Origin of the sequence: Maribacter sp. HS, assembly GCF_048059195.1 — a bacterium.
Taxonomy (GTDB): Bacteria; Bacteroidota; Bacteroidia; order Flavobacteriales; family Flavobacteriaceae; genus Maribacter; species Maribacter dokdonensis.
In genome coordinates this window covers 57,672-115,342 of record NZ_JAYLVV010000003.1, presented here as the reverse complement: position 1 = coordinate 115,342, position 57,671 = coordinate 57,672, and the positions used below count along the sequence as shown (strand labels likewise).

Annotated in this window: 51 protein-coding genes and 1 tRNA gene (1 of these 52 only partly in view); 19 read left to right on the top strand and 33 right to left on the bottom strand. The window is 36.2% G+C overall.

From position 1 onward, the window contains the following. Positions 1 to 210: 210 nt before the first annotated feature. The 9 genes from VBZ51_RS05615 to VBZ51_RS05575 all read right to left on the bottom strand — a co-directional run bounded on the left by VBZ51_RS05615 (position 211) and on the right by VBZ51_RS05575 (position 7,552). Complete coding sequence (locus VBZ51_RS05615; RefSeq protein ID WP_074670002.1) at positions 211 to 723, bottom strand: hypothetical protein; 513 nt, start codon at positions 721 to 723, stop codon at positions 211 to 213. 166 nt (positions 724 to 889) lie between these two features. After that, complete coding sequence (locus tag VBZ51_RS05610) at positions 890 to 1,765, bottom strand: sugar phosphate isomerase/epimerase family protein (protein ID WP_416576329.1); 876 nt, start codon at positions 1,763 to 1,765, stop codon at positions 890 to 892. 29 nt (positions 1,766 to 1,794) lie between these two features. Further along, the gene (locus tag VBZ51_RS05605; RefSeq protein WP_091608835.1) at positions 1,795 to 2,496 is read right to left on the bottom strand and encodes an NUDIX hydrolase; all 702 of its coding nucleotides are present in this window, start codon (positions 2,494 to 2,496) and stop codon (positions 1,795 to 1,797) included. A gap of 156 nt (positions 2,497 to 2,652) precedes the next feature. Next, positions 2,653 to 3,501 (bottom strand): GNAT family N-acetyltransferase, encoded by an 849-nt coding sequence (locus tag VBZ51_RS05600; RefSeq protein ID WP_416576328.1) that lies wholly within the window; start codon positions 3,499 to 3,501, stop codon positions 2,653 to 2,655. Positions 3,502 to 3,528: 27 nt separating this feature from the next. Continuing rightward, positions 3,529 to 4,728, bottom strand: a complete 1,200-nt coding sequence (locus VBZ51_RS05595) for a glutamate-5-semialdehyde dehydrogenase (protein WP_416576327.1) — start codon at positions 4,726 to 4,728, stop codon at positions 3,529 to 3,531. Continuing rightward, a complete protein-coding gene (gene proB / locus VBZ51_RS05590; protein WP_058105157.1) occupies positions 4,728 to 5,516 on the bottom strand; it encodes a glutamate 5-kinase in 789 nt (262 codons plus the stop codon). Before proB ends, VBZ51_RS05595 begins: the two co-directional genes overlap by 1 nt. After that, a complete protein-coding gene (proC, locus tag VBZ51_RS05585; RefSeq protein ID WP_058105158.1) occupies positions 5,509 to 6,324 on the bottom strand; it encodes a pyrroline-5-carboxylate reductase in 816 nt (271 codons plus the stop codon). The genes proB and proC overlap by 8 nt, the downstream gene beginning before the upstream one ends. A 36-nt stretch (positions 6,325 to 6,360) precedes the next feature. Then, positions 6,361 to 6,552, bottom strand: coding sequence for a hypothetical protein (locus tag VBZ51_RS05580; protein WP_071340352.1), 192 nt, complete (start codon positions 6,550 to 6,552; stop codon positions 6,361 to 6,363). Positions 6,553 to 6,691: 139 nt separating this feature from the next. Beyond that, complete coding sequence (locus VBZ51_RS05575; protein WP_058105160.1) at positions 6,692 to 7,552, bottom strand: sigma-70 family RNA polymerase sigma factor; 861 nt, start codon at positions 7,550 to 7,552, stop codon at positions 6,692 to 6,694. Between the two features lie 354 nt (positions 7,553 to 7,906). Here VBZ51_RS05575 and VBZ51_RS05570 point away from each other — a divergent pair, with 354 nt between their 5' ends. From VBZ51_RS05570 to VBZ51_RS05540, 7 genes are all read left to right on the top strand, one after another. Next, positions 7,907 to 9,559 carry a sensor histidine kinase gene (locus tag VBZ51_RS05570; protein WP_416576326.1) on the top strand — a complete coding sequence of 551 codons (1,653 nt, stop codon included), beginning with the start codon at positions 7,907 to 7,909 and terminating at the stop codon, positions 9,557 to 9,559. Positions 9,560 to 9,688: 129 nt separating this feature from the next. After that, complete coding sequence (locus VBZ51_RS05565) at positions 9,689 to 11,488, top strand: alpha-amylase family glycosyl hydrolase (protein ID WP_416576325.1); 1,800 nt, start codon at positions 9,689 to 9,691, stop codon at positions 11,486 to 11,488. 179 nt (positions 11,489 to 11,667) lie between these two features. Beyond that, on the top strand, positions 11,668 to 12,201 hold the full coding sequence (locus tag VBZ51_RS05560) for a helix-turn-helix domain-containing protein (RefSeq protein WP_058105162.1): 534 nt from the start codon (positions 11,668 to 11,670) through the stop codon (positions 12,199 to 12,201). 36 nt (positions 12,202 to 12,237) lie between these two features. Further along, positions 12,238 to 12,678 carry a response regulator gene (locus tag VBZ51_RS05555; protein ID WP_074674670.1) on the top strand — a complete coding sequence of 147 codons (441 nt, stop codon included), beginning with the start codon at positions 12,238 to 12,240 and terminating at the stop codon, positions 12,676 to 12,678. A 131-nt stretch (positions 12,679 to 12,809) separates the two neighbouring features. Next, on the top strand, positions 12,810 to 14,741 hold the full coding sequence (locus tag VBZ51_RS05550; protein WP_416576324.1) for an ATP-binding protein: 1,932 nt from the start codon (positions 12,810 to 12,812) through the stop codon (positions 14,739 to 14,741). Between the two features lie 106 nt (positions 14,742 to 14,847). Then, positions 14,848 to 15,009, top strand: a complete 162-nt coding sequence (locus tag VBZ51_RS05545) for a hypothetical protein (RefSeq protein WP_210708132.1) — start codon at positions 14,848 to 14,850, stop codon at positions 15,007 to 15,009. Continuing rightward, complete coding sequence (locus tag VBZ51_RS05540; protein ID WP_321828296.1) at positions 15,000 to 15,995, top strand: AraC family transcriptional regulator; 996 nt, start codon at positions 15,000 to 15,002, stop codon at positions 15,993 to 15,995. The genes VBZ51_RS05545 and VBZ51_RS05540 overlap by 10 nt, the downstream gene beginning before the upstream one ends. 233 nt (positions 15,996 to 16,228) lie before the next feature. On the opposite strand, the gene VBZ51_RS05535 is transcribed toward VBZ51_RS05540, so the two are convergent. The 5 genes from VBZ51_RS05535 to VBZ51_RS05515 all read right to left on the bottom strand — a co-directional run bounded on the left by VBZ51_RS05535 (position 16,229) and on the right by VBZ51_RS05515 (position 19,036). Further along, a complete protein-coding gene (locus VBZ51_RS05535) occupies positions 16,229 to 16,672 on the bottom strand; it encodes a response regulator (protein ID WP_348361056.1) in 444 nt (147 codons plus the stop codon). A 191-nt stretch (positions 16,673 to 16,863) separates the two neighbouring features. Beyond that, positions 16,864 to 17,307: a response regulator gene (locus VBZ51_RS05530; RefSeq protein ID WP_416576323.1), complete on the bottom strand. Its 444-nt coding sequence runs from the start codon at positions 17,305 to 17,307 to the stop codon at positions 16,864 to 16,866. Between the two features lie 12 nt (positions 17,308 to 17,319). Next, positions 17,320 to 18,177: an SDR family oxidoreductase gene (locus VBZ51_RS05525; RefSeq protein ID WP_416576322.1), complete on the bottom strand. Its 858-nt coding sequence runs from the start codon at positions 18,175 to 18,177 to the stop codon at positions 17,320 to 17,322. Between the two features lie 21 nt (positions 18,178 to 18,198). After that, entirely contained in the window at positions 18,199 to 18,441 is a 243-nt protein-coding gene (locus tag VBZ51_RS05520) for a four-helix bundle copper-binding protein (protein WP_321828291.1), read from the bottom strand. 340 nt (positions 18,442 to 18,781) lie between these two features. After that, on the bottom strand, positions 18,782 to 19,036 hold the full coding sequence (locus tag VBZ51_RS05515; protein ID WP_416576732.1) for a SemiSWEET family sugar transporter: 255 nt from the start codon (positions 19,034 to 19,036) through the stop codon (positions 18,782 to 18,784). A gap of 220 nt (positions 19,037 to 19,256) precedes the next feature. Between VBZ51_RS05515 and VBZ51_RS05510 the strand changes: the two genes are divergently transcribed. Both VBZ51_RS05510 and VBZ51_RS05505 read left to right on the top strand, forming a co-directional pair. Next, complete coding sequence (locus VBZ51_RS05510) at positions 19,257 to 19,700, top strand: DUF6789 family protein (RefSeq protein ID WP_416576321.1); 444 nt, start codon at positions 19,257 to 19,259, stop codon at positions 19,698 to 19,700. 32 nt (positions 19,701 to 19,732) lie between these two features. Next, positions 19,733 to 20,266 (top strand): hypothetical protein, encoded by a 534-nt coding sequence (locus VBZ51_RS05505; RefSeq protein ID WP_348101117.1) that lies wholly within the window; start codon positions 19,733 to 19,735, stop codon positions 20,264 to 20,266. A 39-nt stretch (positions 20,267 to 20,305) separates the two neighbouring features. Here VBZ51_RS05505 and VBZ51_RS05500 read toward each other — a convergent pair whose 3' ends face one another. The 3 genes from VBZ51_RS05500 to VBZ51_RS05490 all read right to left on the bottom strand — a co-directional run bounded on the left by VBZ51_RS05500 (position 20,306) and on the right by VBZ51_RS05490 (position 21,490). Beyond that, a complete protein-coding gene (locus tag VBZ51_RS05500) occupies positions 20,306 to 20,737 on the bottom strand; it encodes a BLUF domain-containing protein (protein WP_416576320.1) in 432 nt (143 codons plus the stop codon). 128 nt (positions 20,738 to 20,865) lie between these two features. Further along, positions 20,866 to 20,939 (bottom strand) — tRNA-Arg (locus VBZ51_RS05495). A gap of 104 nt (positions 20,940 to 21,043) precedes the next feature. Further along, positions 21,044 to 21,490 carry a MarR family winged helix-turn-helix transcriptional regulator gene (locus VBZ51_RS05490; protein WP_058105173.1) on the bottom strand — a complete coding sequence of 149 codons (447 nt, stop codon included), beginning with the start codon at positions 21,488 to 21,490 and terminating at the stop codon, positions 21,044 to 21,046. A gap of 99 nt (positions 21,491 to 21,589) precedes the next feature. Here VBZ51_RS05490 and VBZ51_RS05485 point away from each other — a divergent pair, with 99 nt between their 5' ends. The 5 genes from VBZ51_RS05485 to VBZ51_RS05465 all read left to right on the top strand — a co-directional run bounded on the left by VBZ51_RS05485 (position 21,590) and on the right by VBZ51_RS05465 (position 27,306). Then, on the top strand, positions 21,590 to 22,717 hold the full coding sequence (locus tag VBZ51_RS05485; RefSeq protein WP_416576319.1) for a pyridoxal phosphate-dependent aminotransferase: 1,128 nt from the start codon (positions 21,590 to 21,592) through the stop codon (positions 22,715 to 22,717). Between the two features lie 61 nt (positions 22,718 to 22,778). Then, the gene (hppD, locus tag VBZ51_RS05480; RefSeq protein ID WP_071340338.1) at positions 22,779 to 23,909 is read left to right on the top strand and encodes a 4-hydroxyphenylpyruvate dioxygenase; all 1,131 of its coding nucleotides are present in this window, start codon (positions 22,779 to 22,781) and stop codon (positions 23,907 to 23,909) included. 75 nt (positions 23,910 to 23,984) lie between these two features. Then, positions 23,985 to 25,139, top strand: a complete 1,155-nt coding sequence (locus VBZ51_RS05475; protein WP_416576318.1) for a homogentisate 1,2-dioxygenase — start codon at positions 23,985 to 23,987, stop codon at positions 25,137 to 25,139. Between the two features lie 17 nt (positions 25,140 to 25,156). Next, on the top strand, positions 25,157 to 26,392 hold the full coding sequence (gene fahA, locus VBZ51_RS05470; RefSeq protein WP_416576317.1) for a fumarylacetoacetase: 1,236 nt from the start codon (positions 25,157 to 25,159) through the stop codon (positions 26,390 to 26,392). A 17-nt stretch (positions 26,393 to 26,409) separates the two neighbouring features. Then, complete coding sequence (locus VBZ51_RS05465) at positions 26,410 to 27,306, top strand: flavin reductase family protein (protein ID WP_416576316.1); 897 nt, start codon at positions 26,410 to 26,412, stop codon at positions 27,304 to 27,306. On the opposite strand, the gene VBZ51_RS05460 is transcribed toward VBZ51_RS05465, so the two are convergent. After that, positions 27,307 to 28,179 carry a cation diffusion facilitator family transporter gene (locus VBZ51_RS05460; protein WP_058105177.1) on the bottom strand — a complete coding sequence of 291 codons (873 nt, stop codon included), beginning with the start codon at positions 28,177 to 28,179 and terminating at the stop codon, positions 27,307 to 27,309. 68 nt (positions 28,180 to 28,247) lie between these two features. After that, positions 28,248 to 28,790 carry a DUF4287 domain-containing protein gene (locus VBZ51_RS05455; RefSeq protein WP_416576315.1) on the bottom strand — a complete coding sequence of 181 codons (543 nt, stop codon included), beginning with the start codon at positions 28,788 to 28,790 and terminating at the stop codon, positions 28,248 to 28,250. 251 nt (positions 28,791 to 29,041) lie between these two features. Between VBZ51_RS05455 and VBZ51_RS05450 the strand changes: the two genes are divergently transcribed. The 3 genes from VBZ51_RS05450 to VBZ51_RS05440 are packed head-to-tail and all read left to right on the top strand — an operon-like array spanning position 29,042 to position 35,831. Next, the gene (locus tag VBZ51_RS05450) at positions 29,042 to 32,365 is read left to right on the top strand and encodes a DUF2126 domain-containing protein (RefSeq protein WP_416576314.1); all 3,324 of its coding nucleotides are present in this window, start codon (positions 29,042 to 29,044) and stop codon (positions 32,363 to 32,365) included. Between the two features lie 11 nt (positions 32,366 to 32,376). Next, complete coding sequence (locus VBZ51_RS05445; protein WP_416576313.1) at positions 32,377 to 34,938, top strand: circularly permuted type 2 ATP-grasp protein; 2,562 nt, start codon at positions 32,377 to 32,379, stop codon at positions 34,936 to 34,938. A gap of 2 nt (positions 34,939 to 34,940) precedes the next feature. Continuing rightward, positions 34,941 to 35,831: a transglutaminase family protein gene (locus VBZ51_RS05440; RefSeq protein WP_416576312.1), complete on the top strand. Its 891-nt coding sequence runs from the start codon at positions 34,941 to 34,943 to the stop codon at positions 35,829 to 35,831. Positions 35,832 to 36,026: 195 nt separating this feature from the next. On the opposite strand, the gene VBZ51_RS05435 is transcribed toward VBZ51_RS05440, so the two are convergent. The 5 genes from VBZ51_RS05435 to VBZ51_RS05415 form a co-directional block, all read right to left on the bottom strand. Next, a complete protein-coding gene (locus VBZ51_RS05435; RefSeq protein ID WP_099191241.1) occupies positions 36,027 to 36,692 on the bottom strand; it encodes a response regulator in 666 nt (221 codons plus the stop codon). Between the two features lie 3 nt (positions 36,693 to 36,695). After that, entirely contained in the window at positions 36,696 to 38,360 is a 1,665-nt protein-coding gene (locus VBZ51_RS05430; protein WP_416576311.1) for a tetratricopeptide repeat-containing sensor histidine kinase, read from the bottom strand. A gap of 278 nt (positions 38,361 to 38,638) precedes the next feature. Continuing rightward, complete coding sequence (locus tag VBZ51_RS05425; protein ID WP_071340327.1) at positions 38,639 to 39,307, bottom strand: bifunctional 4-hydroxy-2-oxoglutarate aldolase/2-dehydro-3-deoxy-phosphogluconate aldolase; 669 nt, start codon at positions 39,305 to 39,307, stop codon at positions 38,639 to 38,641. A 7-nt stretch (positions 39,308 to 39,314) separates the two neighbouring features. Beyond that, positions 39,315 to 40,535: a 6-phosphofructokinase gene (locus tag VBZ51_RS05420; RefSeq protein WP_416576310.1), complete on the bottom strand. Its 1,221-nt coding sequence runs from the start codon at positions 40,533 to 40,535 to the stop codon at positions 39,315 to 39,317. 36 nt (positions 40,536 to 40,571) lie between these two features. Then, positions 40,572 to 41,618 (bottom strand): sugar kinase, encoded by a 1,047-nt coding sequence (locus VBZ51_RS05415; RefSeq protein WP_058105187.1) that lies wholly within the window; start codon positions 41,616 to 41,618, stop codon positions 40,572 to 40,574. 150 nt (positions 41,619 to 41,768) lie between these two features. Here VBZ51_RS05415 and VBZ51_RS05410 point away from each other — a divergent pair, with 150 nt between their 5' ends. After that, complete coding sequence (locus VBZ51_RS05410; protein WP_416576309.1) at positions 41,769 to 42,785, top strand: LacI family DNA-binding transcriptional regulator; 1,017 nt, start codon at positions 41,769 to 41,771, stop codon at positions 42,783 to 42,785. Between the two features lie 48 nt (positions 42,786 to 42,833). Here VBZ51_RS05410 and VBZ51_RS05405 read toward each other — a convergent pair whose 3' ends face one another. The 5 genes from VBZ51_RS05405 to VBZ51_RS05385 form a co-directional block, all read right to left on the bottom strand. Beyond that, positions 42,834 to 43,595: an SDR family NAD(P)-dependent oxidoreductase gene (locus VBZ51_RS05405; RefSeq protein WP_058105189.1), complete on the bottom strand. Its 762-nt coding sequence runs from the start codon at positions 43,593 to 43,595 to the stop codon at positions 42,834 to 42,836. Between the two features lie 28 nt (positions 43,596 to 43,623). Continuing rightward, positions 43,624 to 44,913, bottom strand: a complete 1,290-nt coding sequence (locus VBZ51_RS05400; RefSeq protein WP_416576308.1) for an MFS transporter — start codon at positions 44,911 to 44,913, stop codon at positions 43,624 to 43,626. A 118-nt stretch (positions 44,914 to 45,031) separates the two neighbouring features. Then, positions 45,032 to 45,733 (bottom strand): FadR/GntR family transcriptional regulator, encoded by a 702-nt coding sequence (locus VBZ51_RS05395; protein WP_416576307.1) that lies wholly within the window; start codon positions 45,731 to 45,733, stop codon positions 45,032 to 45,034. A 206-nt stretch (positions 45,734 to 45,939) separates the two neighbouring features. Continuing rightward, positions 45,940 to 47,469 carry a RagB/SusD family nutrient uptake outer membrane protein gene (locus VBZ51_RS05390; RefSeq protein ID WP_058105192.1) on the bottom strand — a complete coding sequence of 510 codons (1,530 nt, stop codon included), beginning with the start codon at positions 47,467 to 47,469 and terminating at the stop codon, positions 45,940 to 45,942. 26 nt (positions 47,470 to 47,495) lie between these two features. After that, on the bottom strand, positions 47,496 to 50,531 hold the full coding sequence (locus VBZ51_RS05385; protein ID WP_416576306.1) for a SusC/RagA family TonB-linked outer membrane protein: 3,036 nt from the start codon (positions 50,529 to 50,531) through the stop codon (positions 47,496 to 47,498). Positions 50,532 to 51,123: 592 nt separating this feature from the next. Here VBZ51_RS05385 and VBZ51_RS05380 point away from each other — a divergent pair. Beyond that, complete coding sequence (locus VBZ51_RS05380) at positions 51,124 to 52,224, top strand: type I phosphomannose isomerase catalytic subunit (protein ID WP_416576305.1); 1,101 nt, start codon at positions 51,124 to 51,126, stop codon at positions 52,222 to 52,224. Between the two features lie 51 nt (positions 52,225 to 52,275). Here VBZ51_RS05380 and VBZ51_RS05375 read toward each other — a convergent pair whose 3' ends face one another. From VBZ51_RS05375 to VBZ51_RS05360, 4 genes are all read right to left on the bottom strand, one after another. Continuing rightward, entirely contained in the window at positions 52,276 to 54,594 is a 2,319-nt protein-coding gene (locus tag VBZ51_RS05375; RefSeq protein ID WP_416576304.1) for a chondroitinase-B domain-containing protein, read from the bottom strand. A 37-nt stretch (positions 54,595 to 54,631) separates the two neighbouring features. Then, on the bottom strand, positions 54,632 to 55,885 hold the full coding sequence (locus VBZ51_RS05370) for an Nramp family divalent metal transporter (RefSeq protein WP_286813750.1): 1,254 nt from the start codon (positions 55,883 to 55,885) through the stop codon (positions 54,632 to 54,634). A 166-nt stretch (positions 55,886 to 56,051) separates the two neighbouring features. Further along, the gene (locus tag VBZ51_RS05365) at positions 56,052 to 56,426 is read right to left on the bottom strand and encodes a cupin domain-containing protein (RefSeq protein WP_058105197.1); all 375 of its coding nucleotides are present in this window, start codon (positions 56,424 to 56,426) and stop codon (positions 56,052 to 56,054) included. Positions 56,427 to 56,441: 15 nt separating this feature from the next. Further along, positions 56,442 to 57,671 carry the 3' portion of an alginate lyase family protein gene (locus VBZ51_RS05360; RefSeq protein ID WP_416576303.1) on the bottom strand. Its footprint extends 939 nt past the window's final position, so 1,230 of the gene's 2,169 nt are visible here — the last part of the coding sequence; the start codon falls outside the window, past its right edge; the stop codon is at positions 56,442 to 56,444.

The window sequence follows — 57,671 nt, the reverse complement described above, 5'->3', positions numbered from 1 at the left end:
TAAACTATTCCCCTCCTAGGAGGGGTAAGGGGTGGGTTCTTTAGGGTCAGCATGTTCCATAAAATCTACAGCACCCGATTACCCATCCCTCAATCCTCTGCTTAGAGGGGAGGTTTTGGTATTGTTACTATACTGATAGCTGCTAAAACAAAAAACCGCTGTAAAGAAAGTTCCTTACAACGGTTCACGTTTGAATTAGTCGAGTTTGTACTAAACGAATAGCAGTATAATAGTCAAAACCATACCTGCCAAAGAAAAATAAAGTCCTTTTTTGAAAACTGAAGTTTTGGGCAAAAACATCCAAAATGATGAAATCACGAAAAACAGTAATGATAGCCCAAAGAAAATATTCAAGAAATAAACAGGGCTATTGGTCGTGGCTTTATGTAGGTGCTCCATCTTATCTAAGATAAATGGAAGTTCCATCTTTTTTATGGTAGCCATACCTGTAGCTTTATTGTATTGCCCTTGCTTAAAATAGACTACATCACCTTCCGTTTTTTCCGGTTTTATGCCACCTTTAACGCGTAGTGCTCCGCTAAGTTCACCAGCTTTTAAGTTTGGCTGTAATTGCTGCTCAATTATTTTTTCACTCTTAAGAAAATCGGTCTGTCTAAAAATCATGATTATTCCGCTTATGGAATACATAGCCATAATACCTGCTAGAAAGAAGCCTAGGTAGCGGTGAATAATTCTCATTCGTAAACTGGTGGTCATTTTCATTTTATAAATTTTAAAGTCGGTTTTGCGCGTGCAAATGTAAGATTATAGTTAATAAGAGTTTTAGACCTAAAAAATTATAAAAGGTTTAATCTGGACAGTGCAAAAAAAAGAAAACCCCAAAGAAAATAAATTCTTTGGGGCAGTCTCCGTTGTTTGGTATTTAAATTTATTTGAAACCTATTTCTTTAATGCCTTCATGGCTTATTTTAATAGCTTCTAAAGGTTTTAGTCCGTCAAAAGTCATGTCCTGTTCTACCATGTAATATTTCATGCCAGAAAGTTCTTTGTTGTCCAAGATGTTTTCAAAACCGATAGATCCTGTGCCAACAGGGGCAAATCTTCCTTGCTCATCCATGTCTTTTACATGCCAAATTTTAAATCTTCCCGGATATTTGTTGAAGTAAGCAATTGGGTTGGCCTCAGCCTTGGTTACCCAATATAGATCCATTTGAAAGTTCAATAATTTTGGGTCTACATTTTCCAATAGGTAGTCTATGGGTACAATACCATTTTCATTCTTTTTAAATTCAAAATCATGATTATGGTATAATAATTTTAACCCTGCCTTATTTGCTTTTTCTCCTAAGGTGGTTAAAATTTCCGCCAGTTCTTCTACGGTACCGGTCATGCCCATTTGCTTTGTTTCTTGATCAAAGGTAAACATGCCCATTGGTGGAATAGGAACAACGAAATACTTAAAACCGGCGGCTTTGGCATCTGCCATCATTTGATCGGCATTGTCAAGGGTAACCGCGCTTTGGTGCGTACTGATCGGTTTCAGTTTTAAAGATTTTAATAGACCTTTAAAGTCAGATGGTGTCATACCATAGTATTTTCCATTGTCATAACCTGCAGCTTCAATATTCTTGTATCCTGCATCTGATACCGCTTGTAATGTAGCTTTGGCGTCTTTGCCCATGTCATCTCTGACCGTGTAAAGCGCAAGACCTCCAAATTTCTTTTGGGCAAAAGTGGTTACCGTGCCCAGCATAAAGAGGGCAATTGCCATGCATTTAAATAAGTTGTTAGTTGAATTTTTCATTGTTGTTGTATAAAGTGTGAGTATTATTTTTATTGTTTAAAGCTATATAGATAAGGTGCTTTGTGTGCCTTGCCTTCAAAAAGCTTCTCATGACGTTCTAAAATATCCAATGACAGCATTTTACGTTGAAAACTTGTACGTCTTAATTTTTGGTCTAGGATTGCCTCAAAAACCTGTTGTAATTGCTTCATGGTAAATTTTTGGGGCAATAGGTTGAGTCCTATCAATTTTTCGCTAATGTTATTACGAAGAACCTCTAATGCTTTATCCACGATTTCATTGTGGTCCATCATTAATTTTGGAACATCATCTATTGCGTACCAGCCAATACTGTCAGATAAATGATCTGGTTTTGGGTCTACCTCTTCATAATTGATCAGTGCGTAATGGCCAACGGTTAAAAAACGATCCATCATCCATTGGTTTTCGGGGGTGTTTTTGTTGCTACCATCTAAAATACGGCTCATGGCATAAGAATCTGCCCTGTCAACTTCACCAAATACCTGAAACTGATCTAGGTAAACATTAGTTAATCCGGTACGTTCTTTTACCCCTTGTTGTACGGCTTCTTTTAAACTTTGATTTTTTCTGATAAAGCCACCCGGTAGTGCAAAAAAACCAGTGTTATGATATTCAAGAATGAGTATTTTTAACGACTTACCATTAAAACCGAATATGACACAGTCATAAGAAAGGTTAGGAATGTAATTCGTATTATTTGCACCTTTCATGAGTGAATTTGATAAAATTTGAATAGTTTTTTCAAATAAAGCACAAAATTGAACACTATCAAAGAATTATTGTCATAAAGTGAGACAATAAATAAATAATGCCGATTTTGAGTAGTCATGGTCTCAAAACCGGCATTCATTATGTGTAGTGTTATATTACTTTTCTTTGTAATACCAAACGTTCATACTCTCCATAGCATCTCTTACCATACAATTATTGGTAAGGGTGCCGGCAAGAACAAACCCATGTTTGCTAAAGGTGATATTTAAACCGTATGAGGTAGCCCTTACCATGGTATAAAGGGTTTTGCTTCCATAAATATTCATTTGACCCTTAATATCCTGTACAAGGTAATAAGAAAGATTTTGACCTCTAAAATCTGGATGGGTTACAAAATCTACAATCTCCATATTCAGTTCGCTTTCATTAATGGCAAGTATGGCAGAAACCAATAATTGACCATTTTGAAAGAGCCCATAGAACTCATGGTTCAAACTCTTTAATTTAGAGAAGTATTCCGCATTCTTAATTTGATGCGGGTGATATTTATACGCTTTCTGATGTAAATCTTCTAAATTTTTGAAATCCGAGTCCGTGAGTGACCTTATTTTCAGGTTACTAGGCATTTGAAGATGTGGATCTGTTTGAGGTTTATTAGCGGCTTCTGCAATGGTCTTTACCGAGCTAATGGTCTTTTTGGTCTTTTCATCATGGGCAAGACGTTCTTGCTTGGTGTATTCTGCAAGAAAATAGCCATCAATTGTACCACGATACAAACCTGGTATTTTAGCCTCCACTACAAACCCTTTTGATTTTAAAACCTTGACACCTTTTTCCGATGCTTTGCCAAGTATTTTTTCGTAGTTTTTCTTTTTGGCCAAATCTTTCATTTTAAGAAGCAAATGGTCTAGATTGACATTTTCTGCTTCAGAAAAAAAGATTCGTTTGTGCATGTTACCATGATAGACCAAGGCGCCGTCTATATTTTCAATTGTTTCGAACATTATTTCACTTTTAGGGGAACTAGAATGCTATTCACGAATTTGTCCGTTACCAAATATATAATATTTATTGGTTACCAATTGTTTAAGACCTAATGGACCACGGTGGTGCAATTTATCTGTACTAATCGCAAGTTCTGCACCAACGCCCATTTGACCGCCATCTGTAAACCTTGTAGATGCGTTTTGATATACTGCGGCACAATCTACTTCTTCCATAAACTGTAGTGCCGTATTTTTATTGGTGGTCATAATAGTGGCAGAGTGTCCGCCAGAATTATCGTTTATTTTTTCTACCGCTTCATCGAGGGATTCAACAGCACCTAAGCAACATTTCATGGCTAGAAATTCTTCTTTCCAAATTGCTTCATCATGTATTTGTTGAGCATCTTTTAGAATATTGTTTACATTGGCATCAACCAATGTTTCCACACCATTTGCATTTAAAAGTTGGTAAATATCCGCTAATTTCTGCTCGTAATTTTCAATATTGGAATTGATCAAAATTTTATCCAAAGCATTACATGCCGATATTTTTTCGGTTTTGGCGTTCATGATGACCTTTACGCTTTTTTCCCAATCTGCTTCTTTATCTACAAATAAAAAGTTATTTCCTCTTCCGCTAACCAACACGGCACATTTTGCATGTTCCTTTACAAAGTTAATGAGGCGTTCACCTCCTCTAGGTACGATGAGGTCAAGTTTTTCGGTAGGGTTTCTTAAGAACTCTTGCGTTTCTTCCCTGTTCATGGTCAATTGTTGAATGTAGTCTTTAGACAGTCCGTTCTCCTCTAATGCCTTGTGCCATAGTTCAACAAGAATCGTATTACTGTAAAGCGCTTCTTTACCACCTTTTAGCAATATTTTGTTGTTGGCCTTAAAAGCAAGAACAGCGGCTTCTATGGTGACGTCTGGCCTAGATTCATAGATGATCATGATTGTACCAAAAGGAGCTGTTTTGTTGGTAATATCTAATCCGTTATCCAAATTTTTGGTCGAAATGATTTTACCCACAGGGTCTTCTTGAGACATCACCTCTTTAATAGATCCGATCATACCATCAATTTTACCGTTGGTTACAATAAGTCTATCATACATGGCTTGATCTTCTTTGGTAAACAAATCAAGGTCTTTCTTGTTGGCATTGAGAATGCTACTTCGGTTGGTATCCAAAAGTAACATCATACTATTTAAAACCTTATTTTTTATTTCTGTTGAAATTATCTTCATTATGCTTCTGCTTTTTCTTCAAGGGTAACTTTTGTACCCACATTTTTTCCTTCTATAATATCAATGATCGTCCGATCTTTTTTACCGTTGGCAATAAACGTAGGTATGTTTTTTGCGGCGGCTTGCTGAGCGTAATCTAATTTTGAACCCATGCCACCACGACCTTCACCGGCTTTTTTAGTGTTATCTTGAATAAATTCTTCTAGATTTTCTTCAGGATTAACATGTGCTATAAGGTCGCTGCTTTCTTCGTTAGGGTTACCGGTATAGAGTCCGTCAATATCCGTTAGAATAATCAGCTTGTCAGCATCTATCAGTTGGGCTATTAAACTTGCCAGTTCGTCATTATCGGAAAACATACTCATGGTGACAGATACGGCATCATCTTCGTTGGCGATCGGTATTACCCCTTCGGACAACAGACCTTCTACGCAATTGATCATGTTCTGTCTGTGTACACCAGGTGTAAAATCGCGTTTTGTAGGCAGTACCTGAGCACATTTCATACCATAATCATGAAAAATGTTATAGTATAATCGCATCATTCTAGGTTGGCCAATAGCCGAATATACCTGCCTGCGTTGCGTGTCGTTCTCTATAGACGATGTACCAAGCACCTCGCGACCTGCAATTACCGATCCTGATGATACCAATACGGTTAAAATATCACGTTCATATAGTTCTGCAATCTGTTGTACCAAATTTCGTAATACCGGTCTCACTATACGATTGTCCTTATTGGTCATGACGTTAGTGCCTACCTTAATTACTATTTTCTGTTTATACATTTACTTTTTCTTTTCCAAGTTCTACTGCACGTTCAAATGCTGCGAACGCTGCTTCTTTAATTAATTCACCAACATTATTGTTTTCCATAGAGTCTAAGGCTGCACGGGTAGTACCACCCTTACTTGCCACCTTGTCCATCCAAGAATTTGGCGATAGTTCATTTTGGTTAAAAAGTTCAATGGCCCCTGTAAAGGTCTGTGCTACCAGTACTTTAGAAACACTTGGGGTAAAGCCCATTTTTAAAGCGGCCTCCATCATACTCTGCATAAAATAGAAAACGTAAGCTGGTCCACTACCTGAAATACCTGTAGAGGCGTCAATAAAGTTTTCATCACTAACCAATATAGATTTACCTGTGGTGTCCAAAAGACTTTCAATGGTCAATAGCTCAATTCTGGTAACATCTTCAGAGGCTACAAAAGAGGTGAGGCCTTTACCGATCTGTGCCGGTAAATTAGGCATGGCACGAACTATTTTTGTGAGTCCCGTTAATTGTTTTATGGTATCTATGGTAACGCCCGCCATGATCGATATCATGATCTGGCCAGGTTTTACTAACGGGTTTAGCTTTAAAAAAACGCTTTCAGCATGGTATGGTTTAACGGCAATAAAAATGATATCTGCCTGTGGGGCACAATTTTTAAGGTCATCAAAAGCATCAAATTGAGGATTTTCTCTTAATTCCTCCAATTTTTCTTCAGAAGTGTCAAGCACCATTATATTCCTTTTCTTAAGTAATTTTGATTTGGACATGCCCTCAGCATACGTTAAGCCCATGTTACCTGCTCCTATTACTAATATCTTCATGAATTCTGTTTAATTTATTGGATAATATTTGTGTGATTATATAAATAGCATTTTTTCAATGGCATTATTTTTACGCCCTTGATAAATTTGTTTGTATGAGTGAATGGTTTTTATAGGTACTCCCATAAAATATTTGGTGATCGATGTCACTTTCGATTTCATAAGTCCGGTGCGTGTTCTGTATAGTTCTTTAATATTACTTTCTCTTTTGATGTAGATTAATTTCATGTATTCTTTTTTAAAACAGTAACATAACATAAGCATCACCAACTACAAATTAGAGGTGTTAAGCTTATGTTATACTATTTTTAAGGGGTGTTAATAATAGTTTGTGTATAAGGTGATTAGCTAATTATGTAGCTTTGGTTTACAGGTAGGCTCTTAATACTTCTGTGTTAGAAGCTCGGCGTAAAGATTTAATACCCTTGTCTTTGATTTGGCGAACTCGTTCCCTGGTAACATCAAATACTTCGCCTATTTCAACCAAACTCATAGCAGGTTGGTTCCCTAGGCCAAAGAACAGGCGTAAAACATCGCCCTGTCTTTCTGGAATTTTTTGCAAAACTTGATTGATGTCTGTTTCCAACGACTCTGCCATAACGTCTTTGTCCGGTCTTTCCAGAGATGTAGACTCTAATACGTTGTATAGGGATGAGGATTCACCTTCTTTAAAAGGAGCATCAAGTGAAATGGATTTTCCGGAGTTTTTCATAGAGCTCTTAACTTTAGAAACGCTCATATCCAATTCTTTTGCAATTTCCGTAGCACTTGGAGGTCTTTCATTTTCTTGCTCCAATGTTGAATACACCTGATAAATTTTAGAACTAACCGCTATTTTGTTTTGAGGTAAACGAATCATGCGTGAATTCTTGGAAAGTGCTTGTAAAATAGACTGGCGGATCCACCAAACCGCATATGAGATAAACTTAAATCCTCTAGTCTCGTCAAAACGTTTTGCAGCCTTTACCAAGCCTAAATTGCCTTCGTTAATAAGGTCTGTAAGGCGTAGGCCTCTATTTTGATATTGCTTGGCGGCAGATACTACGAACCTTAAATTGGCGCTCACTAGCTTGTCCAATGCTTTTTGATCACCCTCACGAATTTTTCGCGCCAGCTCTACTTCCTCGTCGGCAGTAATTAAATCTATCTTACTGATTTCTTGAAAATATTTTTCTAATGATTTGGCATCTCGGTTCGTAATTTGTTTTGTGATCTTTAATTGTCGCATAGAATAACTTTAGTTAAACAGTAACATAGTAAAATTCAGTTAAAATGCAAGAAATTGACTTGTTTTATGATTTTTTTGACTATTTTAAAGGGTTTTTTGCTTGTTTTTGAGTCAAAATTGCTGATTTTCTAACATTTTCAATTTTAAGGTTTTTTATAAAATGGAATGGAAAAGTCACATTGTTGCAATCACTCCTCAAGGTCTTAATAAAGAGCAATTCTATTTTATTGAGTTAAGACTTTCTTCAATAAATTATTTAATTTGTAATAGCTAGTTTAATTTAGCTAATCTTATAATGCTTTTACGTAAAGAGTACAATAACCATAATTTTAGAAACTTTTATTTGCAAGCCTTATGAACAAAAAATTTCATTTTCTTGATGATGGTGGTGAAATGGGTAGGTTGATGCGAGAAAAAGATTGGTCACTAACACCTTTAGGACCTCCTGATGGCTGGCCGCAGAGTTTAAGAACAACCATAAACATTCTACTGAATTCACCGTTCCCTATGTTATTGTTTTGGGGAAAGACTTTGAAAAGTTTTTACAATGATGCTTATAGGCCAATTTTAGGTGACGATGGTAAACATCCAAAAATTTTAGGACTAAATGGAAAAGAGGCCTGGGATGAAGCTTGGGAAGAAGTTGAACCAATGTTAAAAGTTGTTACGGAAAAGGGTGAGTCTATATGGAGAGAAAATTTATTGGTACCTATTTTTAGAAACGGTAGAATAGAAGATGTTTATTGGACATTTAGTTATAGCCCGGTAAAAGATGAGGAGGGCGATGTGTCTGGGGTTTTGGTCATTGTAACAGATACAACAGAAGCAGTACTTGCAGAAAGAAGATTAAAAGAGAGTGAAAGAAGGTTCAGGGAACTGGCAAACCTTTCGCCAGTGTGGATTTGGGTAACCGATAAGGAAATAAATATACAATATGCCAACCGTGCGTTATTGGATTATGTTGGTATAGAAAAGGAAGAAGATTTTACGGGGCAGGTTTGGGTAGATGTGGTTCACCCAGATGATTTGGATCTGATTTATGCCGGGTTTGGGCATGCTGTAGAGAACAAAACCGATTTTGCCTTGGAGTATAGGGTCAAAAGACATTCAAGCGGTAAATATGAATGGTTCAAAGTGCTGGGAGTTCCAAAATATGAAAAGGAGGAAATGGTGGGCTTTGTAGGTACGGCCATGAGTATTGATAAGCAAAAATCATTTGCTGATGAGTTGAAAATGGAAGTGGAGAACCGTACCAAGGAATTGGCGGATAGCAATATTAAGTTAGAAGCCATGAACAAAGAGCTGCAGTCCTTTGCCTATATTTCTAGTCATGATTTGCAAGAGCCATTGCGTAAAATTCAAATGTTTACGGAAATTTTACTCGATAAAGAATTTGATAAACTGTCTGATTCCGGTAAGACAAAGTTTAAAAAAATACAGTCCGCAGCCTTTAGAATGCAATCTCTTATTAATGATTTATTATCCTATTCACGGGCAGATACCGAGCAACGGGTATTTGAAAAAATTGAACTGGAGAATCTCGTAGAAGACGTAAAAAGTGATCTAGGGGAAGAGCTTCAGAAAAAGAACGGAAAAATTACTTTGCTGAATTCTTATGAATTGGAGGTAGTGCCATTTCAATTTAGACAGTTGGTCTATAATTTATTGTCCAATTCATTAAAGTATGCAAAGAATGATACTGAACCTGATATAACCATTGATACGGAAACTATAACCAATGCACAGATTATTGATGATAATTTATTGGAAGGTAAGGAGTATGTGAAAATAACTATTATAGACAATGGTATAGGATTTGAAGAACACTTCTCTAAGAAAATATTCGAAGTCTTTCAGCGCTTACATACCAAGCAAGAATATGTAGGTACCGGTATTGGTTTGGCAATCGTTAAAAAGATTGTACAGAACCATTATGGATACATCAGCGCATCTAGCGAATTAAACAAAGGTTCCGTTTTTACTGTAGTTATTCCTAAGCAGCAATAAATATATATTTTAGAATATTATTCAACTACATAATATTTCATTTAGCAGTTATTCAAAATTTATTTTTTTGAGTTAAAGCATCAGGCTTTAAGGGTATTACAAGCCAAAATTGAAGTCTATTTTTGACTTATGAACGCGACTTCTATTACAAAATCGGCAGGTATGGGTGCTATCATAGATGATGGTACCGTAACCTTTAGAGTATGGGCGCCTAATGCAGACAAAGTTTTTGTGGCAGGTAGCTTTAACAATTGGTCTAAAAGAGAACTTTCCCTTGAATTAGAGGAGAATGGTTATTGGTCAATGGTCACAGATATAGCATCACCTGGTGATGAATACAAATATTTTATTGAGTACAACGGCAACTTATTGTCAAGAAATGATCCCTACGCCTATGAGGTAACGAACTGTAATGGAAATTCTGTGATAAGGTCTTTGGATTTTGAGTGGGATGATACCGATTTCAAAATGCCTAGTTGGAATAAATTGGTGATTTACGAACTGCATGTTGGTACATTTAACAGGTCTTCACCAGATGCCGTAGGTACATTTGATGATGTTATTGAAAAGTTGGATTATTTAAAAGGTTTGGGGATTAATTGTATAGAACTATTGCCTGTGGCTGAATTTGCAGGTGGAATTTCTTGGGGATACAATCCGGCTCATCCATTTGCTATTGAACAAGATTATGGTGGACCAGATGGTTTTGCTAAACTTGTGAATGAGGCGCATAAAAAAGGAATTGCGGTAATTATGGATGTGGTGTACAATCACTTTGGTCCTTCAGATGTGGATCTTTGGCAGTTTGATGGTTGGAGCGAAAATGATAAGGGTGGAATTTATTTTTACAATGACCACAGAAGCGATACACCATGGGGAGACACCAGACCAGATTATGGTAGAAAAGAAGTGCGCCAATATTTGCGAGATAATGCATTGATGTGGATAGAGAAATACCATTGTGATGGGCTGAGAATGGACGCTACTTCATACATACGCTATGAAGGTGGCGGATTGGGGTATGATACAGAAATAGAAGAAGGAAATATATTAATGCGTGACATTAATATGGAGATTAGGGAGAAATACCCTCACGTTTTAACCATAGCAGAAGATTTGAAAGGTGATAGTAGGGTAACGGATGGCGTAGAATACGATGGTTTAATGTATGGCTCACAATGGGATATGAATTTTGTGCATCCGGTAAGGGAAGTTATTGAAGATACCCATGATGATGGTAGGGATTTGGAAAAAATCGTAGGAGCCCTAAGTTTTAAGTACAGTAACGATGCCTTTAGCCGTGTAGTTTATACAGAATCTCATGATGAGGTGGCCAACGGTAAAGCAAGGGTGCCGGAAGAGATTCAGCCAGGCGATGCAGAGAGTGATTTTGCCAAGAAAAGAGCCATATTGGGAATGGTATTAACGCTGACCGCACCTGGTATACCCATGCTTTTTCAAGGACAGGAGTTTATTGAGGATGAATATTTTAAAGACACCGAAGCTTTAGACTGGGGAAAACTGGAAAAACATGAAGGAATAGAAACTTTGATCAGTGACATTATTCAATTAAGAACAGGAAAAATGCCCGGAGGCAAAGGGCTAAGAAGCCAGCATATTGAGTTTCTTCATGTCAATAACGAAACCAAAATTTTAGCTTACAAACGTTTTGATGCCAATGATCCTAAAGAACCGGTATTGATTATTTTGAATTTTAGCAATCAAGAATATAAAGACTACGGTATAGGGCTTAATGAGAATCAGCCATTTATTTTAAAAATTAATGCAGGTAGTGAAATCTATGATAATGCATTTTCTAATATGGAAGTTGCCGACGTAGAATTTGTAGATAAAGTCACAGACGCCAAACATTTCACTGGAAAAATGAATATACCTGCGTATGGAGCATTAATTTATACCATGGAGTAGCGGTAGGTCTGTATTTAACTACTGGTTCAATAAATAATTCTAGTTATAACCTTACAAATAAAATTAATTTACACCATAGGCTCAAAAGTGGTCAATATTTATTGTATTTTGTTATATTAAGTTTCATATAAATAATATTTTTACAACTTAAATTGTTGCGAATTAATTACTGTTTTTAAATGGAATATAGTTTCATAGTCGACCCTGAAAAAATGGTTAGTGAAGTATTTCGTAAAACAATGGTTGCAGCGGGGATTGATTTTGAAATTTTGGAAGACGGTACTATTAAGCTACCTGAAGATTTAAGCAATGAAAAGCTTGAGTCAATTTCTAAAGAGCTTAAAGGTTTTGGAATAAAAATCCAAACTAAGGAGAATAGGGATATCGTTGAGGAAATCAAGATATACATTAAGAAAATGGTGTATGATGGAGATATTAGAAACGTAAAAATATCAGAATTACTTTCTAATCAGTTGGGTTTTAGTTATCCATATCTTTCAAACTTGTTTTCTAGTAAAACATTCACCTCAATTGAGAATTTTTATATCTTAGTGCGCATTGAAAAAGTGAAGGAGTTAGTGCTTTTAGAAAATGCAAGTTTGGGCGAAATTGCGCATGACTTGAATTTTAGTAGTGTACCTCATTTATCGAATCAGTTCAAAAAAGTAACGGGGTTGACAATTACCCAATACTTGAAGTTTAGAAAAAAGTAAGAAGAATGGTTCTTCTTTCAATACATGAAAAGTGAAATGGATAAATTAAAGATACTCCTTGTAGATGACGACGAAGACGACAGACAGTTTTTTGCTGATGCGTTAGAAGGAATAGAGCTTAATACAGATTTGCACCAATTGGAAAATGGAAAAAGCTGTATGGAGTTTTTACTTAGTGATACGGAAAACACGCCAGATTTGGTGTTTTTAGATTTGAACATGCCCATAATGAATGGGTTTGAGTGTTTAGAAGCCATTAGAAATACACCACATCTTAAAGATTTGTTGGTGGCTATTTATTCTACCTCTTCTGCAGAAAGAGATATTGAGGAGACCTTTGAGAAAGGGGCAAACATTTACATAAAAAAACCTTCTAGTTTTAGCGAGCTTAAAAAGTCATTGAAACAAGTAGTTAAAATGAATTGGGCATACCACCTGAACGATTTTAAGAAAGAGAACTTTTTATTGAAAATTTAAATTTTTAATAGACCTCATAGATAAAAGTTGTTTCATTAGGAGCAACTTTTTTTGTTTTAGCACTAGTCAAATCATATTATAAAGGGTTACTTCGCAGTGTATTAACCTAAAATAAAAAATAGTAGGAGATAATGGTAAATAATATGGTAGGCAGTTTTTTTCAGGATATTGTTGACGGGTTCAACATTGCACTGCTATATATTGAACCAAAAACCGATGTAACTTCAAAAAGTTCAGCCTATACTATAAAGTATGCCAACCAAAAAGCCCTTGACTTTTTTGGCAAAACAACCGAAGTAGTTACTGGCCTAAATTTTGGGGAACTTTCCAATGTTGATGGAATACTAACTGTTGCCAATAAGGTATTTACCACCAAAGAACAAAATACTACGCATATATCTATTAAAAAAGATGACGGGGTTTTTAATTACCGTGTAGATGCAAAGTGCCTTAATAATGGGCTTTTGATTACCCTTACTGAGTTGGAACCAAGTTATATTACCGATGCTGAGTCTAAATTACCATTAGGTACTAAACAATCTAGAACGCATGAATTGGAAATTTCCAATCTATTTGGTGTTCGTGTTTTAGATAGTAATGATAGTATTATATGCTACTTAAAGCCTATTTTCAATGATAACGGTGAGGTTAAAGATTTTAGAATCGATTATTTAAATAATCGAATGGATGAAATTACCAATGAAGAAGCCGATAAAATAGTAGGGCTAAGTATTTTAGAATATTATCCAAAGAATTCAGAAAACGGAGTAATTGAAATATTGAAAACCTGCTATGCTACGGGAGAGAATAAAGAATATACCAAGGAGTTCATATTTAAGGAAGAGTCATTTTGGTTAAGTACTAGAACTGTTAAAATGAACGATGGTCTCATTTTATTCTCTAAAGATGTAACCAAAGAAAAGAAATATGAGAATGAACTATTTATACAAAATAGATTATTGTCAGAGGCTGAACATGTGGCTAATATTGGTAGTTTTCGTTGGAATTTAGAGAAAGAACAGATTAAGTACTCGGATAATGTGTACCGGTTATTTGGCTATGAACCTAACGAGTTTGACAATCAGTATGATCGTTTATTGACCTTTCTGCACCCTAATGATATAGAAAAGGTTAAGACAAGTTTTAAAGAGGCTAAAAGAAAAAAATCGAAGACAGATCAAGTGTTTCGGGTGTATACGAAGTCTAATGAACTTAAGTATATGAACACCATTGGCGAGTGTTACCAAAAAGAAGGTAATTGGTATATGGTAGGCGTTATAAGAGATGTTACCAATCAAATAGAGGAAGAATCCGTTTTACAGATTAAAAATGCAGAGCTTAAGAGAACCAATGCTGATCTAGAAGCTTTTAATAGAGTGGCCAGTCATGATTTGCAAGAACCTTTGCGTAAAATACAAATGTTCGCTAGTCGTTTACATGATGAAGAAGAAGGTCGTTTAAATAGTCGTTCACAAGGATATTTGGATAAAATAAAATATTCATCTGATCGAATGCGAAATTTGATAAGTAATCTTCTCTCATATTCAAAAATTGATGAGGTTAATGAGCAACCAAAAAGGGTAGATCTCAACGATGTTTTAAATAATGTGCTTGAAGACCTGGGCGAACGTATAAATGAATTAAACGCGGAAATTGTTACTCAAAATTTACCGGTGGTCAACGGCATTCAGTTTCAATTAGAACAGCTATTTGCTAATCTTATTGGTAATTCTTTAAAGTATATAAGGGAAGGGGTTCAACCTCAAATTAAGATTGTAAGTAGTGTTATTACTGGCAAAAATGATAGTTTAGAAACTTTGCTACCAAATATCAATTATGTAAAATTACAGTTCATTGATAATGGTATAGGCTTTGAGAAAAAGTATCAAGAAAAAATATTCGAGATTTTTCAGAGACTTCACGGAAAAACCGAATTTACCGGTACAGGTTTAGGGTTGTCTATTTGTAAAAAAATTGTTCAATCCCATAATGGTGTAATACATGCCCAAGGGGAAATCAATAAAGGGGCGCAATTCATTGTTTACCTACCTACCTTGCTATAGTTCATAATTTGCCTTTCTTAAAATTGTGTAACAGCTTCTAAAAATCATGTAACACATTTGACCTTCATAGGCTGCATCTTTGTAACAACAAGAAATGTAAGTCTTTATGAATAATCTTCAATATGCTAGAGTAGGTGCCGTGAGACCAAAAGGTACCTATATACAAACTACAAGAGAGAATGTTGATGCCCTTGGCTTAACCAATGGTGTTTTAAAGCAAGAGGCTGCATTTAATAATAACCTTCAAAATAATATATCATGCAAATAGTTCATAATCAATTAAGTTATTTCAATAATGTTTTAGGCGGAAGTATTTCTAGCTTTCAAGGTGATCGTATTCTTCAATACGATAATGATAAGGGAACAGGTAGAATACAAACAGTCTCATTAGGATCAGGTATATCTTATACTGAATATGACATGGATCTAAATCAAGATTTTGATTTTGACCTAAAGCTTGATGAAAACCGAAGCTTATATTTTATTTACTGCTTAGAAGGTAATTTTAGATTTACAAAAGGTAGCGATTCTCAAAAAGTAGAGGCTCTGCAAACCGTTGTAGTAGGTGGATCTAACGATACTATTAATATCAAATTGAGAGAAGCTACTAAATCTAATCTATCAATAATTAAAGTAACGCAAGAAGGTGGTGCGGTGAAAAATAATAACAACCATCAAGAGCTATATGAGCAATTGTTTGCCACTTTTTTAAATGAAGAAGGAGAAGCACATATAGGTACTTTTAACTTAAAGATCAAAGAACAATTATTGCAGATCAGAGCAATAACCCAAGTTGGTTTGGTAAGAAAGCTACTTATTGAAGGTATTGTGAACTTTACCCTAGCTTTAGAAATTTTACATTGTAAGCAAGATATGGAGAATGATGGTCAGGTTTCTACCATGTTGACCAAAAAAGAATTGTTAAGAATTGAAGAGGCGGTTAATGCAATAAAGAGAAAGCCAGAGTTTCCTTATACTGTAACAGATTTAAGTAAAGAATACGGTCTTTCACCAACAAAACTTCAAGAAGGTTTTAAAGTGATGGAAGGTACCACGGTAACCAATTTTATAAGAAATGAGCGTTTAATTTTAGCGGAAGAGCTAATACAGACTTCTGATATGAATATTTCCGAAATTGTATATTCAATAGGATTTACCAGTAGAAGTTATTTTTCTAAAATATTTAGAAACAAATTTAATTGTACGCCAAAAGCTTACTTAATGAATATTAGAAACGTATCTCTTTCTGCATAAGAGGAACGATATAAAAATAAAAAAGCCAGCTCATAGAGCTGGCTTTTTTATTTTGGAAAAATCTGAAGTATTACGTGGTATCAAAAATCGAAATCTGGCTTTATAAAATAATTATTTGCCAGATAAGTGCTATTTAGGTATTACTGGTTTAATATAACAATTAATAAAAAAACTGATAAATAAAAAAGTGTTCTGATATAATTTAAAGGAGGAGGGTAATATGAATAGGGGAATTAGATAGAGATTACAAATTCTTTATCTAGGATATCTCCTTCTGCATTATTTACATAACGAAGACATTTGTGTAAAAGCGTTTTTAATTGATTGTAAGATGAAGGTTTTTGTAAGTACAATGAAGCCCCCATTTCTTTTAAGCGATCTATTTCTTTAGGATGGTACGAAGTTGAATAGATAATTACCGGAGTATTAAGATATTTATCCAAATCTCGGATATCCGCCAAGCATTCAAATCCGTCCATCATGGGCATTTTTAAATCTAGGAAAATTACATCTGGCTGCGCCGCAGTTTCAGATAGTAATTCTGCCATTAGGTCAACACCATTGTTAAATTCCGATATTTTGGTCTGTATCGGTATTTCGCGCAAGGCGTCAGAAAAGAATGTTCTGTCATCACTGTCATCATCTGCCAGGAAAACATTTAAAATTGGTTTGCTCATGTTTGGTAAATAATTTGTACTCTAAAATTATTTGGTTGAATGATCATACTATATATGCTGATAATTCAAAAGCAAGGTAGACATTGCCTTTGTTGTGCAATAATGCGATTGATTTTAAAAATAACTCAATACCTAAAAGTTGAATGAACTTTTTTGAGTCAAAAAAAATAAATCACCATTATATGTAACTATTATTCTACATAGTTTATTATCGCAGTTCCTCCCAAAGTGTTGTTTTTAATTGATTCTATAGTTCTCTTTAAGGCAAAAGTCAATGTTTTAAATGAATTAGGCTTGTGGAGATATCTATTTGCACCATTCTGGAACAAATTTGAAATACGGTCAATATCGTATAGATTAGAAAATATAACCACCGGAATATCATCAAGAGCAGTACTCTTTCTAATTTCGGTCAAGGTTTCCTCTCCATTTAATCTAGGCATGAACAAATCAAGGAAAATAACATTTGGCTTTAGAGAATTAGCTTGCAATTCATTTAGTAAATCCAACCCATTAGGGAACATGGTTATCTTTATATTTTCTTGCAAGCTAGCTATAGCATCTCTAAATATTTGTTGATCTTCCGCATCATCTTCGGCCATATAAATATGGAACACATCATCTTTGATCATCATCTATACAATAAATTATCCACCAATAATTTCACCACCATTTATATGTAATACTTGTCCTGTCATGTAGCTACTGTCTTCACTGGCTAAATAAACATAGGCTGGAGCTACTTCGGCCGGTTGGCCTGGTCTGCCCAATGGCACATCTTTACCAAATTTCTCTAGTTTTTCACCCTCAAAAGTAGCTGGTATCAAAGGAGTCCAAATAGGTCCCGGTGCTACAGCATTTACACGAATTCCTTTCTCTGCAAGTGATTTTGACAAGCTTCTGGTAAAAGAAACAATTGCTCCTTTTGTACTGGCATAATCTATTAAGTGCTCAGACCCTCTATATGCAGTAACAGATGTTGTATTGATAATGGTATCGCCAGGTTTTAAATGTTTCATGGCAGCCATGACAATATAGAAATAAGGGTAGATGTTGGTTTCAAAAGTGGTATGCAAATTCTCTATTTTGATATCCTCAATATGCTCGGTAGGAAATTGCATGGCCGCATTATTGATTATACAGTTTAAGGCTCCAAAATTAGAAATGGTCTTATCAATAGCATCTTTACAAAACTGTTCATTTTTAACATCTCCTTTGATTAAAAGGCACTCTCCACCTTCATTTTCAATTTCAATTTTGGTTTGTAATGCATCTTTTTCCTCGTTTAGGAAAATGATGGCAATTTTTGCACCTTCCCTTGCAAAATGTATCGCTACGCTTTTGCCTATACCACTATCTCCACCTGTAAGCAGTGCAACTTTGTTTTTTAATTTATCACTGCCTTTGTAGCTTTCACGTATGGTAAGTGGCTCAGGGTTCATTTTGAATTCATTACCAGGTTGTTTTGCCTGTTCTTGATTCTTATCTATCGTTATATTTTCCATGTTCTTAGTTTTAAAAAGGTATTAGGCTGCAAGTTTTCTACATTCTTTGGCACATGCCAAGCAAGATTCTGCGCACAATTGACAGTGCTCATGGTCATGTTGTTGGCATTGTTCTGCGCACCATTCGCAAATTTCAGCGCAAAGTGCTGCTTGTTTTAAAGAAAAGGGGCTATCTGCCATTAACATTTTAATGGTGCTAAGGCAAGTATCTACACACTGAATACAGCAATTTGGACACTCGTTCATACTTTCTTTACCAGCCATGTTCACTATGCAGTTTTGGCAATCGATAAAGCATTTTTTACAGGCTTCTATGCAACTTTTATATGCTAATTTCATCTTGTTAAATTTTAACATGTTGTAATTTCTTACTTGAAATTAAAATTTGAACACTTAATTGATTTGCTCTTTTAATTGGAAATTGTGCGGTATAGCATATGGATAAATAATGATATCAATACGACACAAATAAGGGCTAGATTGTAATAGTGTAAGTTATAAGAAAGGAGATGCTATTCTCTTTTCACAGCATTCATAATCTATAAATCTAAAGGAGTATCATCTTTTATATGTAGAATCTAAATGTTTCTTATAGCTTTAAAATTTATTGTGTTGGTTTTTTGTCCTGGTTTCTATATTTAAATATGAGAATGAACATAGTGATGTTCAATAGTGTTGAAATACCGTTTGTAATAATAATTGGAGCATCTTGTTTCATAACACCATATACTGTCCAGAGTAGGACCCCTAGAATTAATATAAAAAACATTTTAGGGGAGACATCATCTACCTTTTTTGTTTTCCAAGCTCTGTAAATTTGTGGAACTGCGGCAATGGTGGTAAAGACGCCGGCGAAAATTCCAATAATTTCTTCGATGCCATTTATTATTTGTGGGTTATTTAGAATGCATAACTGTCATTAATTGCATTACATATCATTGAAGGTACTGGCGTTAAGCTCCAAAAAGTAATTCATTACAAGTAATTGTTTGTTCAAAAAAATATAGATAATGGTATGCACCAATTATTATTTAATTTAATGCTTGGAGCAGTTTAACGAAATAAAAACAGCAATGGAAATGTTAACTATATTTTGCGCTGGCATTTTAGGAACTACGATTATGACAGGTTTTAGTCATGTAGTTGAATTGTTGAGCGGTCACAAATTTAACGAGGCACATTTATTAAATCAGCTTATTGATCTTTCTAAGACTATGAAAGATAATGTGGATAATAATTATTATTTAGGCTGGTTAATTCATTTTCTAATAGGCATTAGTATGGCGGCCATTATGTACGCCTATTACTTCCATTTCAACAAGGATATTATCATTTGGACGGGATTAATTTTTGGGGCCGCACTAGGGGTCTTAGGTGTTGCCGGGTGGTCAATGATAATTAGTAATCACAGTAACCCGCCAAAAATTAACTGGACATATTTCTTTTTACAATTGATCCTTGCACATATGATTTTCGGCATTACGGTATCATGGATATTAGCTAGGTTTTCATCCTATGCTTAAGAGTATAATTCGTTATAATTTATTTATAGAATATGGGCATAGAAATTTCAATTTATACTAAGCGCGCAATTATAGGCGGCTTGATTTCTTTAGGGTTTATTGGTTTAGGTACTTTTATGCTTGGAAATTTAAGCGGTTATGAAGCTAAAGTTTTAATAAAGTCTAGCCTTACCGGATTAAATACCTTATGTAATACCATAGTGCTAGCATCGGCAACCATATTGGCGTTAATGTTAACCCTTTTAGGGGTGAGCTCAGGGACAAATTCTAAACTGAAGAATGATCATTACTTGCACATTATGCAAATTGCAAAGCTGGATACGGCAATTTTTATAGCCTCTTTGTTGTTCTTTTTGGTGTTTAATCTGCCTGTCACGGAAAGTGAGAATATTCCGGAAAATTATTTTGATGCCATATATTACATTACTATTGGTGTAAGCGCAATATTAAGTTCTGCCTTGATCGTAGTGGTATTAATGTTGTATAATACAATAATCAATATTATAAAGATAATTGGTTTAGGCAGAACGGATCATCCACTTATAAAGAATGAAGATGATGATTAATTACCGTTAGATAATAAAATGATATAGAATTGAGTGAAATTACGTGGGCGATTCTGCAATCATTGTCTTTATCTTTTTCCAAAATTGCTTTGCTGTCAAATTAGTAGGTTCAACAAGATCGGAAAGTAAGATTAAGTTTCTTTTAAACTGTTCAAGTTCATATTGGTTGGTGTGCTCTTCATCCATAGGGTAGTAAGCCATGCCCCAATTAGGGAAAGTTCTTTTGATAATTTTATCCTCTGAAAATAAGGTAACCTCTTTATGGCGTGGGTCTTTTTTTATTCTATCATAGAGTTCTTGCACCTCCTTTTTATCCCCTTCCAAAAGTTGAACAAATTTCCCTTTATAATAGATAAGGCAACCGGTAATATCTTTACTCTTGTTATGTGTACGTGCTTCCTCAAGCAAAGACTCCATTTCTGAACTGGTCAAAATCTTAACGGCAGTAGATTCGTAGGTAAGTGTATACATGGTAGTTTGGTGATGGTCTTAGTATCTCAAAAATAATAAAAACCTTAAGATTATTGGGTTTGTGAAAAAAATAGAACGACTTGAATAAGTTATTTAAACAAAAAAGCCCCTAAAAAGGGGCTTCAGAGTGATCGCAGGAGGATTCGAACCTCCGACCGTCTGCTTAGAAGGCAGATGCTCTATCCAGCTGAGCTATGCGACCGACACCATTTTTTCAAATGTGGGTGCAAACTTAGTGATTTTTATAGACTGGTAAAACCAAAATCAATAAAAATTTAATTATTTCTTTTATCGACTGGAATATGACTATGAACGACCTTCATATTGATCAAAATTTTCCCATAATTGGTCAAGTACTTTGTAGAAAATTTCGAATTCTTCTTCCGTGATTCCCAGGGTACTAACTTTTCTTAAGTCCAGTATAAAGGGCATTACTTGTTTTATTAGAGCAGAACCTTCTTCTGTGATGACCAATTTATATCTCTTTTGATCATCTCTGAATCTTGATTTACGTAGCAACCCTTTTTTGCATAATCCACTGATTACCCTAGAGGTTGTAGCCCTATTTCTAAAGTTAGATTTGGCAATGTCAGCTTGCGAAGCGTCCTTTCCTTCTAAATGTACACGTTGTAAGATCACCCATTGTTCAATAGTAAGATCAATGTTGTTTTCTGCAAATACCTGTAAAAAAGTGCTCTGTACCTTTTTTAAAGTACGATCAATGTAAACGCCGAAGCCCTCCGTCCTGTCCATAATCTCAAAGTTATTCTTCCAAAAATACAGGAGTTTATCGTTAAAATTGTTGTTAATGCAACAAAATTAAAAAAAAGTTGTATTTTTACTTAGTTCAAATTGGCAAAAAGTACTAGAAATATGCAACCAGGTTTTAAGAAATATATATTAGAAGATAGCACTTACAAAGGCGGAGGAAAGAAGATTGTAATGCCCGATGGTGTTACCGTTCACAAATTGTCCTCTAATGAAAATCCGTTAGGGTATTCCCCAAAAGTTAAGGAAGCCTTGGCAAATACCTTAGATGATTTGAGCCTATATCCGGATAATACGGATATAAGGTTGCGTGAGGCATTGGTGAAAGATTTTGATGGTGTACTTACCGTAGATAACTTTATTACTGCAAATAGTGGTTCAGAAATTATAGATATGATTTCTAAGGCATTTTTGAACGAAGATGATGAGGTAATTGTGAGTCAGCCTTGCTTTTTACCTTATACGGCCTTTACCCGTTGGATGGGGGCCAAGGCAATCAACGTACCCATGACCGAGGATTATGATTACAATTTGGACGGTATTTTGGAGGCTATTAATGATAGAACAAAGTTGGTATTTCTAGCATCGCCCAACAATCCTTCAGGAAATTATATTCCACTGACAGATTTAAGAAATTTCATTGATAAATTACCTGACCATGTAGTACTGGTGCTAGATGAGGTATACAGACATTTTGCCGAAGCCGAAGATTACACTTCGGGAATTCCTTTTGTAGTAGAAGGTACAAATGTAATTGCAATCAATAGTTTTTCAAAGACCTACGGTTTGGCAGGTCTAAGGGTTGGCTATTGTTATGCCCCTTTAGAACTAAGCAATTACATGCGTAAGATTTGTAAACCTTTTCTATTGTCATCATTGGCTTTAGAGGGGGCAATTGCTGCTTTGGAAGATGTAGCGTTTGTAAACAAAACTTTAGCATTGGTTAAGGAAGAAAGAAAGTTTGTTTTGAACGGACTTGATACAATGAATATCAAATATTGGCCAACACAGGGTAATTTTGTGCTAATAGACCCACCGGTGAATGATATGGAGTTTACCTCTTTTTTAGAAAAAAAAGGTATAATGGTACGCCCTGTAGGTAATTTTGGTGCGCCGGGAAAAGTGCGTATATCTTTTGGGGTTAGAGAGGCTAACAAAGCACTTTTGGCCGCAATTGAGGTTTTAATGAAGAGCCAAACGACCACAGCATAAATTTTTTTATCATATATGTTGCATGAGCAACAAAAAACAATATAAAACTAAATCATATACTATGTCAACTTCAACAGTAGCAGAAAACAAACACAAAGAGGCACAAGATTTTATGCCTATTAACGGTACCGATTATTTAGAGCTTTATGTAAGTAACTCTAAACAAGCGGCACATTATTATAAAACCGCTTTCGGTTTTAAATCTTTAGCTTATAAAGGTCTTGAAACCGGTAGTAGGGATTTTGAATCCTATGTGGTAGAGCAAGATAAAATTAGATTGGTTTTGACGTCACCGTTAAAGAGTGGTACAGATGTGGGTAGGCACATAGACAAGCATGGTGACGGAGTTAAGGTAACGGCACTGTGGGTAGATGATGCTACCTATGCTTACAACGAGGCTATGAAAAGAGGAGCTAAAAGTTACATGGAGCCAAAAACCGAAGAAGACGAGCACGGTAAGGTGGTAAGTTCTGGTATTTATTCTTATGGTGAAGTAGTACACATTTTTGTAGAGCGTAAAAACTATAACGGTACATTTTTACCGGGCTACCAAAAATGGGAAAGCGATTATCAGCCAACGTCTACTGGATTAAAATTTGTAGATCATATGGTAGGTAACGTGAACGAAGGTAAAATGAATTATTGGGTAGATTTCTACGCCAATGTAATGGGCTTTAAGCAAATAATGTCTTTTGATGATAAGGATATTTCTACCGATTATACAGCGCTCATGAGTAAAGTAATGAGTAATGGTAACGGTCGTATTAAATTCCCGATCAACGAGCCTGCTCCTGGAATGAAAAAATCTCAGGTAGATGAATATTTGGAGTTTTATGAAGGTGAAGGTGTACAACATATTGCCGTAGCTACTGATGATATCGTAAAAACGGTTTCTGATTTAAAAAGTAGAGGTGTTGAGTTCTTGACCATACCTACAACGTATTATGATGTATTGACAGAGCGAGTTGGTGAAATCGATGAGGATATAGAATCATTGAGAAAACTAGGTATTTTGGTGGATCGTGATGATGAAGGATATCTGTTGCAAATTTTCACAAAAACGGTACAGGCAAGACCAACTATGTTCTTTGAAATTATTCAGCGTAAAGGAGCAACTTCTTTTGGAAAAGGAAATTTCAAGGCTTTATTTGAAGCTATTGAGCGTGAGCAAGAATTAAGAGGAACCTTATAAGTTCAACAGATTTCTTGACAAGCCAAGAATAGTTTAATTTTAATAAAATAGTAGTAACTAATAAAACGAACGTATATGCCTATCTATCATAAGCAGGGTGCGTTGCCGCCAAAAAGGCACACGCAGTTTAGAAAACCCAATGGGGAGTTGTATTCGGAACAATTGTTCGGTACCATTGGTTTTGACGGTATGTCCTCTTTATTATATCATCATAATAGACCTACCATGGTCCAAGAGATTGTAAAGAGTACCGATGTGTCTCCTAAGATTGCGTTGGAGAAGAATATACGTTCGTTAAAGTTGGTTAGTTTTAATGCACCTGCAAAAGACGATTTTTTAGTAGCTCGTGAGCCACTTTTGGTCAATAGTGATATCATCATTGGGGTAGCGGCACCACGAAAATCGTTACGCGAATATTTTTATAAGAATACCGATGCCGATGAAATGTTGTTCATACATAAAGGCTCTGGTACCTTAAGAACTATTTTTGGACAGATTCCTTTTGAATATGGTGATTATCTGATCATTCCCAGAGGAACCATTTATCAGATTGATTTTGATAGTGAAGACAATCGCATATTATATGCCGAATCATATTCGCCAATTTATACGCCAAAAAGGTATCGCAATTGGTTTGGGCAGTTATTGGAGCACTCTCCGTTCTGTGAACGCGATTATAAATTGCCACAAAATCTTGAAACATTTACCGATACCAATGAACATTTGATAAAGGTAAAAAAGCAAGGGGTCATGCATGAAATGGTGTATATTGGACATCCTTTTGATGTTGTGGGTTGGGATGGCTATAACTTCCCGTACGGATTCTCCATTCATAATTTTGAACCTATTACGGGCAGAATTCACCAGCCGCCACCAGTGCATCAAACTTTTGAAACAAATGCCTTTGTAATTTGTTCGTTTGTGCCAAGACTGTATGATTATCATCCGCAGTCCATTCCGGCACCATATAACCATTCCAATATAGATTCAGATGAAATGCTGTATTATGTTGATGGCGATTTTATGAGCAGAAACGGCGTACAACCAGGTAATATTTCTTTGCATCCCGCAGGTATACCACACGGTCCGCATCCAGGTGCTGCAGAACGAAGCATAGGTCAAAAAGGGTCTGAAGAATTAGCGGTTATGATAGACACCTTTAAGCCGTTAATGGTTACTGAGAATGCCATGAAATTAGATGATGGCGATTATTACAAATCTTGGTTATAACAGAAATAACAAAACACTTGACAACACTAAAAACATGGGTCAGCGTACCCCATAATTCAGATTTTTCCATTTACAATCTTCCTTTTGGCATTTTTTCGGTGAACGATAATCAGCCAAGAGTAGGTATTGCTATTGGAGCGCAAATTGTTGATTTGGTTGTGGTATCAGAGTTAGGGTTGATAGAGGTCAATGCCAACTATTTCAATCAATCAACTTTAAATGAGTTTATTGCTCTAGGTAAGAAGATTACCAATAAAGTCCGTTTAGATATACAGCAGTTGCTAGTGATAGAAAATTCGCCATTAAAAAATCATCCGGAAGCATTTGTGCAACAGGAAGACGTTACCATGCATCTGCCGGTACAAGTTGGCGATTATACCGATTTTTATTCGAGTATTGAGCACGCTACCAATGTAGGTAAAATGTTTCGTGATCCAGAAAATGCGCTATTGCCCAATTGGAGGCATATTCCGGTAGGCTACCACGGTCGCGCTTCTTCCATTGTGGTAAGCGGTACCGATATTCATAGACCTATGGGTCAAGTGAAAACCAATGAAATGGAAACACCGGTATTTCAAGCATCTGGGGGTTTAGATTTTGAATTGGAAATGGGGTTCATAGTCGGTAAACCAACACAATTAGGAGAACGGATTGCAGTTGAAAATGCTTCGGAACATATTTTTGGCTTGGTGTTGTTCAATGACTGGTCCGCTAGGGATATACAAAAATGGGAATATGTACCTTTAGGTCCGTTTTTGGGCAAAAGTTTTGCATCATCCATGTCGCCGTGGATTGTTACATTAGAAGCATTGGAGCCATTTAAGGTTCAAGGTCCTAAGCAAGATCCAGCTGTACTTTCGTATTTACAATATGAAGGAGCCAAAAATTATGACATACAATTAGAAGTAGGGATGTCTTCCAAATCTTCGGAAGAAACAATAATCAGTCGCTCAAACTTTAAGTACATGTATTGGAATATGATGCAGCAATTGGCACACCATACCGTAAACGGATGTAATGTAAATGTAGGCGATGTCATGGCATCGGGTACCATATCGGGCAAAGATGAAAGCTCCTATGGATCGTTGTTGGAGATTTCGTGGGGAGGTAAAAAACCTTTCGAATTAAAAGACGGAAGCAAACGCACCTTTATTGAAGATAATGACACCATAACCTTGAAAGGATTTGCGGAAAAAGAAGGCGTAAGGGTTGGTTTTGGTGAAGTAACGGGTACTATTTTACCCAGTAAGTAATTTAGAATATGAGCACAATGTCACAACACGAAGAAATAAATACAATAGACCCGGCAAGTATATCTCAACAAGAACTGCATGGGTATTTATTATCTGCTGTAGCGCCAAGACCCATTTGTTTCGCCAGCACAATTGATAAGGACGGCAATGTAAATTTGAGTCCGTTCAGTTATTTCAACCTATTCAGTGTAAACCCGCCAATCATGATTTTTTCCCCTTCAAGAAGAGGTCGTGATAATACCACCAAGCACACCTTGGAAAATGTATTGGAAGTAAAGGAAACGGTAATCAATATTGTGAATTATGACATGGTAGAGCAAATGTCATTGTCAAGTACCGAATACGGTGATGGGGTAAATGAATTTGTAAAATCAGGATTAACCCAAGTACCAAGCGATAAGGTAAAACCACCAAGAGTAGGGGAAGCTCCCGTAGCTTTTGAGTGTGTGGTTGACCAAGTAATAGCATTGGGTGATGGTCCGGGAGCAGGAAATCTAGTGTTGGCAAAAGTAGTTCAGATACACGTAAAGAAAGCATTTCTAGATGCCGAAGGAAAATTGGATACCCCCAAGTTAGATTTGGTTGCCCGTATGGGCGGTAATTGGTATTGCCGGGCTAGTGGCGATGCTTTGTTTGAAATTCCAAAACCTATACGTACCCAAGGAATAGGAGTAGATATGTTGCCCGAAGCTGTTCGTAATAGCTCGGTTTTAACAGGAAATAATTTAGGGAGACTAGGTAACTTAGAACAATTGCCTACTAAAGAAGCTATTGCTGCTATTGCTGCACATGCTGAGGTGAAATCTATACTAAACGGCGATGAAGATGCTGTAGCATTGCACAAACTGGCACAACAGTGGTTGGCAGAAGGAAAAACAGAAGATGCTTTGGCCTTGTTGCATTTGGGGATTTAGTTACAAATCATCAGGTTCAATATGTATTAATATGTGACCAAGGTTCGGAATTTCATGATGTAGATGGTCTTTTAGTAAATGTGCAATATCATGTCCTTTTGTAACCGATATAGTGCCATCTACCATGGCATGGAGGTCAATATGAAATTTCATTCCGGCTTTTCGTATAAAACATTTTTCTGTACCGGTAACCCCTGGTACTTCCAGTGATTTTTTACGTATTTCTTCCAATAGTTCGTCATACCGTTGCTCGTCCATTATTTCGCCTAACGCAGGTCGTAAGATTAGGTAGCTATTGTAAAGAATAAAACCCGAAGCAATTAGGGCGGCCCAATCATCGGCCGTTTCGTAACCCTTTCCAAAAATTAGGGCAATTGAAATACCTATAAAAGCCATGATTGATGTTATGGCATCACTTCTATGGTGCCAAGCGTCCGCTTTTAACGAAGTACTATTGGTTTCCTTACTTTTTTTAATGACGATTCGGTATGAAATTTCTTTCCAAAGAATGATAACGCCAAGAACTATTAATGTCCATGATTTTGGAGTTTTGTGTGGAGTTTGTATGTTGTCAATGCTTTCATAGGCAATAACTGTTGCAGATATCACTAGAAAAGCAACAATTAAAAAAGTAATAATGGGTTCTATTTTACCATGACCGTAAGGGTGATTTTCATCTGCAGGTCTTTCTGCATACTTAAATCCTAATAACACCAAAATAGAGGAGAAGATGTCGGTAGTGGATTCAATGGCATCTGCAATAAGAGCGTAAGAATTACCAAAGAATCCCGCTAAACCTTTAATAAGGGCCAAGAGAATGTTACCTACAATGCTAAAGTATGTTGTTTTTATGGCAGTCTGTTCAATACTCATAGGGCAAAGGTACAGTGCCAAGAAAATGTATGATAGCTTAATGCGATATAATTAATGAAAGGGTTGTGTTAAATAGCTTTTTCATAAGCCTCTTTTAGCCAATCGATTAATTCGGTATCCACTTGGGAAACTTCGGTAAGTTGAACCCTATGGGAGCACATGGTGCCGAAAGGACCAGAATTCTGCAAGCGCTCAGTAGTGGGCTTGTCTTTTATTTTTAATCCTAAATCTATTCTAGTTTTGGTAGCAGGTTTTATCAATGCAAATTGCTTTTTACGAATAATACTTACGGTAGTTTTCTTTGGGGTAATGGTAATATCATCTCCAAAAGGCTTTATTACAAGTAGCAGCTTTTCATAAATAGGGAGTAGGCTTTCTTTCCCTTTGTATTGCTGATCCACCAAATCCGTTGGAGCATGGTTTTCTTCTTTTGAAAGGGTAACAATGGTATTTGCAAAACCGTGGGTAACACAGTGCTCTTTCTTTAAATAATTGACACCTTCAGAATGTTTGGCAAATGACTTTTCTTTAAGAATGGTCTTCCATTCATTCAATGATTTCCCTGTCTTTTCAGGCATGTTGTCGATCATGGTTTGCAGTGCCTTTTCCATAAGTAGAGCGTTTTATGTACGTTTCAATTTACAAAAAAATAGTAACCCCTTGGGTTGCGTTTTTCAGTACCATCTTTTTTTTAATGTTATTCTATCCAAAAAAGATCAACAAACACCCCCTAACATTAGCAATCTATCAATAAATAGCGTTCCAACTCCAATTTGAATAAAAATTTTGTGATTCACGCCTACTTATATTCATTTGCTGATTATAGTGCTTATATTAGGTAGTACCGAAATCCCACAACCGTATGGCATTAAAAGTTGCAATTAAACACAAGACCAAGTATATCTACGATAGAAGTATAAATCTATCGCCACATATTTTTAGATTGCGTCCGGCACCACATAGTAGAACTCCAATAGAGGCTTATTCAATTAAAATTAAACCTGAAAATCATTTTTTTAATTGGCAACAAGATCCTTTTGGAAATTATTTGGCACGAATTGTTTTTCCCGATAAAACCACTGAGCTGTCTATTGATGTAGAAATTATAGCCGATTTAAAAACGATCAATCCGTTCGATTTTTTTGTTGAGGAAGCTGTAGAGGAATTTCCATTTAAATATTCCGATGAGGCTAAGAAAGAACTTTTACCCTATTTGGAAAAAGTGGAGAGTGGTCCGTTATTGAAAGAGTGGTTGTCAAAGATAGATTTGACTCCACAAAGAAGTATAGATTTTTTAATTGGGCTAAATAGCAAATTGTATAATTACCTGGATTATACGTTGAGAATGGAGCCCGGGGTACAAACCTGTGAAGAAACCTTAGAGGCCAAGTTGGGCTCTTGTAGGGATTTTGCATGGTTACTGGTGCAAACACTTCGTCATTTAGGTTTGGCGGCTCGCTTTGTTTCCGGGTATTTGGTACAATTAAAATCCGATGAAAAGTCACTGGATGGTCCTTCTGGTCCAGAAGAGGATTTTACCGATCTTCATGCATGGGCAGAAGTATATTTGCCCGGTGCCGGATGGATCGGTCTAGACGCCACATCTGGTTTGTTTACGGGTGAAGGTCATATTCCATTGGCATGTACACCATCTTATGAAAGTGCCGCACCGGTAAGCGGATTTAGTGATTTTGCCGAAACTACCTTTGAATTTGAAAATTCGGTTACCAGAATATTTGAATCGCCACGTGTAACCAAGCCCTACACAGATGAACAATGGCAAGCGATCTATGATCTTGGTTTTAAGGTAGAGGAAGAATTGCAGGCCAATGATGTTCGTTTAACTATGGGTGGCGAACCTACCTTTGTCTCTATAGATGATATGGAATCTGAGGAGTGGAATACCGCTGCAGATGGTCAACACAAAAGGGAACTGGCTAGCAAACTTTCCATCAGGCTACTAGAGGTATTTGGTAAAGGGGGGCTCTTGCACCACGCACAGGGTAAATGGTATCCTGGAGAGGCCTTGCCACGTTGGCTCATTGGTATCCACTGGCGCAAAGACGGAAAACCCATTTGGAACGATCCAAGTTTATTGGCATCTTTTTCTGAGGAATATAAAATGCCCAGAAATATTACCAAACGATTTTTAAAGACCTTAGGTGGCTATTTGGGTTGTAAGACCAACAGTGTAATGCCAGCCTATGAAGATGCCTTTTACTTTTTATGGGAAGAAGGAAAATTACCGGTAGATGTCAATCCTAAAAAATATAATAAAGATGATGGTCACCTACGTAGAAAATTGGGTGAAATATTGGAAAATGGAATTGGTGAAGTAGTAGGTCACGTATATCCTTTGACCAAAAAGAACAATAAATGGCTTACGAACAAATGGAAGTTTAGAAATAAACATTTGTTTCTTACACCCGGTAATTCCGCTATAGGACTTCGTTTGCCTTTGGCGGCATTGCCCCAAGACCCGCCAATACCTTCAGAACCAACGGCAGAGGTAGAGTTGTTTGAACCCTCGCCGGATTTGCCAAAACCTGGCGATGCATTGGAAAAACGGTTGAAATTAAAATCTATAGGTCACCCAAGAAAGCACCCATATGTGCGTACGGCAATTTGTGCAGAGGTCAGGGAGAATAAATTATTTCTTTATTTGCCTCCGTTAGATAGTGCCGAAGACTTTTTGGACTTGGTGGCAAGTATAGAGGCTACGGCAAAAGAATTGAAAGTTCCGGTGATTCTAGAAGGCTATGAGCCACCTCGTGATAATAGGTTAGAAGTTTTAAAGGTGACCCCTGATCCAGGTGTTATTGAGGTAAACGTACATCCTGCAAAAAATTGGCAAGAACTTACGGACAATACGCTAACCTTATATGCCGAAGCAAAGCAGGCCCGTTTAGGAACCGAAAAATTTATGCTAGATGGTAAGCATACCGGTACAGGTGGTGGTAATCACGTTACCTTAGGCGGTGTAACTCCGGCTGATAGTCCGCTGTTACGTAACCCGCAGTTATTACGAAGTCTTTTGACTTTTTGGCAACATCACCCCGGACTGTCCTATTTGTTCTCAGGAGCATTTATAGGACCTACTAGTCAGGCTCCACGAGTAGATGAAGCAAGGTTGGAGAACTTGTATGAACTTGAAATTGCCTTTTCGCAAATACCAGATGATAAAGAGGTCCCGTTTTGGATCACTGACCGTCTGTTCAGGCATTTGTTGACGGACATAACAGGGAATACCCATAGGGCGGAGTTTTGTATAGATAAATTATATTCCCCGGATTCTTCGTCCGGGCGTTTGGGTATCTTGGAGCTACGTGCTTTTGATATGCCTCCTCATGCGCAAATGAGTTTAATGCAAATGTTGTTGGTGCGTACATTGGTTTCATGGTTTTGGAAAAAACCGTACAAACACAAATTGGTGCGTTGGGGTACAGAATTGCATGACAAATTCTTGCTGGAGCATTATGTAAAAGAAGATATTAAGGATATTGTAGAGCAATTGAACGAAGCGGGATATCTGTTCAAATTAGATTGGTTTGATCCCTTCTTTGAATTCCGTTTTCCTTTATACGGTATGGTAGATGTCAATACCATACAAATGGAATTGCGTATGGCCATAGAGCCGTGGAATGTGCTTGGTGAGGAAATGACCGGTGGCGGAACATCCCGTTATGTAGATTCTTCATTAGAGCGTGTACAGGTAAAAGTCAATAATTTTAATGAAAAGCGATACTCGTTAACGTGTAATGGAGTTAAAATTGAATTGAGCACTACAGGAACAAAGGGCGAGTACGTAGCGGGAGTGCGTTTTAAGGCCTGGGAACCATGGTCTGCCTTACACCCGACTATTGGGGTAGATACTCCGTTGGTATTTGATATAGTTGATGATTGGAACAAAAAGTCGATTGGTGGCTGTACCTATTTTGTGGCACACCCAGGCGGTAGGTCGTATGACACCTATCCGGTAAATAGCTTAGAAGCAGAATCGCGCAGAATTAATAGATTTTGGGATATTGGCATGACACAAGATGAGGTAGCTCCTACAGAATTGGTGGCTTCAACAAATTTTACGGGCAGAATGGTAGAACCTAAGAAAGGTTCAAATACATTTGCATACAAAGAGATGCCGGTCAACCCAGAGTATCCACATGTAACAGATTTGCGTAAGAAGTAATTGAAGAGGTAATGCCAACAACAAAAACCACGTGGTTCAATAATTATGATACCCAACAGGGCAATGATGAAATGTATTCATTGAACAATGGTATAAAACCCTATTGGAGTAAACTATTGACCAGTTTTGATACCTTGGGGGTCACGGGCCTAACGGCACGTCAAAAAGATATAGACTGGTTATTGTCAGAAAATGGGGTCACTTATAATGTATACAACGACCCACAGGGTATGCATAGACCTTGGAACCTTAATGTGGTTCCTTTTATGCTGCACCAAAATGAGTGGGCAGAGGTAGAGGAAGGGTTAAAGCAAAGGGCAGAACTGCTCAACTTGGTGTTAAAAGATGTCTACGGCGACCGAAAATTAATAAAAAATGGTATTGTACCCTATGAAGTAATTTATGGGCATAGGGGTTTTCTTAGGCAGTGTTCCGGTATGGAGCTTCAGTTAGAGCAGTATTTGTCTATTTATGCCGCAGATTTATGCCGTGGAACAGATGGGCGTTTATGGGTAGTAAATGACAGGACGGAAGCACCATCAGGTATGGGGTATGCTTTAGAGAATAGATCCACGACCAGTAGAATTTTGCCGGATTTGTATGCGGAAATGAAAGTGAAGCGTCTATCCGGATTTTTTCAGGAATTCAATCAAATGCTTATTGATGCCGCACCTGGGAAAAAGGAAAATCCGAATATTGTGATTCTTACACCGGGCTCACATAACGAAACCTATTTTGAGCATGCCTATATGGCGTCTTTCTTAGGGTATCCATTGGTACAAGGTAATGATATGGTGGTGCGTGATGGCTTTCTTTGGATGAAGTCTTTGCAAGGCTTAAAGCAGATTGATGTGGTATTGCGAAGGGTAGACGATGCCTTTACCGATCCCTTGGAACTACGGGAGGATTCACATTTGGGCGTAGCCGGATTATTGGATGTTGTACGAAGAAACAATGTAGCGGTCATAAACCCCATAGGAAGTGGAGTTATTGAAAATCCGGGATTGATTCCGTTTATGCCGGCCATAGCAAAATTCTTTATGGATGAGGAATTAAAATTACCTCAGATCGCATCATGGTGGTGCGGACAAGAAAAGGAAAGAAATTTTGTTTTGGATAACATTTCAAAATTGGTCATAAAAAGAATAGATCGTACCAATAGGGAAAGTATTTATTTTGGAGAACTAATGAGTGCGGAAGCATTGGATGAACTTAAAAAAGTCATTTTGGAGCGTCCCTATCGTTTTGTTGCACAGGAACGCATTAATTTCTCAACGGCGCCCAATTTTACAAATGATAAATTAGCGCCAAGAAATGTTGTGGCAAGAGCGTTTTGCATCGCATCTAAAAAAGACTATTCCGTAATGCCAGGTGGTTTGGTTAGGGTGGCACCAGATGGCGAGACGGTAAGAGTGTCTAATCAAAGAGGTGGTACCAGTAAAGATTTTTGGATATTGGACGATGAACCCATTGTGGAAGAAAAAAATAGGCATTGGCAGCAAAAATCATCTATTGCAATTTCGGGTCTAAATGATTTGCCCAGCTTAACGGCAGAGAATTTATATTGGGCGGGGCGCTATGTGGGGCGTACATTGGTAAATGCACGTTTTTTACGTACGGTAATGCGACAAATGGCCATTGTGCAGAACAGAAACGAAAAACCCGATTCTGAAAAACTTAAAGTGCTTTTTAAAGCGGTTACACAATTAACGGGTACCTATCCTGGCTTCGTAGAAAGGTCAAAAGATGGCAAATTGGCCATGGATAATCCGTATGAGGAAATGTTATCCGTTATTTTAGATAAGAATAGGGTGGGCAGTCTGGCGCATACCATAAGTATGTTCGGAAACTCCTATTATTCCATCCGTAATTTATGGTCCTCGGATATGTGGCGCGTATTTGAGAATATTCAAAAAATTTGGAACTCCTTGGTAGATGGTGATGATCACTCCATAAATAAAATTCTTAAAGTCTTAAATCAATTGATTACACGTTTAATTGCATTTATGGGGCTTATTGAAGAAAGTATCATGGTGCAACAAGGTTTGCTATTATACTTTATAGGGTTGCAATTGGAGCAAAGTAGTTTGAATATTACTAAATGTAGGGCCTTATTGACCATAAAATATGATGAGCAGGTAGAGTATGATTTGTTGGAGTACCTGTTGACCAGTCATGAAAGCCTTAATATATACAGATACAGTTACCGCTCTCATATAGAGTTGGCACATGTGTTGGATCTAGTGGTGTTGGATCTGGATTATGCACGTTCATTGACCTTTATGATCAATAGATTGCAAAAAGATATCGCAAGATTGCCACACTCCAAACATGACCATCAATTAAGTAACTATCAAAAATTTGTATTTGAGGCATTTTCAAAGTTAAGATTGGCAGAGTCTTCTAAGCTGGTTCAGACAAAATCTGAAACAGATGTTACAAGAGAGCAGTTAGATAACCTTTTAAAAGAACTTTCTGATTTGTTGTATAAAACCTCACAATCTATATCCAACACCTATTTTAATCATACGGATAAGCAAACACAATTGTTTACACAGTCATTTCCCATTTAATAATGATATTTAATATTACACATATTACCAAGTATGACTATAACGCTCCTGTAAGCTATTGTCATAATATTGCGACATTACGCCCTAGAGAATCAAAAGGCCAGGAACTGTTGGATTATGCCATTGAAATATCGCCTGAACCAGCTGAAATTACCGAGCGTAAAGACTTTTTTGGAAATTATATAACCCGTTTTTCCATTCAAACCGAGCATAGAACATTAAAAGTAACCACAAAGAGTAAGATTAAAAGAGAATACGCCCAATACCATGAATCATTCAATAGCGAGGCATGTAAAAATATTACCATGAACCATGCCCTAGCTGCATTACAAGGGATGGATACGGAAACTTTGGAAGCTAAGCAATATGTACTGGAATCTATTTTTATTAGAAGGACGGATAAGGCGATTAGGAACTATGCAGAATTGTCCTTTAAGGGCGATAGGTCTGTTTTTGAAGCTGCATATGAATTGATGCAACGCATTTATACCGACTTTGATTTTGATTCGGAATTTTCTACGATTTCCACACCGATTGAAGAGGTAATGAAAGAGAAAAAAGGAGTGTGTCAAGATTTTGCCCAAATAGCCATTGCTTGTATACGGTCTGTAGGGTTACCGGCACGCTATATAAGTGGTTATATAGAAACCTTACCTGCTCCCGGTAAAGAAAAATTAATAGGAGCCGATGCTTCCCACGCATGGTTTGCTATTTATATTCCAGGTTTCGGTTGGGTAGATTTTGATCCAACGAACAACCAGATACCCAAAGACCAACACATTGTGGTAGGCTGGGGTAGGGACTATTATGACGTGCCCCCTTTAAAAGGGGTTGTTTATGGTAGTGGACAGAGTAAATTAAAAGTGGCGGTTGATATTGCTGCTGTTGTATAAAAGGAACCAAATGCTTATTTTATAAATAGGCCATACCTACCAAATCGGTCAGTTCCCCCGAAATACCTCTTCAGCAGGATGGCCATAGCAATATGTATTTTAATTCTGGTTAGTGTGCCTATTGCTAAGCAAGAACAAACCTAACACCATTATAACTAACAGAATTACGGTTTTCCGTAAGGCAACGGTTTATTTTTAGATTAGCCCTAAATCTTTTACGATAGCCACAAGGTGAATGGCGTTGTTGGCATTGAATTGTATTCGTAATTTGTTCAATCTTTTTTCAATTGAACTTAGGCTAGCAGGTGAAATATTCTCTTTTTTATAGAGTGCACTGATCTCATCTTGAGATAAGCCTTTACTAAGGTTGTCTAAAAGAGAAATATCGTAGTCATCAATTTCCAGTTCGTTCTCGGCACTAAATGCATTTGAAACTTCTGGGGATAAGAACTTTCCGTCTTTAGCAACTTCACAAATAGCTTGGGTCAAATTTTTAAGTCCGGTTCTGCTTTTGCAAACATATGCATCTATATCATGCTGGTTAAAGAGAGTGCGCACGGCTTGCAAACGATCTTCAACAGAATATACAATGACTTTTAGGGAAGGGAAATCTGACTTTAGTTTAGCCACTAAAGCCTGCCCTGATGGGTAAGTCTGTGACCTGTGGTCCACCTTAAATGATAGGTCCGATATTACAAGATCAAACGGAACCGAATCCAAATCCGCCCTTTTTACTTTTAAATAGGCATCATCGCAATATTGAACTTGATCTATTTGTGAAACACCCAATTCGGTCAGTAATGAAAATACACCTTTGTTGATGTCTTCCATATCCTCCGCAATTAAAACTTTTTTGAACATGCATTAAATTATTATTGATGCCTTAAAGCCATCACCTTGCTTGGATTCAAAATTAATAGTTCCATTTATAGAAGCGATACGGGATTCCGTATGTTGAAGGCCATTTTTCTTAAAAAGATCACATCCAACGCCATTATCACGATAATTAATATGAATTTTTTTTCCTTCTTTTTCAAAAACTAGGGTTACAAAAGTTGCGTGGCTATGTTTGCGCATATTGGTCATGAGCTCTTGCAATACCCTATAGATAGCTGTTTTTTTCATTTCAGAAATACCGTCCCAAGGCATTTTAGAAAGGTTACGGGTTATGATATTGACTTTGCTATTTTTATATCCTAGCAATAAATCGTTTAATTGCTTGCCAAAATCTTTTCTAAGGTCAATTGCACTATTTTCTCTAGAAATATCTCGTGTTTTGGTGTAGATTTTTTCCATTTCATCTAAAATAGTAGTGTCAATTTCTGAATTGTTCTCAAGAGATGTCATCACTTTATACATGTCATTGGCAACTTCATCATGCACTTTTTTAGCAATTCTGGTTTCGGTTTTATAGATTTCTTCGATTTTAGCCTTTCTGTATCGGTTTCTGTAGATAAAATAAGAACCAACGAGAATTAGAAAAATAATAAAGGCAAGGGCTTGGTAAGCCAACCGCTTACGTGATTCTATTTCTTGTAATAGTATACTGGCTTGAGTTTTCTTTTGTTCTTCGGCTACATTATATTTTAGAAATGCATTTTTGTTCTCTGCTATTTGCTTGGCATTGGCTATGCTGTCGGTCAGTTTTTTATATTCATGAATAAGAGGATTCTTATCCATATTCATAAGTAATGATATGGATTCTAGTTTAAAAGAACTACTGTTGATCTTGTCTGAAAGGGATAGCGCTTTCTCTGCATAAAATAATGCTTTTGTAGTGTCTTTTCTATCCAAGTAATACTCTGATAAATGAGTGTTGCTCGCGTGCTGACCAATAAGGTCATTATTTTTTTGACGAAGTGTTAAAGCATTTTTTAAATTATCCAATCCCTCTGGAATGTGAAGTTTAGACTGTACAAGACCTAAATTATCGGTTACCAAGGTGGTTTGATAATCGTTGGCAAAATCAAAACGTTTTTCAAATAGAAACGAATAAATGTCCAATGCGTTTTTATAGTCCAAAAGATCTTTGTAGATATTGGCTTTATTGTTCAAGATGATAACACTATCACTTAGTTTATTGGCAATTTGTAATGCGTTGTCAAAAGTTCTAATGGCTTCGGTTGCGTTGTTCGATGCTCTATAAATACGCCCTAATTGGTTGTAAAGACCTACCCTAGAGTTGATCAAAGTATCTTTGGTCTGCATTGACTCAATAAGATTAAGGGCTTCAACAATATGATTTTCACTACTGAAATTATTACCAATTTTAAATTCAGCTATAGAAAGCAGCCTAAGGTCATAAATTGCATTTAAAGTATCTTTTGATTCTATATCCCGCTCTTTTTTCTTGGTAAAATAGTGAACGCCAGAGGGCAGGTCTTGAGGTTGAGAAGGGTTTAGAATTGCTTTTCTGTAATGTAGTGAACTATCTTTTGAAATTTGAGCTAAGGAGCGATTGGGTATTAGAAATATAAATAAAGCAAGGAATATAAATTGAGGGAAGATTAAGCTTAATTTGTTATTCATACCCCTAAAATATAAACTAATTAGCTAATAATGTTATTGGATTTTTTCAAAGATGGTAACTATCTAAAATAGTTATAGTTACTGTAAACTATAGGTTAAGTTGTTAAAGATTTATTGGTTGATAATTTGTTTTCGTCTTGAATTTTGTCAAAATAAAAAGGGCACAAAATCTGGCGTATTGCCATGATTTTAATGCCCTTTTCCAACTAACAACTTAAATATGCACTTTTAAAAGACTTTCCTAATAACAAAAATGTTTCAGGTACTGTCTCTATACTTTATGATCTTAATTTCTTGATAGTAGCCAAGGTTTCTTTTACCAAAGCTTCTAAACCTGCGTAATCTTTATTGTTTAAAATGTCTTTACTGATTAATTTTGATCCCATACCAACACAGGTAACTCCTGCATCAAACCAACCTTTTAGATTGTCCTCATCTGTACTTACACCACCGGTAGGCATAATGCTGGTCCATGGTTGAGGTCCTTTAATGCCTTTTACAAAACCAGGGCCATATAAAGAACCAGGGAATAATTTTACGATCTCACAGCCCATTTCTTCGGCTTTATTGATTTCGGTCAATGAACCGCAACCAGGAGACCATAATACTTTTCTACGGTTACAAACAATAGCAATATCTTCTCTTAAAGATGGAGTTACGATAAAGTTTGCGCCTATAGACATGTAGTATGATGCTGCAGCAGCATCGGTTATAGAACCTACGCCCATAATCATACCTGGTAAGTTCTTAATAGCGTATTTGTTCAATTCAGAAAATACTTCAAAAGCGAAATCGCCACGAGCGGTAAATTCCATTAAACGCGCACCACCATCATAACAAGCTTGTAAAACCTTTTTACCTAACTCAATGTCTGGGTGGTAGAACAAAGGTACCATTCCAGATTCCTTCATTACATTTGCTACTTCTATTCTTGAATATTGTGCCATTTGTTTTTTATTTCTCGGTTAAAATTTTGTTGAAATCGTAGTCTGAAGGATTGTCCACATATTTTTTTGCATCTTCATAATCATCTTCACCTACATAGAATAAATTTTGAAAGCATAGTTCCGCCAACTCAGAATTGATATTGACTAAACGAGGAGCTATTTTACCATTTTCATCTTGAATATCAGATAGGAATAACGGTGTAATTTCTCCTCTAGAATTTGCAGTGACCATACAGCCACTTTTACCTTCATCAAATAATTTTTTTACGCCCAGACCTAATACCGTACATAAGGTTAGGTCAAAGCCAATAGGCCTACAGCAGCGTAATTCGTAACCCAGTTCTACGGGTCTACTTTTAATATCTATACCTAGTTCTTTTAATTTCTTTTGAACGAGCATATTGAAAATATGCGCTTTACTAACATTACCTAATTCTGGGTGCCCGTGGTCATCATAGGTGAAATTTATATCACACTTTTTTAATTCTGAATCTGGCATGTTATGAAACACTCCTTCACTAATTAAGGCAACACCGTAATGAATGTTCTCAATTTTACGTTTGATCATTGATGAAATGACCATGCGTACTACTTTATCAAAGGTGATAGCCGTACGATCAAACATTTCTGGTATGATCATCATTGGAAAATGGCAGCTTGCCGCAATACCAAATGCCAAATGACCGGCTGATCTTCCCATAGTAGACATAACAAACCAGTTTTGGCTGGTACGCGCATCTTCATAAGTTGTATTACCTATGCGTACACCTTCATCTTTAGCAGAATGAAAACCAAATGTTGGGTTTCTGTCAGGTAATGGTAAATCGTTATCAATAGTCTTAGGTACGTGAATATTGGCTATTGAGATACCTTCTTTTTCTAGATAACCTGTAATTCTATTGGCAGTAGAGGCGGTGTCGTCACCACCTATACTTACCAAGAGTTTCACATTATTATCAATAAACAGGTTAGTGTTTAGTTTTTCGTTTTTAGGTTTAAAACGACTCATTATCAAAGTGGAGCCACCTCTACTAAAAATACGGTCCGCATGGAAGAAATCAAACTCCTTGATTTGCGGATTGTCATCGAAAATTCCTTTAAAACCTTCATGTAAACCTAAAACACGATAATTGTCTTTTAAAAATGCCTTTGCCACAGTACTGATCACGGTATTTATACCAGGAGCAGGACCGCCACCGCAGAGGATTAAAATTGACTTTTGAGACATATTTTTGGTTTTAGAGGATAAAGGATAATGTTTTTATTATCTAGCAACTCTACCAGAAGCATCACCGCCCATTAGTTTCTCAACTTCAGAAACCGTAACTAGGTTGGCATCACCTTTGATCGTATGTTTTAAACAAGATGCCGCAACTGCAAAATCAAGTGCATTTTGGTCATCTTCTGGGTATTTTAATAATCCGTAGATCAAACCGCCCATGAAAGAATCTCCACCACCAACACGGTCAACGATATCGGTAATTTGATATTGACGGGTTTCGTACATTTTATTTCCATCCCAAAGAACACCGGCCCATGTATTATGCGAAGCAGAAATAGAACCTCTTAAAGTAGTAATCACTTTTTTAGCTTTAGGGAATTTCTTCATCATTTGCTTACATACAGATAAGAAAGCTTCAGCCTTTACATCAGCACCATCTTTATGTACATCTAAACCTTCTGGGTGAATACCAAAGTGCTTTTCGGCATCTTCTTCGTTACCTAATATAATATCGCAATATTCAGTTAATCCGGCCATTATTTTTTCTCTGTGAGCATCGTCACAATATGTCCAAAGTTTGGCTCTATAATTTAAATCCGTAGAAATAGTAATTCCTTTTGCACTTGCAGCTTTAACAGCTTCTAAGCAAACATCTGCAGCACCTTGGGAAATTGCAGGTGTAATACCTGTCCAGTGGAACCATTCTACATCTTCGAATACGGCATCCCAATCGATCATTCCAGATTCTATTTCTGAAATTGCGGAATGAGCTCTATCATAAACTACTTTACTACCTCTAGATACCGCACCGGTTTCTAAGAAATAGATACCTAAACGATCACCACCGTATACTATTTTATCTACACCAACGCCTCTTTTGCGCATTTCCATCATGGCACACTCACCAATGTCATTTTTTGGCAAACGTGTTACGAAATCTACAGGAACACCATAATTAGCTAATGAAACAGCTACGTTAGATTCCCCTCCACCATATACTACATCAAAATTATTGGCTTGTGAAAACCTTAAAAATCCTTGTGGTGCTAAACGAAGCATGATTTCACCGAATGTTACTACTTTTTTCATGTTGACTATTAAGTTTAATATGTACTAAATTATCATTTGTTTAATCGATTAACCACTTGAAGTAAAAAATAACCAAAACAGACAATTTTTGTTTACTTTAATTAAAGTCTTACTTTTGGTTAATCGATTAAACAAATATATATAAAGTAATTGAATAAAAAAAGAACAACTTTAAAAGACATTGCCAATGTTTTGAATATTTCTACGGCAGCGGTTTCCAAGGCTTTAAATGACGATACCCGTATTAGTGTTAAGACGAAGAAGGCGGTAAAGCAAGTTGCAAAGGAATTAAATTACCAACCAAATCATTTGGCAAGTGCCTTACGAAAAGGTAAAAGTAATTTGGTAGGGGTAATTGTACCAAGAACAAATAGTAACTTCTTTTCATCGGTAGTTGAAAATATGGAAGGTGTTCTTAATAAAGCTGGATACAATATAATTATTACCCAATCTAACGAATCTTTTGAAAAGGAGTGTAAGAATATCGATGCACTTTTATATACCCAAGTTGATGGAATAATTGCGTCAATGGCGAATGAAACTGTAGATCTTTCCTATTATGAGAAAATAAAATCTAATGGAATTCCTTTAATATTGTTTGATAGGGGAGAGAATGACCTAAATGTGGATTACGTTGGTATAGACGATTATCAAAGTAGCCATATGATCGTAGACCATTTAGTGAAGCAAGGTTGTAAGCGCATAGCACATATTGGAGGATATAGAAGAACTAGAATTTTTAACAATAGAATACGTGGGTATGTTGATGCTATTAAAAAACATCATCTGCCACCAGATGAAGAATTACTTATAGAAAGTGGTTTGACCTTAGAGGACGGCAGGTTGCAAATTGAAAATTTATTATCTCTTAAAAACAGGCCCGATGCGGTTTACGTAGCAAGTGATTATGCCGCTTTGGGTGCTTTACAGGTTCTAAAGGAAAAAGGTATTAGGGTGCCCCAAGATATTAAGTTGGTAGGGTTTGGAAATGAACCATTTACTTCTTTGGTGACTCCTACAATTACAAGTATTAGTCAGCATAGTGCGCAAATAGGAAAGCTTGCTGCCGAAACCTTTTTAGGTTACGTTGAAAAGGAGGTTGTTGAACAAAAACTGAATAAATTAATATTGAATTCAGAACTGATCATTAGGGAATCATCAAAATAAAAGGCGTCAATGTAATTACAATGACGCCTTATTATAAACAGGGTTTAATTAAATTCCTAGAGCTTGACCACCACCGATCTGTACAGTTTCGGCAGTAATGAAAGCTGCATCTTTGCTAGCTAAGAAAGAAACAACACCAGCTACATCTTCTGGCTGACCTAATCTACCTAGCATAATGTTATTTGCCCAAGAAGCAAAAACTTCTGGTTTCGTAGCTTTAATTTGAGCATGGAAAGGAGTGTCAATAGTACCAGGTGATACTGCATTTGCTCTAATACCATATTCAGCTAAATCTTTTGCCAAAGCTCTGGTCAAAGCATGAACTCCTGCTTTAGACGTACCATAGATACCAGCACCTGGTCCACCAGCTGTCCAACCTGCATTAGAGGTATAATTGATTATAGATGGATGCTCACCTTTTTTAAGGTAAGGGATTGCAGCTCTAGAAGCAAAGAAGGCTGAATCTAAGTTCAAGGCCATAACACCTCTATAGAATTCAGTTGTCATTTCTTCAAAACGAGATCTACCACCTAGACCACCAGCGTTGTTTACCAATGTATCTATTTTACCATATTTTTCACCGATTGCTTTAATGTTTTTTGCCACCGCTTCTTCATTGGTAACATCAAATCCTAAGTACTCGGCAGTAATACCTTCTGCAGTAAGTTCTTTAATTCTTTCGGCACCAGCTTCGTCATCTATTCCATTTAAGATAACGGTGTAACCATCTTGTCCTAATCTTTTAGCAACTGCAAATCCGATTCCTCCAGTTGCTCCTGTAATTACTGCTACTTTTCCTTCTGTACTCATGCTGTTTTATATTTATTACTATTTTATTTTACTTTAAATTTTTACTTACATATTTTTTAACGGGTTCTATTTTTCTTATTAAAAATAGAACGGATAGGACTCCCAAAACAACTGCTATACAAATTGCGATAAATGCTGGAGTATAAGAATTTGCGGTAATTTTACCAACAAACCAGTTCATTATCATCGGGGATACTGCAGCAACTGTTCCTGCCATACCTGCCAATGTACCAACAGATGGACCACTGAATAAATCACTTGATAAGGTTTGTATATTTCCTATTGCAAATTGGAAACCAAAAAGAGCTAGACCTGCTAAGTATATAAAAGTCATAAAGTTGTCTTGTTTTACGAACATTATGATACCTACAAATCCTATAAGGATTAAAATTGCGCCTAGAATTATGGTAGCTTTTCTGGAAATATCCACTGAGTATTTTTTCATTAAATTACCACATACCATACCACCAGCAATACTTCCAATTGCCGCCATTAAGTATGATATCCACATAGTATTGGCGATTTCCTCAATACTTAATCCAAATTTATTATTTAAATAAATTGGCATCCAAGCAGCAAAGAACCACCATATTGGCTCTATAAAAAATCTACATAATAAAATACCCCAAGACTCTTTATAGCTTAGTATAGCACTTACGCTTAAACTCTTTCTTTTAGATCCTGTGTCTTCCTCTTCAATTCTATCCGATAAAATTAATTTCCTTTCCTTATCGGTTACCCAAGGGTGTTTTTCAGGTGTGGATTTGTTTAAGAATAACCAAGGAATCACCCATAAAAGACCAATTGCACCTAATATTATATAGGTAGTTTTCCAGCCAAATTGGGCATAAAGAAATACTATAATGAAGGGTGCTATGACATTTCCAATGGAAGCACCGGCATTAAATATACCTTGTGCAATTGCTCTTTCTTTTACAGGAAACCATTCACCGTTACTTTTTACAGCACCTGGCCAGTTACCGGCTTCTCCCAAGCCCAATGCTCCTCTAAATATAGAAAGCGAAACTATACCACCTGCAAAGGCATGAAGTACTGATGCTACAGACCAAACAATAATAGAAACGGTAAAGCCAAGTCTGGTGCCTATTTCATCATATAATTTGCCCGATGCAAATTTTCCTATTGCATAAGCGGCAAGAAAGATATTGAACATGAAAGCATAATCTGCTTTGTCCATACCCAAGTCTTTACCCATCTCTGGCCAAAGTAGTGCAAATGCAGTTCTATCTATATAGTTAATAACCGTTGCAATAAAAATGAGCACAATTATCCACCATCTTAAACCCTTAACTTTCATAATTCTTTATTTATTGGTTATTGCTTACCGATGAGAATAAGTGGACGTTTTATGCTGGTATATAAATATCCTTGTATTATCATTCAGCTGGTTAATTTGGATAAATTAAATCATCCTTTTAAATATTGTAACAATACTTGTATAGCTCATTAAAATGATTTTTCATCATTTGTTTTGCTAATTGAGTATCCTGTTCTTTTATAGCGTCAAAAATGTTTTGATGCTCTTTAATTCGTTTTGGACCTTGGTCTTTATCACAAACATGATATTTCTCAAAGTTGTTGATGATCTCTGGCGTAATAATCAACATCATTCTATTAATAGTACTATTTCCACAAGCTTGGGCAATAGCTAAATGAAAAAGTAAATCTTCTTGCACGGCCTCTTCATTATTCAAGACTTTCTCTTTATAAGATTCTAAAGCCGCTTCCATTTTAGCCAAATCTTCTTCGGTTCTTCTTTTTGCTGCTAGTCTAACTGTTTTAAGTTCTAGTAATATTCTAGTTTCTACCAATGATTTAAAATCTGGATCCTCTAGTGCAAGGATATCTTTCATCATCCCATTCATGGCAACCGGTCCTATATCTGCAACAAAGGTTCCACTTTGTGGTTTAGATTTTAATATGCCATAGAACTCAAGTTTTTGAATAGCTTCTCTAATGTTATTTCTACTTACTTCAAATTTTTCTGATAGCATGCGCTCAGAAGGCAATTTGTCACCTGGCTCAAGATTCTTGTTCAGTATGAGATCCCTTATTTTAGCAATAATGATATTGTGAAGTTCCTTATGTTCATTTCTTGTTAAGATTTCCAACTTCATAGTTCACATTTTTTTAGTTACGGAAAAAATTGGTTAACCAGATTGGTTTGTCAAATTTATAAAAATAACTGTATAAACAAATTTTTCGCCGGTCTAATGTTCAGAACTTCTTTTGTTGTAAGGGAAAAGATGGGCTGGCTATCTCAAAAAGCCAGCCATCTTTTAAAAAAACCAACTCAAACAACTTCTTTAATATGATTTATATTTTAATATCCTGGGTTTTGTGTTAGGTTAGGGTTTCTTTCCAATTCATCCTCAGGTAATGGAAGTAAATAATCATCTTCAGAGAAAAATGGCTTTTCACCTTCTAATCCAGATGCTCCAAATACTTCATTTCCGATTCTTCTTCTAGCGATATCGTACCATCTTATGCCTTCAAAAGCAAATTCAAGTCTTCTTTCTTCTAAAACATCATCAACTGTAACGGTACCTGTAAGATCTGCAGGTTCATCACTAGGCTCTACCACTACGGTAACACCTGCACCCGTTTGGGTTTCTCCGCCCATTCTTGCTCTTGCTCTCACTTGGTTGATATAATTCAACGCTGTTGCATTGTCTCCTAATTCTACTGCCGCTTCTGCTGCAATTAATAATACTTCCGCATAACGAATCATAGAATAGTTATGGCTAGTTGCTCTAGCGTTCGCACGGGCAAATGGTCCAGGGAAACGAGTGTATTTTGCAATGTAAGGGTTGTTTTTTGCAAATTCATGACCACTAATGTCAAATTGAGTGTAGTCAACAACTGTACCTCCAATAGATACTTCGTCATCCATACTAACCGCTCTTCTGTAATCTGCAGCATCCCATGTAGTATATACTTCTAAAGTTGGTACGGCTACAGACCATCCTCCTCCTAGGTTTCTATCGTCGCCTCTGATACCGGTCATAGGAGCTGTTTGATCATAAGCATTATCGTCTGCTTCAAAATTGTTATAATCCAATGCAAAAATTGGTTCAAGAGATGCGTCTATAGCATCAGCATTAAACAGATTTTGAAAATTAGGCTCTAATGCTAAATTATAAGTACCTGCGTTGTCTATAACCTCTTGAGCTTCATTGTAAGCATTCTGCCATTGTTCCAATGTAAGATACACTAAGGCTAAATACGAACTAGCTGCCGCTTTTGAAGGTGTTGCTCTTGATGTCACCGTTGCTGGTAACCATGTTTTTGCGTATTCTAAATCTGAAATAATATTTTCATATACTTCCGCAGCTGGTGTTCTACTAATTGATGTAGCAGCGTCAAAATCAGTAACAGGAGCATCAATATAAGGAACATCTCCAAAAAGGCGTACTAAGTGAAAATAGTAGAATGCTCTTGCAAAATAAGCTTGTGCAGTTATCGGGTTTTTTATGGAATCATCAACATCTACATCTTCAGCACCTGCAATTGCAGCATTTGCAGCGGCAATACCTTGGTAAGTTCTTGGCCAAAATTCACTGATCATACCGTTACTTGCAAGAGTAGTGAATTCATTCATTTCAACTCTTCTTGTTTCATTAGAGGCAAGACTAACCATGTCTGATCGTAACATTAACGCAATAGACAATTTTCTTCCCCAGAACTTCTCGTTTATAGCATGTGTTAACGAACCATCTACTGCCGTTTGTATATTCGCAGGAGTTTCAAAGAAACCTTCTGCTGATAATATACCTACAGGCTCTTCTTCTAGATCTGAACAGCCCATTATTGATAAACCTACCAATAATAGTAATAATTTAAATATTTTCATTTTTCTTATTTTAAATTAATTCGTTATTAAAACTTTAAATTAAGGCTCATTGTAACAGTTTTTACTGTTGGGTAGTTACCAAAGTCAAAACCTTGAGCAGTGTTAGCAGAAGTATTATTGTTACCACCAGAACCGTAGTAACTAACTTCTGGATCTAAACCAGAATAATCTGTAAAGGTCAATAGATTTTGTCCACTTAAAGATACTCTTAGGTTATCAAGACCTAACTTTTCTGAAACTTCAGAAGGAACTGTATAGCCTAAAGAAATATTCTTAAGTCTTACATAACTACCGTCTTCCACAAAACGAGAAGAAATTTCTCTGTTACTGTTATTACCAACACGTGGAGTGTTTGTATCTGTATTGGTTGGTGTCCAAGCGCTATTGTAATATGCTCTTGTAGTATTTGCATCACCATTTGTTAACTGAACATTGGTCAAGTTAAAGATGTCACCACCTTGAGAACCTTGGAAGAAAATGCTTAAATCTAAGTTTCTGTATGTAAAATTGTTAGTGAAACCCCATGTGAAATCAGGGTTAGGGTTACCTATTGTTGTTCTATCTGCTTCTGTAATGTCACCACTTCCATCTACATCAACGAATAATGGATCACCTGCTACACCACCAGATAAAGTTTGTGTGCCATCTGGTGCTGTACCGCCTTGGTATACGCCAGCATATTCATAACCCCAGAAAAGACCTACTTCTTCGCCAACTCTTAAGATATAACTTCTATCATGGCTAAAATAACTTGGTGTTGCATCAAAAAACAAATCAGCATCGTTAACTAAGCTAACTACTTCATTTTTATTGAAGGCAATGTTAAAGTCAGTTGTCCATCTAAAGTCTTCTTTAAGAATATTTTTTGTGCTTAAAGCAATTTCAAGTCCTCTGTTGTTAATTTCCCCAACATTAGCTAGAATATCATCACCTGAGAACCCTAAGTATTCGGTGATACTATTATCCGTTAATATCAAATCTTTAGTGTCAATGTTATAGTAATCCAATGACATGGATATTCTATTGTTGACTAAACCTAGGTCAATACCAAAGTTTGTTTGATACGAAGATTCCCATTTCAAATTAGGATTTTCTGGTTGTTCCGGTGTTACGGCACTAACAGTTTGTCCGTTACTTGAAGCATAAAGAGTTTCAAGTCTTGATAAAGATTCGTAAGCCCCAATTGATGGGTTACCGGTTACACCGTAACTAGCTCTAAATTTCAAATTGGAAATAGCCTTACTATCTTTAAGGAAATTCTCATTGGAAACTTTCCATCCTAAAGCTGCAGAAGGGAAAAGAGCATACTTTTCATTAGCAGAGAAGTTAGATGCACCATCTCTTCTTAGCGTTGCAGTCAATAAGTATTTATCATCATAATCATAGTTGAATCTACCAAATTGAGATTGGATTTCTACTTCTGATATTGAAGAATCTGGTTGTAATATATTGGTTGCAGAACCTAGGCCATAGTAAGAAAAACCATCAGAGATGAAACCGGTTGCTTCAGAGAAAAAGTTTTCCGAAACCGTTTTTTGGTAAGAGTAACCTCCTAATAAAGTTAAATTACTTTTTCCAAATTCTTTGTTGTAAGTCAAATAGTTTTCACTTAAAACACTTGTTTCTCTATCAGTATTTACAATTGCTCTTCCACTTTCACCACCTGCTGTTTGGGTTAATAATGAAGGTAAGTATATACCTCTAGTCTGGTTCTCTGTACTTAAACCAAAAGTACTTTTAAAGCTAAGACCTTCAATAATTTCATAGTTAGCATAAAGGTTAGCTCTAAAATTATCAGTTTTTGTTTCATCTATTCTCTCTGTTGCTACAGCAAAAGGGTTGTCCACAGGGTCACCTACGGTATTACCAAATGTGTACGTTCCATCTGCGTTGTATACAGGCTGGTCTGGCGCATATCTTAAAGCTAATGTAATCACATCATCTCCACCGGCAGAAACTGAACCGTCTGATTGAGTAGCGGAACCATTTTTAATTCCTCTACTTCCAAAAAGGTTCATACCTAATTTTAATTTATCCGTTACTTGAGCATCAACGTTAGATAAGAATGTTAATCTTTCAAAATCAGAACCTATAATAATACCTTCTTGCTTAAAATAGTTGGCAGAAGCGTAGAAGTTAATTTTATCGCTACCACCTGAAAATGAAACTTGGTTATTAGATGTACTACCCGATCTATAGATCAAGTCTTGCCAATCTGTATCAGCTGGTCCTTGAGTATAAGGAGTGGCTACACCATTGTTAGTTCTAATTTGATTTTGATAATCGGCAAATTCACTGGCATTCAATAAATCTAATCTGTTAGAGATATTTTGAATGGCATAAGTAGTGTTGGCTTCAATTGATAATTTTCCACTTCTACCTTTTTTAGTAGTTACCAGTATAACACCATTAGAACCTCTTGATCCATAAATGGCGGTAGCAGATGCATCTTTTAAAACTTCCATTGACTGAATGTCATTTGCTTGTGGCATAGAAGCGCCAACAAAACCATCTACAACAACAAGTGGAGAACTACTTGCATTAATAGAGGTATTACCTCTAATTTTAATACTGATAGGAGCACCTGGCTCACCACCATTGTTAGACTGTACAACAACACCAGCTGCACGACCTTGCAATGCTTGTTCTGCATTCAGTACAGGGTAAGCGTTTAATTCTTCTGATTTTACAGATGAAACAGAACCTGTAATATCACTTTTTTTCTGAGATCCATAACCTACAACAACAACTTCTTCAAGTTGACTTGCATCTTCAGCTAGTACAACGTCTAACGTTTGCTGGCCGTTTATAGTAACAGATTTTTTAGCGTATCCAATGTAAGAAAACTCTAAAACATCGCCGTTTTTAACGGTAATGGAATAGTTACCATCAAAATCTGTAGAAGTACCGGTTGTTGTATTTTGAATAACAACATTGGCACCGGGCACAGGCATATTTGTTTCGTCGGTAACCGTACCGGTCAGGTTGTACCCATCTTGTGCGAATAATGAAATGTTGACCAACAACATCATTATCAATGCTAATTTCGTTTTTAAATTCATTTTTGTCTTGTTATGTTAATTTAAGTTCGACTTGTTTTAAGCCTGATTAAGTCATTTAATCACTGTTTGATCTTTAATTCTTGTTGCTTATAGCATACAGCATACAGTGGTAAATCATTACATAGTTCTAATGTGGAACTAAGGGGTAATCACGTTGTTAATCTTAATTTTTGTCATTTAATTAATTGAAGTTTAAGTTCGAATTTAAGTTGAGTAATGTTGAAAATTTTGGTTTTCCAAACTGGTTATCCAATTTGGTTTACCAAATATATGTTATTTAATCGTTAAAAAAAGAGAAATTTACATTTTAACATCTTAGGGGTGACTTAATTTTTCTAAATCTGCTGTAAACCCTATGTAATATTGAGGATTTGGTATTTAATTAACAAATGCCAACATTTTTGAGATAATGAATTTTGAATCCATTAATGCTAGTTTTTTATCTAAATTCTGTATTTTAATTCTTAAATTTGAACGGTTTTCTACACTGAAATTTCAATTGTTTTTACTTTTTAATAATAATCCTTGAATTCAAAATATTTGATTTTCATAGGTCTTTTTGATTTTTCTAAACACATATTAAAACATGAATATGAATACCGATTTTCAGCAATATGCTTATATACCGTTAAAACAATTTTCAAACAGGGTTTGGAGAACATATGAAGGTGGCGCCTTAATCGATAAATGGAAAAAAGATTCTCCAGAGGTTGATGGGAGCATGCCAGAGGAGTGGATAATGTCAACAGTGACGGCTAGGGGTAAGGGTAGACCTGAAAATGAAGGTCTGTCTATGGTCCAAACACTTTCGGGAACTTATTCTTTAAAGGAATTGGTAGCGTCTAATAAAGAACTTTATTTAGGTAAGGCTTTGGCGGATAAATTTGGCACTACCGGTGTGCTGATAAAAATGTTGGACTCAAAGGAGCGATTAACCATACAGGTACACCCGGATAAAGACTATGCTAAAACCATGTTAGATTCCGCTTTTGGAAAAACAGAATCTTGGTATGTATTGAACAAACGTGAAATAAATGGCGAAAAGAGTGTCATTTACATGGGGTTTAAAGAAGGAGTGACCCGAGAACAGTGGGAAATCTTATTTAAAAATCAAGATATTGAAGGTATGCTAGATTGCCTTCATAAAATAGAGGTGAACCCTGGTGATGCTTATATGATTTATGGCGGAGTGCCACATGCCATTGGTAGTGGGTGTTTTTTAATGGAAGTACAAGAGCCTACGGATTATACTATGCGAGTGGAAAAAGTGACTCCCGCGGGATTAACAATTTCCGATGAGTTAATACACCAAGGTGTTGGTGAGCAAAATATGCTAGACTGTTTTCATTATGATGGTTGTTCTTATGAAGAGGCGTTGAAAAGGTGGAAAGTGTCTCCAAAGACAATAGACTCATCTGATAAACATACCCTGAATACAATATTTAATGAAAGCCATACAGATTGCTTTGGTTTAAGTGAATTGGATTTAACTGTAAATGGTGAACATTCCTTAAAAGCTAATGGTAGTTTTTTTGTTGCTGTTATTTATTACGGTGAGGGTACCATCATTAGTGGAGGTAAGGAGTATAGTTTTGCTCAGGGAGATGAAATATTTTTCTCGGCAGCTATAGAGGAGGTCGTTTTTAAATCAAAAATAGCATCGAAAATATTACTTTGCTATCCGCCTAAATAGTTGATGTTTTCCAAATAAGTAATTGTAGAGCAGCTTGAACTTTAAGTACTTTTAATAAAGAATTTTTAGTTTTTGTTGTTCTTCAACCTTAATTCCTCCAGATTTAATAAAAGTATTGTTTGTATAGTGGTTATTCTTTTCTCCCCATAATAATGCTGCATAATCAACAGGGTTTTCTTTAAAAGTATTATTAGCTAACAAGACGTTGATAATTCCTTTTGTTTTGAGAAGAATACTACTTTTTTCAAGCTTTCCGCAGGCAGTAAAATTGCTGTTGGTAACGGTTAAATGACCGCCAATAGTTGATTCATCATATCCGTCCCTAAAGAAATCAATAACGTTTTTATCGATATTAAGAAACGTACAATGGTCAATTAATACCATTTCCGCATTATAATCTCCTTTTAAATCTGCGGCTAGAACAATACCATTAGAGCAATTTTTAAACAGGGTGTTTTTAAGTGTGATGTTGTTTGCAAATGAGCCTTTGTACGCTTTTATGATAAATGCAAAATTCTCTATCTTACTATTGTCTACATCCACAGTATAGGCAGATGACATTTGATCTTTTAAAGGAGAAAAAGCAATTATATGGTCTAGGCCTTTTATATGAAGATCCTTTAACTTAAGATGTCCTTTTGGCATCATATTAAAGGCAACACTATCGGTAGCACCTGAAAATAGTATTTGCGCTTTATTTGTAGAATCTTTAGAACGTAGTGTGATGTCTTTATCTATAGATAATGGTTTTTCAATATGGTAAGCCGCATCTATTAATTCAATAATATCCCCAGACTGGGCTTGCTCAATTTTACGGGTTAAATCTCCTTTAGTGGCTGTTGCTTTAATGATTTTAGGTTCATGTGTAACATTTTTTGGGGAGAACCAATCTGGTCCGTATTTGTTTTTGTCAATTACAAACTCTTCAGCAAGGGATAACTGGTTAATGGCACCTATTCTATTTTTATCTTTTCTACGAGATCCAAAAAGATCGGTTTCAATGAGCGGTACATCATTTCCAATATATGTGTCGCTTAAAATAGGATCGTTAATATCTGCAGATATATAAAGCCATTCGTTGACCTTTTTCATCTTAAGGTTACCGTTCTTTAGCACATTAAATTCGGAATACGTTTCACCATTATTGTCAATCACGTTGTTATGGAATTTAATCCCATTCATTTCGCTATGGTTAATTACAGGTAATTTATCAATTCTTGTATTATAAATAAGATTATTGGTTACAATAGACCTAATTGGTGGTGCGGATCTAATTTCACTGGCAGGCAATACACTGGCACTTTCTATATTTTCTCCAATTCCTATTTGCCAAGGTGATTTGCAGTCTATCCAAGTGTTATTGGCTATGACTACATCAGATACTTGTAGGTAACGGTTCAAAGGTGTCATGGGAATACCGTTCATAATAGCAAGTGGAGACCTGAATTCTTGCCCTTTAATTTTATAGAAGTAATTATTGGTAATAGAATGTCCGGAGTTCACTACCCTTATACCACCATAAAAATCAGAATCGTCGCCCCCAATAAAAATGTTTCCGTTTACTTTGGCATAATTACTATGTCTTAGTACTAAAGACCCCTCAGATTTGTAAAAAATATTTCTATTGAAAATATTAAAATTGGTTTTATCGGAGATGATTTCCACCTCCCCGTTGCAAGCTTCAAAATAGTTGTGGGATACATTCACATAACCAGGGGCAAAACGGGTTTTGCTATCGCCAATGCGTATGGTTTCCGCTCTTGGTCCACCTTTTCTAGGGCGCGGTCCAAAATAATTATGTGTAATTTGATGGTGGTTGTTTATATGCTGGTTTCCTGTAAAGAAAACCCGTAAAGTCTCTCCGTCATTAGATTTTCCGGAGACAAAGTTGTGGTCAAAACTGTTGTGCTTGCCATAAAATTCTATCCACCTATCATTAGTGTATCTATTGGGTTGGTTAAAATCTTTTATAACGGTATTGGTTACTCGGCAGTAATTGGCAACACTGTCTTCATTGATCATAAACCGTATGATAGAACTATTAGGCGAGTAACCATTTCTAAAATAGAGTCCGCTAACGTGTAAATGTTCACCACCCAAATGTAGGTATGAATTGCCTTCTAGAAATACCTTGCCCGGTGTTTCTGCAATAATTGAGATAGGCTTGTCTTTGGTGCCGTGGGCGTAGAAGGTAATTCCGGTATTTTTCCAAATTCCATTAGAAAGTATAATGTTATCTCCTGGTTTGGACTGCTCGATAGCGTTCTTTAGTTCCGTGGCATTTTCAACATAAATGCCGTTATTTCCGATATTCTTTTTACATGATGCCAGAAGGAATAACATGGTTAATACCAGAGATATGTATTTCATAAGATTAAATATTCAATTGTAGTGTAATTTGAACGTGTTATTGAATAAAATCAATAAACCCGTTTAAGGCTACATAAAGCATATAGCAATTGAAAATGAAGGTGGCACCTAAAGCAAGATTCATCCACAAGCTAATTTTATGTTCTTTCATAATCGTTTCTTTATTTAAAAGAATAAGTAAAAACAATGTGATCAATGGCATTACAAACGGACTCAAAGCTTGCGAGGCTATTAAGATCCATACTGGTTTACCTCCTAGAACAGGAACAATTAGACCGGATAACGCCACTAAAACAACTATAAGTTTATAAAGCGGTTTTTTCATGTCACGCTCTGTATTGGTGTAATCTGCCACCAGCCATGGGAAAAGAAGTAGGTTAGGGAATATGGAAGATAAACCTGCCCCAATAATACCTAGTGTGAACAGGGTTAAGGCAAAATCTCCAGCCCAAGGTCCTAAGGCATGCATCATGTCAGTTGCATCATCTACCGGTGCGCCTTTAAAATATAATGTTCCGGTAGCACTGATCATAATGGCAAGACTAATAAAGAATGTCATGATCATAGATGACATGGCATCTTTATTTTCAGTCTTTAAATCCTTTAAACCCCAATTTTGTTCTTGAACCAAAATACTTCTAGAGGCTAAACATACACCAGCCATTGTGGTACCTACAATACCGGCAATAACTAATCCGTTATTATCCCCTTTGGGTAGCTCCGGAAAAAATTCGGTGATAGAAGTACCTGCTTCATTAACGACCATAAAACTGGTTATAATGAAGGCTAGCGCCATAAAACCGACCATTATACTCATTGCTTTTATAAAATTTTCGTGTTTTCCGGTCCAGAAAAGAGCAATAAGCAATGCAATAAAGAAAATGGATACCATAGGACCGTTAAGAAAAGAGATTTCTGTTTTTACTGAAATCCATTCCATGGTAACTTCTGCTACAACACCCATTACACCTATACATGAAGAAACTATAGAGACGAGTAGGGCCGTAATTATAAATATAGTTAATGGCTTACCAAATGTCTTTTTGAAATTAAACATTAAGGTATCCCCAGAAACTATGGTCAATTTACTTATGGCTACAAGAAGAAAATATGTAAAAAAGCATGATAGTAATAGCGCCCACGATAGGCTAAGGCCATATTTGGCACCGGAAACCACCATAGAGGTTACGCTTCCTGTTCCTACTACATAGCCAATAATAAAAAAAGCTGGACCAAAATTTTTAAGGCTTCGTTTTATCTTTCCTAAAAGGGGTAAATTGTCTGTTGCCATTATTTTTTGGTTCAGCTTTTAAATTGATATTCGTTATCGCTATGAAAACGAATTAAAATGGTACACTACATTCGTAACAATTTTAATATTGATGCTTTATGGCAAGGGTCATAAAAGGGGGCGTAACCAATGCAAAATGTAGCGTTAATAGAAATATATATCTTAATTATTTTTTGTCACCAAAGTAAGATGGACCCTCACCTGTTAAGAAATCTTCTCTTACAGGGCTGAAAGTATCAATAAGTTCTCCTTCTTCAAGGCAAACTGCGCTATGAAGTAAATTTGGCTCGATATAAACACCGTCTCCCGCTTCTACAATTTGCTTTACACCGTCAATTTCAAATTCGAATTTTCCTGACACACAATAAGTAGCCTGTGTATGAAAATGTTGATGTGGAGCCCCTAGTGCTCCTTTGTCGAATTTAACTCTTACCATCATAATTTGGTTGTCATAGCCTAAGAATTTTCTTGATACTCCGCCACCAAGAACTTCCCATTCCATATCTTTTGCAATGACATATTTTTCACTAAATCTTTTCATAATCTATTTCTGTTATTATTTGTTAAAGTGATAAGAACCTGACCATTCATAATTCTTATCGTTAATTTTTAATTTATGTTCAGCTTCCTTAGAGTTGTTTGTATTGGCTATAATAAATAGGCTTGTTTCGTCATTAATAGCTGTAATCTCAATTGCAGTATATGCTGCGGTATCTACTACAACTTTCAATTCTTTGATGTTACTGTTAGAGTTTATAGCTAATTCCGAAACCGGACTATAACTACCATGAGATTCAATTGTAGAAACAAACAATGTATTGTTGGTGTCTTTTCTACGTAAAATTACACCTGCTTCTCTCCTTAAATTAAATTCAGGATCGTTGGCACCAATTCTAACCAATTTTAATTCATCATTTGGTAATGTAGCTGATGTCATGGTGTAAAATCTACCATTGTCCAGCCAACTGAATTTTGTGTTTTCGTTATTTGTTATTCCGGTACCTTCCAACCATAAATGTTGGTAGCCGTTATGTTCACCTAAAGGTTCAAGGGTATTGGGGATTTTATAGTCTACATTGGTTTTTACTACTTGTCCCATAAAATAGAATGGAAGGTCATATTGGTTTGTACTGTCCGATGTCACTTTTAGAATATCCAACATAAACGGTTTTTCAAATCCATCTTGTTTAATGATGGCCATGGTCCTATGCATTTTTGTTCCAGGATAGGCATTTGTTTCTGAAGCACTAACAATTTGAATATTATTTTGAGAGCTATCAAATAGGTACAAATTTGGGTGATATTTGCTACCTATATCATATTTTCCTTGGTAATGAGACTGTTCATTTTGAACCAGCGTGTTATGTGCAACGGTTTGTTTTGCCCAAGTTTTGTTCTCTTTTAGATAATTGCCACCCCCTTTTTGTTCAATATTTACAAAACGTGCCAATCCGTAATCCTGTAATACTTCATCTCCATTTTCATAATAAGAATATGAAAGTTTATCATAATGACCGTGACTAGATCCTTGAGAAGCATATTTAAAAACAAGTTCTAATCCATCGCTTCTTAGAATTCCCACACCACCTTGTTTGCCTTCTGGTCCATCAGACAGGTTGATGGATTTTTTTTCAAAAGGCTCCGCTTTTCCATTCTTAACACCTAAGGCAACGGCAAGTCCGGTATCATCTAGCAAAACTTTGTTCTGTTTAGCGGCAATACTCAAAAGACCAGGGTCTTGATTGCCAAAATAATAAGAAATATCTACGGCTGTAACCAATGCGTT

Coding starts and splice junctions, on each gene's coding strand:
- VBZ51_RS05615 (WP_074670002.1), bottom strand. CDS start 723: ATGAAAATGACCACCAGTTTACGAATGAGAATTATTCACCGCTACCTA.
- VBZ51_RS05610 (WP_416576329.1), bottom strand. CDS start 1,765: ATGAAAAATTCAACTAACAACTTATTTAAATGCATGGCAATTGCCCTC.
- VBZ51_RS05605 (WP_091608835.1), bottom strand. CDS start 2,496: ATGAAAGGTGCAAATAATACGAATTACATTCCTAACCTTTCTTATGAC.
- VBZ51_RS05600 (WP_416576328.1), bottom strand. CDS start 3,501: ATGTTCGAAACAATTGAAAATATAGACGGCGCCTTGGTCTATCATGGT.
- VBZ51_RS05595 (WP_416576327.1), bottom strand. CDS start 4,728: ATGAAGATAATTTCAACAGAAATAAAAAATAAGGTTTTAAATAGTATG.
- proB (WP_058105157.1), bottom strand. CDS start 5,516: ATGTATAAACAGAAAATAGTAATTAAGGTAGGCACTAACGTCATGACC.
- proC (WP_058105158.1), bottom strand. CDS start 6,324: ATGAAGATATTAGTAATAGGAGCAGGTAACATGGGCTTAACGTATGCT.
- VBZ51_RS05580 (WP_071340352.1), bottom strand. CDS start 6,552: ATGAAATTAATCTACATCAAAAGAGAAAGTAATATTAAAGAACTATAC.
- VBZ51_RS05575 (WP_058105160.1), bottom strand. CDS start 7,552: ATGCGACAATTAAAGATCACAAAACAAATTACGAACCGAGATGCCAAA.
- VBZ51_RS05570 (WP_416576326.1), top strand. CDS start 7,907: ATGAACAAAAAATTTCATTTTCTTGATGATGGTGGTGAAATGGGTAGG.
- VBZ51_RS05565 (WP_416576325.1), top strand. CDS start 9,689: ATGAACGCGACTTCTATTACAAAATCGGCAGGTATGGGTGCTATCATA.
- VBZ51_RS05560 (WP_058105162.1), top strand. CDS start 11,668: ATGGAATATAGTTTCATAGTCGACCCTGAAAAAATGGTTAGTGAAGTA.
- VBZ51_RS05555 (WP_074674670.1), top strand. CDS start 12,238: ATGGATAAATTAAAGATACTCCTTGTAGATGACGACGAAGACGACAGA.
- VBZ51_RS05550 (WP_416576324.1), top strand. CDS start 12,810: ATGGTAAATAATATGGTAGGCAGTTTTTTTCAGGATATTGTTGACGGG.
- VBZ51_RS05545 (WP_210708132.1), top strand. CDS start 14,848: ATGAATAATCTTCAATATGCTAGAGTAGGTGCCGTGAGACCAAAAGGT.
- VBZ51_RS05540 (WP_321828296.1), top strand. CDS start 15,000: ATGCAAATAGTTCATAATCAATTAAGTTATTTCAATAATGTTTTAGGC.
- VBZ51_RS05535 (WP_348361056.1), bottom strand. CDS start 16,672: ATGAGCAAACCAATTTTAAATGTTTTCCTGGCAGATGATGACAGTGAT.
- VBZ51_RS05530 (WP_416576323.1), bottom strand. CDS start 17,307: ATGATGATCAAAGATGATGTGTTCCATATTTATATGGCCGAAGATGAT.
- VBZ51_RS05525 (WP_416576322.1), bottom strand. CDS start 18,177: ATGGAAAATATAACGATAGATAAGAATCAAGAACAGGCAAAACAACCT.
- VBZ51_RS05520 (WP_321828291.1), bottom strand. CDS start 18,441: ATGGCTGGTAAAGAAAGTATGAACGAGTGTCCAAATTGCTGTATTCAG.
- VBZ51_RS05510 (WP_416576321.1), top strand. CDS start 19,257: ATGTTAACTATATTTTGCGCTGGCATTTTAGGAACTACGATTATGACA.
- VBZ51_RS05505 (WP_348101117.1), top strand. CDS start 19,733: ATGGGCATAGAAATTTCAATTTATACTAAGCGCGCAATTATAGGCGGC.
- VBZ51_RS05500 (WP_416576320.1), bottom strand. CDS start 20,737: ATGTATACACTTACCTACGAATCTACTGCCGTTAAGATTTTGACCAGT.
- VBZ51_RS05490 (WP_058105173.1), bottom strand. CDS start 21,490: ATGGACAGGACGGAGGGCTTCGGCGTTTACATTGATCGTACTTTAAAA.
- hppD (WP_071340338.1), top strand. CDS start 22,779: ATGTCAACTTCAACAGTAGCAGAAAACAAACACAAAGAGGCACAAGAT.
- VBZ51_RS05475 (WP_416576318.1), top strand. CDS start 23,985: ATGCCTATCTATCATAAGCAGGGTGCGTTGCCGCCAAAAAGGCACACG.
- VBZ51_RS05465 (WP_416576316.1), top strand. CDS start 26,410: ATGTCACAACACGAAGAAATAAATACAATAGACCCGGCAAGTATATCT.
- VBZ51_RS05460 (WP_058105177.1), bottom strand. CDS start 28,179: ATGAGTATTGAACAGACTGCCATAAAAACAACATACTTTAGCATTGTA.
- VBZ51_RS05455 (WP_416576315.1), bottom strand. CDS start 28,790: ATGGAAAAGGCACTGCAAACCATGATCGACAACATGCCTGAAAAGACA.
- VBZ51_RS05450 (WP_416576314.1), top strand. CDS start 29,042: ATGGCATTAAAAGTTGCAATTAAACACAAGACCAAGTATATCTACGAT.
- VBZ51_RS05445 (WP_416576313.1), top strand. CDS start 32,377: ATGCCAACAACAAAAACCACGTGGTTCAATAATTATGATACCCAACAG.
- VBZ51_RS05440 (WP_416576312.1), top strand. CDS start 34,941: ATGATATTTAATATTACACATATTACCAAGTATGACTATAACGCTCCT.
- VBZ51_RS05435 (WP_099191241.1), bottom strand. CDS start 36,692: ATGTTCAAAAAAGTTTTAATTGCGGAGGATATGGAAGACATCAACAAA.
- VBZ51_RS05430 (WP_416576311.1), bottom strand. CDS start 38,360: ATGAATAACAAATTAAGCTTAATCTTCCCTCAATTTATATTCCTTGCT.
- VBZ51_RS05425 (WP_071340327.1), bottom strand. CDS start 39,307: ATGGCACAATATTCAAGAATAGAAGTAGCAAATGTAATGAAGGAATCT.
- VBZ51_RS05420 (WP_416576310.1), bottom strand. CDS start 40,535: ATGTCTCAAAAGTCAATTTTAATCCTCTGCGGTGGCGGTCCTGCTCCT.
- VBZ51_RS05415 (WP_058105187.1), bottom strand. CDS start 41,618: ATGAAAAAAGTAGTAACATTCGGTGAAATCATGCTTCGTTTAGCACCA.
- VBZ51_RS05405 (WP_058105189.1), bottom strand. CDS start 43,595: ATGAGTACAGAAGGAAAAGTAGCAGTAATTACAGGAGCAACTGGAGGA.
- VBZ51_RS05400 (WP_416576308.1), bottom strand. CDS start 44,913: ATGAAAGTTAAGGGTTTAAGATGGTGGATAATTGTGCTCATTTTTATT.
- VBZ51_RS05395 (WP_416576307.1), bottom strand. CDS start 45,733: ATGAAGTTGGAAATCTTAACAAGAAATGAACATAAGGAACTTCACAAT.
- VBZ51_RS05390 (WP_058105192.1), bottom strand. CDS start 47,469: ATGAAAATATTTAAATTATTACTATTATTGGTAGGTTTATCAATAATG.
- VBZ51_RS05385 (WP_416576306.1), bottom strand. CDS start 50,531: ATGAATTTAAAAACGAAATTAGCATTGATAATGATGTTGTTGGTCAAC.
- VBZ51_RS05380 (WP_416576305.1), top strand. CDS start 51,124: ATGAATACCGATTTTCAGCAATATGCTTATATACCGTTAAAACAATTT.
- VBZ51_RS05375 (WP_416576304.1), bottom strand. CDS start 54,594: ATGAAATACATATCTCTGGTATTAACCATGTTATTCCTTCTGGCATCA.
- VBZ51_RS05370 (WP_286813750.1), bottom strand. CDS start 55,885: ATGGCAACAGACAATTTACCCCTTTTAGGAAAGATAAAACGAAGCCTT.
- VBZ51_RS05365 (WP_058105197.1), bottom strand. CDS start 56,426: ATGAAAAGATTTAGTGAAAAATATGTCATTGCAAAAGATATGGAATGG.